Source organism: Nonomuraea sp. NPDC003804 (assembly GCF_040610675.1).
Classification (GTDB): Bacteria; Actinomycetota; Actinomycetes; order Streptosporangiales; family Streptosporangiaceae; genus Nonomuraea.
The window spans coordinates 358,498-400,534 of the sequence record NZ_JBEXMT010000003.1 but is presented as its reverse complement, the minus strand read 5'-3'; the positions used below and the strand labels follow the sequence as shown (position 1 = coordinate 400,534).

49 protein-coding genes and 1 pseudogene (1 of these 50 cut by a window edge) are annotated in these 42,037 nt (G+C 68.2%); 43 read left to right on the top strand and 7 right to left on the bottom strand.

Features of this window, described 5'->3' with window-relative positions:
- The 40 genes and pseudogenes from ABZX22_RS06195 to truA form a co-directional block, all read left to right on the top strand.
- Window positions 1-942 (top strand): annotated as a pseudogene (locus ABZX22_RS06195) (DNA-directed RNA polymerase subunit beta); the annotation flags it as partial.
- Between the two features lie 14 nt (window positions 943-956).
- Window positions 957-4,835 carry a DNA-directed RNA polymerase subunit beta' gene (locus ABZX22_RS06190; RefSeq protein WP_354906489.1) on the top strand — a complete coding sequence of 1,293 codons (3,879 nt, stop codon included), beginning with the start codon at window positions 957-959 and terminating at the stop codon, window positions 4,833-4,835.
- A gap of 1,044 nt (window positions 4,836-5,879) precedes the next feature.
- Window positions 5,880-6,251 (top strand): 30S ribosomal protein S12, encoded by a 372-nt coding sequence (rpsL, locus tag ABZX22_RS06185; protein ID WP_354906488.1) that lies wholly within the window; start codon window positions 5,880-5,882, stop codon window positions 6,249-6,251.
- 2 nt (window positions 6,252-6,253) lie between these two features.
- A complete protein-coding gene (rpsG, locus tag ABZX22_RS06180; RefSeq protein WP_183650905.1) occupies window positions 6,254-6,724 on the top strand; it encodes a 30S ribosomal protein S7 in 471 nt (156 codons plus the stop codon).
- 36 nt (window positions 6,725-6,760) lie between these two features.
- The gene (gene fusA, locus ABZX22_RS06175) at window positions 6,761-8,860 is read left to right on the top strand and encodes an elongation factor G (RefSeq protein ID WP_354906487.1); all 2,100 of its coding nucleotides are present in this window, start codon (window positions 6,761-6,763) and stop codon (window positions 8,858-8,860) included.
- Window positions 8,861-9,227: 367 nt separating this feature from the next.
- The gene (tuf, locus tag ABZX22_RS06170; RefSeq protein ID WP_354906486.1) at window positions 9,228-10,421 is read left to right on the top strand and encodes an elongation factor Tu; all 1,194 of its coding nucleotides are present in this window, start codon (window positions 9,228-9,230) and stop codon (window positions 10,419-10,421) included.
- 259 nt (window positions 10,422-10,680) lie between these two features.
- A complete protein-coding gene (gene rpsJ, locus ABZX22_RS06165) occupies window positions 10,681-10,989 on the top strand; it encodes a 30S ribosomal protein S10 (RefSeq protein ID WP_012887830.1) in 309 nt (102 codons plus the stop codon).
- 14 nt (window positions 10,990-11,003) lie between these two features.
- Window positions 11,004-11,657, top strand: a complete 654-nt coding sequence (rplC, locus tag ABZX22_RS06160; protein WP_354906485.1) for a 50S ribosomal protein L3 — start codon at window positions 11,004-11,006, stop codon at window positions 11,655-11,657.
- Window positions 11,654-12,301: a 50S ribosomal protein L4 gene (gene rplD / locus ABZX22_RS06155; RefSeq protein WP_354906484.1), complete on the top strand. Its 648-nt coding sequence runs from the start codon at window positions 11,654-11,656 to the stop codon at window positions 12,299-12,301. The genes rplC and rplD overlap by 4 nt, the downstream gene beginning before the upstream one ends.
- Complete coding sequence (rplW, locus tag ABZX22_RS06150; RefSeq protein WP_354906483.1) at window positions 12,301-12,648, top strand: 50S ribosomal protein L23; 348 nt, start codon at window positions 12,301-12,303, stop codon at window positions 12,646-12,648. The genes rplD and rplW overlap by 1 nt, the downstream gene beginning before the upstream one ends.
- A 108-nt stretch (window positions 12,649-12,756) precedes the next feature.
- On the top strand, window positions 12,757-13,590 hold the full coding sequence (gene rplB, locus ABZX22_RS06145) for a 50S ribosomal protein L2 (protein ID WP_354906482.1): 834 nt from the start codon (window positions 12,757-12,759) through the stop codon (window positions 13,588-13,590).
- A gap of 11 nt (window positions 13,591-13,601) precedes the next feature.
- Window positions 13,602-13,880, top strand: a complete 279-nt coding sequence (rpsS, locus tag ABZX22_RS06140; RefSeq protein WP_049572698.1) for a 30S ribosomal protein S19 — start codon at window positions 13,602-13,604, stop codon at window positions 13,878-13,880.
- A gap of 30 nt (window positions 13,881-13,910) precedes the next feature.
- A complete protein-coding gene (gene rplV / locus ABZX22_RS06135; RefSeq protein WP_192779597.1) occupies window positions 13,911-14,264 on the top strand; it encodes a 50S ribosomal protein L22 in 354 nt (117 codons plus the stop codon).
- Window positions 14,264-15,106: a 30S ribosomal protein S3 gene (gene rpsC, locus ABZX22_RS06130; RefSeq protein WP_354906481.1), complete on the top strand. Its 843-nt coding sequence runs from the start codon at window positions 14,264-14,266 to the stop codon at window positions 15,104-15,106. The genes rplV and rpsC overlap by 1 nt, the downstream gene beginning before the upstream one ends.
- 2 nt (window positions 15,107-15,108) lie before the next feature.
- Window positions 15,109-15,528: a 50S ribosomal protein L16 gene (gene rplP / locus ABZX22_RS06125; protein ID WP_354906480.1), complete on the top strand. Its 420-nt coding sequence runs from the start codon at window positions 15,109-15,111 to the stop codon at window positions 15,526-15,528.
- Window positions 15,528-15,764, top strand: coding sequence for a 50S ribosomal protein L29 (gene rpmC, locus ABZX22_RS06120; RefSeq protein ID WP_192779600.1), 237 nt, complete (start codon window positions 15,528-15,530; stop codon window positions 15,762-15,764). Before rplP ends, rpmC begins: the two co-directional genes overlap by 1 nt.
- On the top strand, window positions 15,757-16,032 hold the full coding sequence (gene rpsQ / locus ABZX22_RS06115; RefSeq protein WP_354906479.1) for a 30S ribosomal protein S17: 276 nt from the start codon (window positions 15,757-15,759) through the stop codon (window positions 16,030-16,032). Before rpmC ends, rpsQ begins: the two co-directional genes overlap by 8 nt.
- A gap of 233 nt (window positions 16,033-16,265) precedes the next feature.
- Entirely contained in the window at window positions 16,266-16,637 is a 372-nt protein-coding gene (gene rplN, locus ABZX22_RS06110) for a 50S ribosomal protein L14 (RefSeq protein WP_043623452.1), read from the top strand.
- 8 nt (window positions 16,638-16,645) lie between these two features.
- Window positions 16,646-16,936 carry a 50S ribosomal protein L24 gene (rplX, locus tag ABZX22_RS06105; protein WP_354906506.1) on the top strand — a complete coding sequence of 97 codons (291 nt, stop codon included), beginning with the start codon at window positions 16,646-16,648 and terminating at the stop codon, window positions 16,934-16,936.
- Window positions 16,936-17,511, top strand: a complete 576-nt coding sequence (rplE, locus tag ABZX22_RS06100) for a 50S ribosomal protein L5 (RefSeq protein WP_354906478.1) — start codon at window positions 16,936-16,938, stop codon at window positions 17,509-17,511. Before rplX ends, rplE begins: the two co-directional genes overlap by 1 nt.
- Before the next feature lie 2 nt (window positions 17,512-17,513).
- A complete protein-coding gene (locus ABZX22_RS06095) occupies window positions 17,514-17,699 on the top strand; it encodes a type Z 30S ribosomal protein S14 (RefSeq protein WP_192779603.1) in 186 nt (61 codons plus the stop codon).
- Between the two features lie 229 nt (window positions 17,700-17,928).
- Window positions 17,929-18,327, top strand: coding sequence for a 30S ribosomal protein S8 (rpsH, locus tag ABZX22_RS06090; protein WP_157252527.1), 399 nt, complete (start codon window positions 17,929-17,931; stop codon window positions 18,325-18,327).
- A gap of 18 nt (window positions 18,328-18,345) precedes the next feature.
- Window positions 18,346-18,888, top strand: a complete 543-nt coding sequence (gene rplF, locus ABZX22_RS06085) for a 50S ribosomal protein L6 (RefSeq protein ID WP_354906477.1) — start codon at window positions 18,346-18,348, stop codon at window positions 18,886-18,888.
- A 2-nt stretch (window positions 18,889-18,890) separates the two neighbouring features.
- Window positions 18,891-19,274 (top strand): 50S ribosomal protein L18, encoded by a 384-nt coding sequence (gene rplR / locus ABZX22_RS06080; protein ID WP_354906475.1) that lies wholly within the window; start codon window positions 18,891-18,893, stop codon window positions 19,272-19,274.
- Window positions 19,275-19,323: 49 nt separating this feature from the next.
- A complete protein-coding gene (rpsE, locus tag ABZX22_RS06075) occupies window positions 19,324-19,956 on the top strand; it encodes a 30S ribosomal protein S5 (RefSeq protein ID WP_354906473.1) in 633 nt (210 codons plus the stop codon).
- A gap of 2 nt (window positions 19,957-19,958) precedes the next feature.
- A complete protein-coding gene (gene rpmD / locus ABZX22_RS06070) occupies window positions 19,959-20,141 on the top strand; it encodes a 50S ribosomal protein L30 (RefSeq protein WP_020542293.1) in 183 nt (60 codons plus the stop codon).
- Between the two features lie 2 nt (window positions 20,142-20,143).
- Window positions 20,144-20,599 (top strand): 50S ribosomal protein L15, encoded by a 456-nt coding sequence (gene rplO / locus ABZX22_RS06065; protein ID WP_354906472.1) that lies wholly within the window; start codon window positions 20,144-20,146, stop codon window positions 20,597-20,599.
- Window positions 20,600-20,770: 171 nt separating this feature from the next.
- A complete protein-coding gene (gene secY, locus ABZX22_RS06060; RefSeq protein ID WP_354906470.1) occupies window positions 20,771-22,081 on the top strand; it encodes a preprotein translocase subunit SecY in 1,311 nt (436 codons plus the stop codon).
- Window positions 22,081-22,731: an adenylate kinase gene (locus ABZX22_RS06055; protein WP_354906469.1), complete on the top strand. Its 651-nt coding sequence runs from the start codon at window positions 22,081-22,083 to the stop codon at window positions 22,729-22,731. Before secY ends, ABZX22_RS06055 begins: the two co-directional genes overlap by 1 nt.
- Before the next feature lie 182 nt (window positions 22,732-22,913).
- Window positions 22,914-23,723, top strand: coding sequence for a type I methionyl aminopeptidase (gene map, locus ABZX22_RS06050; RefSeq protein ID WP_354906467.1), 810 nt, complete (start codon window positions 22,914-22,916; stop codon window positions 23,721-23,723).
- A 35-nt stretch (window positions 23,724-23,758) separates the two neighbouring features.
- Window positions 23,759-24,145: a DUF1707 domain-containing protein gene (locus tag ABZX22_RS06045; RefSeq protein ID WP_354906466.1), complete on the top strand. Its 387-nt coding sequence runs from the start codon at window positions 23,759-23,761 to the stop codon at window positions 24,143-24,145.
- Window positions 24,146-24,242: 97 nt separating this feature from the next.
- Window positions 24,243-24,629, top strand: a complete 387-nt coding sequence (locus ABZX22_RS06040) for a hypothetical protein (protein WP_354906464.1) — start codon at window positions 24,243-24,245, stop codon at window positions 24,627-24,629.
- A 716-nt stretch (window positions 24,630-25,345) separates the two neighbouring features.
- Window positions 25,346-25,567, top strand: a complete 222-nt coding sequence (infA, locus tag ABZX22_RS06035) for a translation initiation factor IF-1 (protein ID WP_012887858.1) — start codon at window positions 25,346-25,348, stop codon at window positions 25,565-25,567.
- Between the two features lie 24 nt (window positions 25,568-25,591).
- Entirely contained in the window at window positions 25,592-25,705 is a 114-nt protein-coding gene (rpmJ, locus tag ABZX22_RS06030) for a 50S ribosomal protein L36 (protein ID WP_003956441.1), read from the top strand.
- Between the two features lie 190 nt (window positions 25,706-25,895).
- Window positions 25,896-26,276: a 30S ribosomal protein S13 gene (gene rpsM / locus ABZX22_RS06025; protein ID WP_354906462.1), complete on the top strand. Its 381-nt coding sequence runs from the start codon at window positions 25,896-25,898 to the stop codon at window positions 26,274-26,276.
- A gap of 45 nt (window positions 26,277-26,321) precedes the next feature.
- Window positions 26,322-26,726, top strand: coding sequence for a 30S ribosomal protein S11 (rpsK, locus tag ABZX22_RS06020; protein ID WP_020542285.1), 405 nt, complete (start codon window positions 26,322-26,324; stop codon window positions 26,724-26,726).
- A gap of 20 nt (window positions 26,727-26,746) precedes the next feature.
- A complete protein-coding gene (gene rpsD, locus ABZX22_RS06015; RefSeq protein ID WP_354906460.1) occupies window positions 26,747-27,373 on the top strand; it encodes a 30S ribosomal protein S4 in 627 nt (208 codons plus the stop codon).
- Window positions 27,374-27,560: 187 nt separating this feature from the next.
- On the top strand, window positions 27,561-28,577 hold the full coding sequence (locus tag ABZX22_RS06010; protein WP_354906459.1) for a DNA-directed RNA polymerase subunit alpha: 1,017 nt from the start codon (window positions 27,561-27,563) through the stop codon (window positions 28,575-28,577).
- A 263-nt stretch (window positions 28,578-28,840) separates the two neighbouring features.
- On the top strand, window positions 28,841-29,365 hold the full coding sequence (gene rplQ, locus ABZX22_RS06005; protein WP_354906457.1) for a 50S ribosomal protein L17: 525 nt from the start codon (window positions 28,841-28,843) through the stop codon (window positions 29,363-29,365).
- A 64-nt stretch (window positions 29,366-29,429) separates the two neighbouring features.
- Complete coding sequence (gene truA / locus ABZX22_RS06000; RefSeq protein ID WP_354906456.1) at window positions 29,430-30,302, top strand: tRNA pseudouridine(38-40) synthase TruA; 873 nt, start codon at window positions 29,430-29,432, stop codon at window positions 30,300-30,302.
- Between the two features lie 141 nt (window positions 30,303-30,443).
- Here truA and ABZX22_RS05995 read toward each other — a convergent pair whose 3' ends face one another.
- The 3 genes from ABZX22_RS05995 to ABZX22_RS05985 all read right to left on the bottom strand — a co-directional run bounded on the left by ABZX22_RS05995 (window position 30,444) and on the right by ABZX22_RS05985 (window position 36,319).
- On the bottom strand, window positions 30,444-33,890 hold the full coding sequence (locus tag ABZX22_RS05995; RefSeq protein WP_354906455.1) for a hypothetical protein: 3,447 nt from the start codon (window positions 33,888-33,890) through the stop codon (window positions 30,444-30,446).
- Window positions 33,891-34,709: 819 nt separating this feature from the next.
- Window positions 34,710-35,513 carry a hypothetical protein gene (locus ABZX22_RS05990; protein ID WP_354906453.1) on the bottom strand — a complete coding sequence of 268 codons (804 nt, stop codon included), beginning with the start codon at window positions 35,511-35,513 and terminating at the stop codon, window positions 34,710-34,712.
- A gap of 35 nt (window positions 35,514-35,548) precedes the next feature.
- Window positions 35,549-36,319, bottom strand: a complete 771-nt coding sequence (locus tag ABZX22_RS05985; protein WP_354906451.1) for a CAP domain-containing protein — start codon at window positions 36,317-36,319, stop codon at window positions 35,549-35,551.
- A gap of 307 nt (window positions 36,320-36,626) precedes the next feature.
- Here ABZX22_RS05985 and rplM point away from each other — a divergent pair, with 307 nt between their 5' ends.
- The 3 genes from rplM to glmM are packed head-to-tail and all read left to right on the top strand — an operon-like array spanning window position 36,627 to window position 38,968.
- A complete protein-coding gene (gene rplM / locus ABZX22_RS05980) occupies window positions 36,627-37,070 on the top strand; it encodes a 50S ribosomal protein L13 (RefSeq protein WP_354906450.1) in 444 nt (147 codons plus the stop codon).
- A 25-nt stretch (window positions 37,071-37,095) separates the two neighbouring features.
- Window positions 37,096-37,617, top strand: coding sequence for a 30S ribosomal protein S9 (gene rpsI, locus ABZX22_RS05975; protein ID WP_354906448.1), 522 nt, complete (start codon window positions 37,096-37,098; stop codon window positions 37,615-37,617).
- A 1-nt stretch (window position 37,618) separates the two neighbouring features.
- Window positions 37,619-38,968, top strand: a complete 1,350-nt coding sequence (gene glmM, locus ABZX22_RS05970) for a phosphoglucosamine mutase (RefSeq protein ID WP_354906446.1) — start codon at window positions 37,619-37,621, stop codon at window positions 38,966-38,968.
- A 66-nt stretch (window positions 38,969-39,034) separates the two neighbouring features.
- On the opposite strand, the gene ABZX22_RS05965 is transcribed toward glmM, so the two are convergent.
- The 4 genes in view from ABZX22_RS05965 to ABZX22_RS05950 are tightly spaced (each overlapping or abutting the next) and all read right to left on the bottom strand, a layout consistent with a single transcriptional unit that may run on beyond the window.
- Window positions 39,035-39,751, bottom strand: a complete 717-nt coding sequence (locus ABZX22_RS05965; protein ID WP_354906444.1) for an ABC transporter permease subunit — start codon at window positions 39,749-39,751, stop codon at window positions 39,035-39,037.
- A complete protein-coding gene (locus ABZX22_RS05960) occupies window positions 39,751-40,665 on the bottom strand; it encodes an ABC transporter ATP-binding protein (protein WP_354906443.1) in 915 nt (304 codons plus the stop codon). The genes ABZX22_RS05965 and ABZX22_RS05960 overlap by 1 nt, the downstream gene beginning before the upstream one ends.
- On the bottom strand, window positions 40,662-41,516 hold the full coding sequence (locus ABZX22_RS05955) for an ABC transporter permease subunit (protein WP_354906442.1): 855 nt from the start codon (window positions 41,514-41,516) through the stop codon (window positions 40,662-40,664). Before ABZX22_RS05955 ends, ABZX22_RS05960 begins: the two co-directional genes overlap by 4 nt.
- Window positions 41,509-42,037, bottom strand: the 3' portion of a protein-coding gene (locus tag ABZX22_RS05950) for an ABC transporter ATP-binding protein (protein WP_354906441.1). The gene runs 365 nt beyond the window's last position; only the last 529 of its 894 coding nucleotides appear in the window; its start codon lies beyond the right edge, outside the window — the gene reads right to left on this strand; its stop codon occupies window positions 41,509-41,511. Before ABZX22_RS05950 ends, ABZX22_RS05955 begins: the two co-directional genes overlap by 8 nt.

Below are 42,037 nucleotides of genomic sequence, written 5' to 3'. Positions count from 1 at the left end.
CCGGGTGTCAACGAGCTGGTCCGCGTCTACGTGGCCCAGAAGCGCAAGATCACCGACGGTGACAAGCTCGCCGGCCGTCACGGCAACAAGGGCGTCATCTCCAAGATCCTGCCCGTCGAGGACATGCCGTTCCTCGAGGACGGCACTCCCGTCGACATCATCCTCAACCCGCTGGGCGTGCCCGGCCGCATGAACGTCGGCCAGGTCCTGGAGACCCACCTCGGGTGGATCGCCGCCAGAGGCTGGGACATCTCCGGCATCGAGGAGGCGTGGGCCGAGCGGCTGCGCGACAAGGGCTTCGGCCGTGTCGAGCCGCGCACCAACGTCGCCACCCCGGTGTTCGACGGTGCCCACGAGGAGGAGATCGTCGGCCTGCTCGGCAACACCATCGCCAACCGCGACGGTGACCGCATGGTGCAGGAGACCGGCAAGGCCAAGCTGTTCGACGGCCGCTCCGGCGAGCCGTTCCCGTACCCGATCTCGGTCGGCTACATCTACATCCTCAAGCTGCTGCACCTGGTCGACGACAAGATCCACGCGCGGTCGACCGGTCCGTACTCGATGATCACCCAGCAGCCGCTGGGTGGTAAGGCGCAGTTCGGCGGCCAGCGCTTCGGTGAGATGGAGGTGTGGGCCCTCGAGGCCTACGGCGCCGCCTACGCCCTGCAGGAGCTGCTCACCATCAAGTCCGACGACGTCCTGGGCCGCGTCAAGGTCTACGAGGCGATCGTCAAGGGCGAGAACATCCCCGAACCCGGTATCCCCGAATCCTTCAAGGTCCTCATCAAGGAAATGCAGTCACTGTGCCTGAACGTCGAGGTGCTGTCCAGCGACGGCATGTCGATCGAGATGCGCGACACCGACGAGGACGTCTTCAGGGCGGCCGAGGAGCTCGGTATCGATCTGTCCCGGCGCGAGCCGAGCAGCGTGGAAGAAGTCTGAGGGGGAGATAGCACATGCTGGACGTCAACTTCTTCGACGAGCTCCGCATCGGCCTTGCCACGGCCGACGACATCCGCCAGTGGTCGCACGGCGAGGTGAAGAAGCCCGAGACCATCAACTACCGGACTCTCAAGCCGGAAAAGGACGGGCTCTTCTGCGAGAAGATCTTCGGCCCGACCCGCGACTGGGAGTGCTACTGCGGTAAGTACAAGCGCGTCCGCTTCAAGGGCATCATCTGCGAGCGCTGCGGCGTCGAGGTCACTCGCGCCAAGGTGCGTCGTGAGCGGATGGGCCACATCGAGCTGGCCGCGCCGGTCACCCACATCTGGTACTTCAAGGGCGTTCCTTCGCGCCTTGGCTACCTGCTCGACCTGGCCCCGAAGGACCTGGAGAAGGTCATCTACTTCGCGGCCTACATGATCACGCACGTCGAGACCGAGCTGCGTGACCGTGACCTGCCGTCGCTGGAGGCGAAGATCTCCGTCGAGCGGCAGCACATCGAGCAGCGCCGTGACGCCGACATCGAGGCCAGGCAGAAGAAGCTCGAGAGCGACCTGGCCGAGCTCGAGGCCGCCGGCGCCAAGGGCGACCAGCGCCGCAAGGTCCGCGAGGGCGCCGAGCGCGAGATGCGCCAGCTCCGCGACCGGGCCCAGCGCGAGCTCGACCGCCTCGACGAGGTGTGGAGCCGTTTCAAGAACCTCAAGGTCCAGGACCTCGAGGGCGACGAGATGCTCTACCGCGAGATGCGCGACCGCTTCGGCCGCTACTTCAAGGGCGGCATGGGCGCGCAGGCGATCCAGGAGCGGCTGATCAGCTTCGACCTGGACGCCGAGGCCGAGAACCTGCGCGAGACGATCCGCAGCGGCAAGGGCCAGAAGAAGGCCCGTGCCCTCAAGCGGCTCAAGGTCGTGTCGGCGTTCCTCAACACCACCAACTCGCCGCGCGGCATGGTGCTCGACTGCATCCCGGTCATCCCGCCGGACCTGCGCCCGATGGTGCAGCTCGACGGTGGCCGGTTCGCCACCTCCGACCTCAACGACCTCTACCGTCGTGTGATCAACCGGAACAACCGCCTCAAGCGACTTCTCGACCTCGGCGCCCCCGAGATCATCGTGAACAACGAGAAGCGGATGCTCCAGGAGGCCGTCGACGCGCTGTTCGACAACGGCCGCCGCGGTCGCCCGGTCACGGGCCCCGGCAACCGTCCGCTGAAGTCCCTCAGCGACATGCTGAAGGGTAAGCAGGGCCGGTTCCGCCAGAACCTGCTGGGCAAGCGAGTCGACTACTCCGGCCGTTCGGTCATCGTCGTCGGCCCGCAGCTGAAGCTGCACCAGTGCGGCCTGCCCAAGCAGATGGCGCTGGAGCTGTTCAAGCCGTTCGTGATGAAGCGTCTGGTCGACCTCAACCACGCGCAGAACATCAAGTCGGCCAAGCGGATGGTCGAGCGCGCCCGCCCCGTGGTGTGGGACGTGCTCGAAGAGGTCATCACCGAGCACCCCGTGCTGCTCAACCGCGCGCCCACGCTCCACCGTCTGGGCATCCAGGCGTTCGAGCCGCAGCTGGTCGAGGGCAAGGCCATCCAGATCCACCCGCTCGTCTGCACCGCGTTCAACGCGGACTTCGACGGTGACCAGATGGCCGTGCACCTGCCGCTGTCGGCTGAGGCCCAGGCCGAGGCTCGCATCCTGATGCTCTCGACCAACAACATCCTCAAGCCGGCCGACGGCAAGCCCGTGACGATGCCCACCCAGGACATGGTCATCGGCCTGTACTGGCTGACCACGCAGAAGGACGACGCGGTCGGCGAGGGCCGGGTGTTCGGCTCGGTGGCCGAGGCCCAGATGGCCTTCGACCGCCGCGAGCTGGAGATCCAGGCCAAGATCCAGATCCGGCTCGCCGGTGACGTCCAGCCGCCGCGCGGCTGGTCGGCTCCCGAGGGCTGGGAGGCCGGCGACCCGATCCGCCTGGAGACGACGTTCGGCCGGTGCCTGTTCAACCAGACGCTCCCGAACAACTACCCGTTCGTCAACTTCCAGGTGGGCAAGAAGCAGCTGTCCGCGATCGTCAACGAGCTGGCCGAGACCTACCCCAAGGTCGAGGTGGCCGCCTCGCTCGACGCGCTCAAGGACGCGGGCTTCCGCTGGGCGACCCGCTCCGGCGTCACGATCTCGATCGACGACGTCGTCGCGCCGCCGCGCAAGGCCGAGATCATGGAGAACTACGAGCGCCGGGCCGACAAGGTCCAGCGCGAGTACGAGCGCGGTCTGATCACCGACGAGGAGCGCCGCCAGGAGCTCATCGAGATCTGGACCCACGCCACGGCGGACGTCGAGACCGACATGGTCAACGCGTTCCCCGCGACGAACCCGGTCTGGATGATGGTCAACTCCGGCGCCCGCGGTAACAAGATGCAGGTGCGTCAGATCGCCGGTATCCGTGGTCTGGTGTCCAACACCAAGGGTGAGACGATCCCCCGGCCGATCAAGGCCTCCTTCCGCGAGGGCCTGTCGGTTCTGGAGTACTTCATCTCCACCCACGGTCAGCGGAAGGGTCTGGCCGACACCGCCCTGCGTACCGCCGACTCGGGTTACCTGACCCGTCGTCTGGTCGACGTGGCCCAGGACGTCATCGTCCGCGAGATCGACTGCGGCACCGACCGCGCGGTCCCGCTGCACGTCGGTGAGCGCGACTCGGCCGGCAACCTGGTCAAGGCGGAGAACGCCGAGTCCAACGTGCACGGCCGCATCCTCGCCGAGGACGTCGAGGTCGACGGCAAGATCATCGCCGCGACGGGTGTCGACATCAACGACACCCACGTCACGGCGCTGGTCGAGGCCGGCATCGAGACAGTCCGCACCCGCAGCGCGCTGGTGTGCGAGGCGAAGATCGGGGTCTGCGCGACCTGCTACGGCCGCTCGCTGGCCACCGGCAAGCTCGTCGACGTCGGCGAGGCGGTCGGCATCATCGCCGCCCAGTCGATCGGTGAGCCCGGCACCCAGCTGACGATGCGTACCTTCCACACCGGTGGTGTGGCGGGTGCCGACATCACCCACGGTCTGCCCCGTGTCCAGGAGCTGTTCGAGGCGCGCATCCCCAAGGGTGTCGCCCCGATCTCCGAGGCCGAGGGCCGGGTCCGCATCGACGAGACCGACAAGACCCGCAAGGTGGTGATCGTCCCCGACGACGGCTCGGAGGAGGTCGCCTACCCGGTGTCGATGCGCTCGCGTCTGCTCGTCCAGGACGGCCAGCGCGTGTCGGTGGGCACCCAGCTCATCGCCGGTGCGGTCAACCCGAACGAGGTCCTGCGCATCCTCGGCCCGCGTGCGGTGCAGCTGCACCTGGTGGCCGAGGTCCAGCAGGTCTACCGCTCGCAGGGTGTGTCGATCCACGACAAGCACATCGAGATCATCGTTCGGCAGATGCTCAAGCGCGTCAACGTGCTCGAGTCCGGTGACACCGACCTGCTGCCCGGCGAGCTCGTCGAGCGTCCGCGCTTCGAGCAGCTCAACCGCGAGACCGTCGCCGAGGGTGGCGGCCCCGCCGCCGGCCGTCCGGTCCTCATGGGTATCACGAAGGCGTCGCTGGCCACCGAGTCGTGGCTGTCGGCGGCCTCCTTCCAGGAGACCACCAGGGTCCTGACGGACGCGGCGATCCACGCCAAGTCCGACTCGCTCCTGGGCCTGAAGGAGAACGTCATCATCGGTAAGCTCATCCCGGCCGGTACGGGTATGCCCCAGTACCGCAACATCCGGGTGGAGCCGACCGAGGAGGCCAAGGCCGCGATGTACACGGTCGGCGGCTACGACGGTTCGGCTGCGGACTACACCTTCGGCACCGGCAGCGGCGAGGCCGTCCCGCTGGAGGAGTACGACTTCGGTCAGTACAACCGCTAGGCGATCAGCTCACCGGAACGCCCCGTGTCCTGTCCAGGACGCGGGGCGTTCCCGTTTTTCGCCAGATGTTCCGCTGTCCGTCACCGACGACCGGCTCTTCCCGCACGGCGCTTCCCCCGTCATGACGACGCGTCACCGCCGGATGGGTGTCCCGCAGGGCGGGGTCCTCTTCCCAGGGCACCCCCGGCCGTCGCATCTGCCACCACCCGCCGTACCGCACGGCAGGACTCTCTCCCGGGGGTCGAGGGGGCGGCAGCCGCGCCCCACGCCACGACCAGCCCGTCATCGCCAGGGGAACGCCCCGCACGGGGCGGCGGCGCCCACGTCATGACCAGCCCGCCATCGCCAGGGGATCGTCCCACGTGGCCCCCACGGGGCGGGCGTCCGCGCGTGGTGGGACCTCTTCCCGGGAGGGCCATGGCCGGCCGCGGCGGATCCGTGTGGCGGGGGTTCTCTTTCGGCGGCCGGTGCGGGCCGCCCGGGTTCCCGCTGGTCCCGGCGGTGCAGGCCGACCTCCGGTACGGCAAGCCGCCCCACGCCCCACCCTCCGCACGGGGCCGGGCTCTGCTGAGGGATACGCGTCACCGAGCGCGCGTGGCCGGGGTGCGTCACGGAAGGCCGGACAGGCGAGACGGCGTCGAGGGGGGCGCGCTTGCCGTACAGAAGGGGAAAACGTGTGGTGGAGAAGGGCCGGACAACTCGAGTGTTGCGGGTAAGCTAGACGAGGGTCTGATAAGGCCACGGCACGAATGTACGGTCACACTGGCAGTGACCGGTCGCAGTCGTTTTGACGTGCTGCGCTGGGGTGGGTAGTCTTGCCCTTCGTGCCCGTGGGTTCACGGGCCCTCATGCATGCGCTCCGACAGGCTGCGCGGCATGGTCCCTCTCCGGCGTTCGATGGCGCGGGGGCTCGTGGCTCGGCAGAGCGCGACACGCCCGACCGCGTGGGTCGGCGGGAGGGGAAAACCAGCAGGTCATGACACCGGCAGTACCTGCGAAACGCTCAACGTACGTATTACCGGCCAAGGCACGAACGGAGTGGCAGTGCCCACTATTCAGCAGTTGGTCCGCAAGGGCCGGCAGGACAAGGTCACCAAGACCAAGACTCCTGCCCTCAAGGGGAGCCCGCAGCGTCGCGGCACGTGCCAGCGCGTCTACACCACGACTCCCAAGAAGCCCAACTCGGCACTGCGCAAGGTGGCCCGTGTTCGGCTCACCAACGGCATCGAGGTCACGGCCTACATCCCCGGTGTGGGCCACAACCTGCAGGAGCACTCGATCGTGCTCGTGCGTGGCGGTCGTGTGAAGGACCTGCCGGGTGTTCGCTACAAGATCATCCGTGGTTCTCTCGACACCCAGGGCGTTCGTAACCGCAAGCAGGCCCGCAGCCGCTACGGCACCAAGAAGGAGAAGTAACCATGCCTCGCAAGGGTTCTCCTGGCCGTCGTCAGCTCATGTCTGACCCGGTGTACAGCTCGCCGCTGGTCACCGCCCTGATCAACAAGGTACTTCTGGACGGCAAGCGCTCCATCGCGCAGTCGATCGTCTACGGAGCCCTCGAGGGCTGCAAGGACAAGACCGGCAACGACCCGGTCGTCACGCTGAAGCGCGCCCTCGACAACGTCAAGCCCACTCTCGAGGTCCGCAGCCGCCGTGTCGGTGGCGCGACCTACCAGGTGCCGGTCGAGGTGCGCGCCGCGCGCAGCACCACCCTGGCCCTGCGTTGGCTGGTGCAGTACTCCCGCGCCCGCCGCGAGAAGACCATGACCGAGCGCCTCATGAACGAGCTCCTGGACGCCAGCAACGGCCTCGGGGCGAGTGTCAAGAAGCGCGAGGACACCCACAAGATGGCCGAGTCCAACAAGGCCTTCGCCCACTACCGCTGGTAACAGCGGGTTCGACGAGACGACGAGGACGCGAGAGAAGTGGCCACCACGACCGCTCTTGACCTGGCCAAGATCCGCAACATCGGGATCATGGCCCACATCGACGCGGGCAAGACCACCACGACCGAGCGCATCCTGTTCTACACCGGCATCAACTACAAGATCGGTGAAGTCCACGAGGGCGCTGCCACGATGGACTGGATGGAGCAGGAGCAGGAGCGCGGCATCACGATCACGTCTGCCGCGACGACCTGCGAGTGGCTCGACCACACCATCAACATCATCGACACTCCGGGTCACGTCGACTTCACCATCGAGGTGGAGCGCTCGCTCCGTGTCCTCGACGGTGCCGTCGCCGTGTTCGACGGTGTCGCCGGTGTCGAGCCGCAGTCGGAGACGGTGTGGCGCCAGGCTGACCGCTATGGCGTGCCGCGCATCTGCTTCGTGAACAAGATGGACCGCGTCGGCGCGGAGTTCCACCGCTGCGTCGACATGATGATCAGCCGCCTGGGCGCGACCCCGGCTGTCATCCAGCTTCCCTGGGGCGTCGAGTCCGGTTTCAAGGGCGTCATCGACCTGGTGAAGATGAAGGGTCTGCTCTGGAGCGAAGAGGCTGCCAAGGGCGAGATGTACGACACCGTCGACATCCCGGCCGAGTACGCCGACACTGCTCGTGAGTGGCGCGAGAAGCTGGTCGAGACCGTCGCCGAGAACGACGACGAGCTGATGGAGCTCTTCCTCGAGGGCAACGAGCCCACCGAGGAGCAGCTGGTCGCGGCCATCCGTCGCGCCACGCTGTCCAGCGCCATCAACCCGGTCCTGACCGGCACCGCGTTCAAGAACAAGGGTGTTCAGCCCCTGCTCGACGCGATCGTGGCCTACCTCCCCGCCCCGACCGACATCCCGGCCTTCAAGGGCCACGCGGTCAACAACGAGGACGAGGTCGTCGAGCGTCACGCGGACGTCTCTGAGCCCTTCTCCGCGCTCGCCTTCAAGATCATGAGCGACCAGCACCTGGGTCGTCTGACCTACATCCGCATCTACTCGGGCACGCTCGAGACCGGCACCGGTGTCATCAACTCGGTGAAGGGCAAGAAGGAGCGGATCGGCAAGATCTACCAGATGCACGCGAACAAGCGCGAGGAGCGCCCGTCCGCGCACGCTGGTCAGATCGTCGCCGTGATGGGTCTGAAGGACACCACCACGGGTGACACGCTCTCCGACCCGGCCAACCAGGTCGTGCTCGAGTCGATGACGTTCCCGGCCCCGGTCATCAACGTCGCGATCGAGCCCAAGACCAAGGGCGACCAGGAGAAGCTCGGCACCGCCATCCAGCGTCTGGCCGAGGAGGACCCGTCCTTCCAGGTCCGCCGTGACGAGGAGACCGGTCAGACGGTCATCTGGGGCATGGGCGAGCTTCACCTCGAGATCCTCGTCGACCGTATGCGTCGCGAGTTCAAGGTCGAGGCCAACGTCGGCCGTCCGCAGGTCGCCTACCGCGAGACCATCCGCCGCAAGGTGGAGAAGGTCGATTACACCCACAAGAAGCAGACCGGTGGTTCCGGTCAGTTCGCGCGGGTCATCATCGACCTGGAGCCGCTGGGCGACGGCAACGACGGCTACGAGTTCCAGAACAAGGTCTCGGGTGGTCGTGTCCCGAGGGAGTACATCCCCTCGGTCGACGCGGGCGCCCAGGAGGCGGCCGAGTTCGGCGTGCTGGCCGGTTACCCGATGGTGGGCGTGAAGGTGACGCTGACCGACGGTGCGGCGCACGACGTCGACTCCTCCGAAATGGCCTTCAAGATCGCCGGCTCGATGGCCTTCAAGGAGGCCGCTCGCAAGGCCGACGCCGTGCTCCTTGAGCCGATGATGGCCGTCGAGGTCACCACGCCCGAGGACTACATGGGTGACGTCATCGGTGACCTCAACGGTCGCCGCGGGCAGATCCAGTCGATGGACGAGCGCGCCGGCGCCCGTGTCATCGCCGCGCTCGTTCCGCTGTCCGAGATGTTCGGCTACGTGGGTGACCTGCGCAGCCGCACTCAGGGCCGGGCGAGCTACAGCATGCAGTTCGACTCCTACGCGGAGGTGCCTCCGGGCATCGCCAAGGAGATCGTCGCGAAGGCCCGGGGCGAATAAGCCCCCGAGTCCCGATGGCAAAGGTGGGGAGGAGATCGTCGCCCCGCTGCCAAAGGGGCCCGGGGCGAATAAGCTCCCGAGTCCCGATGGCAGAGGTGGGGAGGAGATCGTCGCCCCGCTGCCAAAGGGGCCCGGGGCGAACAGCCCTGGAGGCCCGATGGCAGAGTGGGCGGCGGTCGTCGCCCACCTTGCCGACGGGCCGGGGCGATGAGCCCGGAGACTCGCCGGTGGTCCGCCGCCGGAGAGGTCCGGGACACCCCGGTGTCCCTGGTGGGGTGGTGACGAGCCGCCCCACCGCCCAGGGGCCGGGCTAAACCCCGGGCCCGAGTGTGAAGTAAGTCAGTCAGATTCTCTAAGGAGAGAACCAGTGGCTAAGGCCAAGTTCGAGCGGACTAAGCCGCACGTGAACATCGGCACCATTGGGCACATCGACCACGGCAAGACCACTCTGACCGCGGCGATCACCAAGGTGCTCCACGAGCGTTACCCCGAGCTTAACGAGGCGACCCCGTTCGACAAGATCGACAAGGCGCCCGAGGAGAAGGCTCGTGGTATCACGATCTCCATCGCGCACGTCGAGTACCAGACCGAGAAGCGCCACTACGCTCACGTGGACTGCCCCGGTCACGCCGACTACGTGAAGAACATGATCACCGGTGCCGCTCAGATGGACGGCGCGATCCTCGTGGTCGCCGCCACCGACGGCCCGATGCCGCAGACGAAGGAGCACGTCCTCCTGGCCCGCCAGGTCGGCGTCCCCTACATCGTCGTGGCCCTCAACAAGGCCGACATGGTCGACGACGAGGAGATCCTGGAGCTCGTCGAGCTCGAGGTCCGTGAGCTGCTGTCCGCTCAGGAGTTCCCCGGCGACGACCTGCCCGTCGTTCGCGTCTCCGCTCTGAAGGCCCTCGAGGGCGACCAGAAGTGGGGCGACAGCATCATCGAGCTGATGACCGCTGTCGACGAGAACGTCCCCGAGCCGCAGCGTGACACCGACAAGCCGTTCCTGATGCCGATCGAGGACGTCTTCTCGATCACCGGTCGTGGCACCGTCGTCACCGGCCGTATCGAGCGCGGTGTCGTCAAGGTCAACGAGACGGTCGACATCATCGGCATCCGTCCGGAGAAGACCACCACCACGGTCACCGGCGTCGAGATGTTCCGCAAGCTGCTCGACGAGGGTCAGGCCGGTGACAACGTCGGTCTGCTCCTGCGCGGCATCAAGCGTGAGGACGTCGAGCGCGGCCAGTGCATCATCAAGCCGGGCACGACCACCCCGCACACCGAGTTCGAGGCCCAGGTCTACATCCTGAGCAAGGACGAGGGCGGCCGCCACACGCCGTTCTTCAACAACTACCGCCCGCAGTTCTACTTCCGTACGACGGACGTGACCGGCGTGGTGAACCTCCCCGAGGGCACCGAGATGGTCATGCCGGGCGACAACACCGAGATGCGCGTTGAGCTGATCCAGCCCATCGCCATGGAGGACGGTCTGAAGTTCGCGATCCGTGAGGGTGGCCGCACCGTCGGCGCCGGTCGCGTGACGAAGATCCTCAAGTAGCACGATCGCTGGGGCGGCGGTCGGCCCTCGGAAGGGGCCGGCCGCCGAACCACGAACCGAGCACCATCGGCTCCACGCACAGCCGTGATCTCGCAGTCACTTCGGGAACGTGACCGAAGTAACTGCCGGATCACGGAAGAAACCAGCAGATCGATTGCGTCTGCTACGTGGGGTCGGCGGGCGGTCTCCGCTCGCACTCATAGCGGCCACAGGCCGCACGATACTTTTTCAGACGACAGCGAAGGACACCGAGGCCACTATGGCGGGACAGAAGATCCGCATCCGGCTTAAGGCCTATGACCACGAGGTCATCGACAGCTCGGCCAAGAAGATCGTCGAGACGGTGACGCGGACTGGCGCGAAGGTCGCGGGCCCGGTGCCGCTGCCGACCGAGAAGAACGTGTACTGCGTCATCCGCTCGCCGCACAAGTACAAGGACAGCCGCGAGCACTTCGAGATGCGCACGCACAAGCGGCTGATTGACATCATCGACCCGACGCCGAAGACGGTCGACTCGCTCATGCGACTCGACCTCCCCGCCGGCGTCGACATTTCGATCAAGCTCTGAGGGAACGCACTGACATGGCTAAGACGATCAAGGGCGTCCTGGGCAAGAAGCTCGGCATGACCCAGGTCTTCGACGCGGACAACCGGATGGTTCCGGTGACCGTGGTCGAGGCCGGTCCGTGCGTGGTGACCAGGGTCCGCACCGCTGACAAGGACGGCTACTCCGCCATCCAGCTCGGCTTCGGGCAGGTCGACCCCCGGAAGGTCAACAAGCCGCTCGGCGACTACCTGCGTAAGCACGACATCACCCCGCGCCGTTACTTCGCGGAGATCCGCACCGACGACGCGAGCGACTACACCCTCGGCCAGGAGCTGCTGGCCGACACCTTCGAGGCCGGCCAGTTCGTCGACGTGACGGGCAAGAGCAAGGGCAAGGGCTTCGCCGGTGTCATGAAGCGGCACGGCTTCGGTGGTCTGGGTGCCTCGCACGGTACGCAGCGCAAGCACCGCTCGCCGGGTTCCATCGGTGGCTGCGCCACCCCGGGCCGCGTTTTCAAGGGTCTCCGCATGGCCGGTCGGATGGGTAACGTCCGCACCACCGTGCAGAGCCTCAAGGTTCACGCCGTGGACGCCGAGAAGGGCCTCATCCTGATCAAGGGTGCGATCCCCGGCGCCAACGGCAGCCTGGTCCTCGTCCGCACCGCTGCAAAGAAGGGGGCTGCCAAGTGACCAGCATTGACGTCCTCGACGCCAGCGGCGCGAAGACCGGCTCCGTCGACCTGCCCGAAGACATCTTCGGCGCCAAGGTCAACATCCCGCTGATCCACCAGGTGGTCGTGGCCCAGCTCGCCGCTCGCCGGCAGGGCACCCACAAGGCCAAGACCCGTGGCGAGGTCAGCGGTGGCGGCAAGAAGCCGTACCGCCAGAAGGGCACCGGTCGCGCCCGTCAGGGTTCGACCCGCGCTCCGCAGTTCGCCGGTGGTGGCACCGTCCACGGTCCGCTCCCGCGTGACTACTCGCAGAAGACGCCCAAGAAGATGAAGGCCGCCGCCCTGCGTGGCGCCCTGTCCGACCGGGCCTCCGGCGGTCGCGTGCACGTGGTCAGCGGCCTGGTCAGCGGCGAGACGCCGAAGACCAAGGCGGCTCTCGAGTCGCTGCGCAAGGTCACCGACGCCAAGACCGTTCTGGTCGTGGTCGGCGAGACCGACGAGCTGACCTGGCTGAGCCTGCGCAACGCGCCGGAGGTCCACCTGCTGGACGCCGGTCAGCTGAACACCTACGACGTGCTCGTCCACGACGACGTGGTCTTCACCCAGGAGGCCTACGACCAGGTTGTCGCGCGGCTGAGCCAGGGCGGGAAGGAAGACGCCTGATGGAGAACCCGCAGAACGTCCAGACGGCCGAGCGTAAGGGCCGCCTGGAGAGGGTTGCCGACCCGCGCGACGTCATCATCAAGCCGGTCGTCTCCGAGAAGAGCTACGGCCTGATCGACGAGAACAACAAGTACACGTTCCTGGTGAAGAAGACCGCGAACAAGACCCAGGTCAAGATCGCCGTCGAGCAGATCTTCGGGGTCAAGGTCACCAGCGTGAACACCATCAACCGGCAGGGCAAGCGCAAGCGCACCCGTACCGGCTTCGGCAAGCGTCCCGACACCAAGCGCGCGATCGTGAGCTTGGCCGAGGGCGACCGGATCGACATCTTCGGTCAGATCGGCTAGCCGATAACCAGCAAGTAAGCGCAGGCCGTACGGCCCGCGGGGGATGAGACCGCCGTGCGAAAGCGCGGCGGGCTCACCCATGTAACCGACGAAGGATGAACGAAAAAGATGGGCATCCGTAAGTACAAGCCGACGACTCCGGGTCGCCGCGGCTCGAGTGTCTCGGACTTCTCCGAGATCACCCGCAGCGAGCCGGAGAAGTCGCTGCTTGCTCCCCTTCACGGCAAGGGTGGCCGTAACGTCCACGGCCGTGTCACCGCCCGCCACCAGGGTGGTGGACACAAGCGCGCCTACCGGATCATCGACTTCCGCAGGCACGACAAGGATGGCATCCCGGCGAAGGTCGCTCACATCGAGTACGACCCCAACCGCACCGCCAACATCGCGCTGCTGCACTACGCCGACGGCGAGAAGCGCTACATCATCGCGCCGACCGGCCTCAAGCAGGGCGACAGGATCGAGAACGGCCCCGCGGCCGACATCAAGCCGGGCAACTGCCTGCCGCTGCGCAACATCCCGACCGGTACCTTCATCCACGCGGTGGAGCTCCGTCCGGGCGGCGGCGCCAAGCTCGGTCGTTCCGCCGGCGCGCAGATCCAGCTCCTCGCCAAGGAGGGCCAGTACGCCACGCTGCGTATGCCGTCCGGTGAGATGCGCATGGTCGACGTCCGTTGCCGCGCGACGGTTGGTCAGGTCGGCAACGCCGAGCAGGCCAACATCAACTGGGGCAAGGCCGGTCGTATGCGGTGGAAGGGCAAGCGCCCGACCGTTCGTGGTGTGGCCATGAACCCCGTCGACCACCCGCACGGTGGTGGTGAGGGCAAGACCTCCGGTGGTCGCCACCCGGTCAACCCCAAGGGCAAGCCCGAGGGCCGTACCCGTCAGGCGAACAAGGCCAGTGACAGGCTGATCATCCGCCGTCGGTCCAAGAAGAAGCGGTAGGAGCAGCCGAAATGCCACGTAGCCTTAAGAAGGGCCCCTTCGTGGACGAGCACCTTCAGAAGAAGGTGGACGTCCAGAACGAGAAGGGCACCAAGAACGTCATCAAGACGTGGTCGCGTCGATCCATGATCGTGCCCGACATGCTCGGCCACACGATCGCCGTTCACGACGGCCGCAAGCACGTCCCGGTGTTCGTCACCGAGTCGATGATCGGTCACAAGCTCGGTGAGTTCGCCCCCACGCGGACCTTCCGCAGCCACGTCAAGGAAGACCGCCGCAGCCGGCGGTAAGCGCCTTTCGAAGCATCAGAGGAGTAAGCGATGGAAGCCAGGGCTCAGGCGCGGTTCGTCCGTGTCACGCCCCAGAAGGCCCGCCGCGTGGTGGACCTTATTCGCGGGCTGCCCGCTTCGGAGGCGCAGGCCGTACTGCAGTTCGCCAGCCAGGCGGCTAGCGAGCCGATCTACAAGGTGCTCTCGAGCGCGATGGCGAACGCTGAGCACAACTTCAAGCTCGACCCGCAGACGCTCGTCGTGAGCCGCGCGTGGGTCGACGAGGGCCCGACGCTGAAGCGGTTTCGTCCGCGTGCCCAGGGTCGCGCCTATCGGATCAACAAGCGGACCAGCCACATCACCGTGATCGTGGAGTCCCGCGAGCCGAAGGGAAGGACCCGATAGTGGGCCAGAAGGTTAACCCGCACGGGTTCCGCCTCGGCATCACGACCGACTTCAAGAGCCGGTGGTACGCCGACAAGCTGTACAAGTCGTACGTCGCTGAGGACGTGGCGATCCGTCGCATGCTGCAGAAGGGCATGGAGCGGGCCGGCATCTCCAAGGTCGAGATCGAGCGTACGACCGACCGCGTCCAGGTCGACATCCACACCGCGCGTCCCGGCATCGTCATCGGTCGCCGTGGCGCCGAGGCCGACCGCATCCGCGGTGACCTGGAGAAGCTGACCAAGAAGCAGGTCCAGCTCAACATCCTCGAGGTCAAGAACCCCGAGATCGACGCCCAGCTCGTCGCGCAGGGCGTGGCCGAGCAGCTCTCCAGCCGTGTCTCCTTCCGCCGCGCCATGCGCAAGGCGATGCAGTCGGCCATGAAGAGCGGCGCCAAGGGCATCAGGGTCGCCTGCTCCGGTCGTCTGGGCGGCGCCGAGATGTCGAGGTCGGAGTTCTACCGCGAGGGTCGTGTGCCGCTGCACACGCTGCGCGCGGACATCGACTTCGGCTTCTACGAGGCCCGCACCACCTTCGGCCGCATCGGCGTGAAGGTGTGGATCTACAAGGGTGAGGCTCCGACCAGCCGCGCCGAGCGTGAGGCGGCTGCCGCCGGTGCTCGCGCCGGCCAGCGTCGCGACCGTGACGACCGTCGCGGTGGCGGCGAGCGTCCGCGTCGTGGCGGCGCCGGCGGCGCTCGCCGTGGCGGTGGCCGCGGAGACCGTGCCCCCAGGAATGAGGCGGCCTCCCAGGCTGCCCCCGAGACCGGCCCGGCTGCGCAGCCGGGTGCTGAAGGGAGCTGACCATGCTGATCCCGCGCAGGGTCAAGCACCGCAAGCAGCACCGGCCTGACCGCAGCGGAGCCGCCAAGGGCGGCACCAGGGTCGTGTTCGGCGAGTTCGGCATCCAGGCGGTTGAGCACGCCTACGTGACCAACCGTCAGATCGAGTCGGCTCGTATCGCCATGACCCGTCACATCCGCCGTGGCGGCAAGGTGTGGATCAACATCTATCCCGACCGTCCGCTCACCAAGAAGCCCGCCGAGACCCGCATGGGTTCCGGTAAGGGTTCGCCGGAGTGGTGGATCGCGAACGTCAAGCCTGGGCGCGTGATGTTCGAGCTGTCCGGCGTCGCCGAGCCCATCGCTCGCGAGGCGCTGCAGCGCGCGATCCACAAGCTTCCGATGAAGTGCAAGATTGTTAAGCGTGAAGTGGGTGAGGCGTGATGGCTAAGGGCCTGACCGCCGGAGAGCTGCGGCTCGAGGACCAGGACACCCTGGTCCAGAAGCTGAAGGAGGCGAAGGAGGAGCTGTTCAACCTCCGCTTCCAGGCGGCGACCGGTCAGCTGGAGAGCCACGGGCGGCTGCGCGCCGTCCGCCGCGAGATCGCCCGTATCTACACCGTGATGCGCGAGCGGGAGCTCGGCATTGTCACGGTCGAGAAGGAGACGAGCGATGTCTGAGGCAACCGAGAAGACCGCGCGGAACTACCGCAAGACCCGTGAGGGCCTGGTCGTCAGCGACAAGATGGACAAGACCGTCGTCGTCGCCGTCGAGGACCGCGTGAAGCACCCGCTGTACGGCAAGGTCATCCGCCGTACGACCAAGTACAAGGCGCACGACGAGGCCAACGCCTGCGGCGTCGGCGACCGCGTCCTCCTCATGGAGACCCGGCCGCTGTCCGCCACCAAGCGCTGGCGGGTCGTCGAGGTGCTTGAGAAGGCCAAGTAAGGTCTTCCACATAGATGCGCGCCTCGTGGGGGGTGGAGACACCCCCCATGACGGCGTCCAAGGACGCGGGGGCTCCGCGCGGTGGCCGTGCCTGAGGGTACGGCGCCCGTCCGGGACAAGCCCTCGCGTCGCCTGCGGTGCGGCCCCTTCGGGGTTGTGGCCGGAGGACCAAGACCATACAGAGTTCCGCCAGGCTCAGCGATGAGAACCGGCGGAGACCAACAGGAGTTGACGTGATCCAGCAGGAGTCGCGACTCAAGGTCGCCGACAACACGGGTGCCAAGGAGATCCTCTGCATCCGTGTTCTCGGTGGCTCGGGTCGACGCTACGCGGGAATCGGCGACGTCATCGTCGCCACGGTGAAGGACGCTCTTCCCGGCAGCACTGGTGTGAAGAAGGGCGACGTCGTCAAGGCCGTCGTCGTCCGTACGGTGAAGGAGCGTCGTCGTCCTGACGGCTCCTACATCCGTTTCGACGAGAACGCCGCCGTCATCATCAAGGACAGCGGTGACCCTCGCGGCACTCGTATCTTCGGCCCGGTGGGCCGCGAGCTGCGCGACAAGAAGTTCATGCGCATCATCTCGCTCGCCCCGGAGGTGCTGTGATGGCGAAGCTGCACGTGAAGAAGGGTGACCTGGTTCAGGTCATCGCCGGCAAGGACAAGGGTGCCAAGGGTCGGGTCATCTCGGCGAACCCGCGCGAGGACCGCGTGGTCGTCGAGGGCGTCAACATGATCAAGAAGCACTCGAAGGAGAACCTCAACGGTCCTCGCGGCGCCAAGCAGGGCGGCGTGGAGACCATGGAGGCTCCCATCCACGTGAGCAACGTCAAGAAGCTCAAGGATGACAGCAAGCCTGCCAAGAAGGCCGAGGCGAAGGCCGACGAGTCGGGTGAGGACAACTGATGACTGCCACGACTACTGAGACCGAGCGTCCCACGCCGCGCCTCAAGACGAAGTACCGCGAGGAGATCCTCGCGAAGCTTCGTGAGGAGTTCGGCATCGAGAACGTCATGCTCGTGCCCGGCCTGACCAAGATCAAGGTCAACATGGGTGTCGGCGAGGCGGCTCGTGACTCGAAGCTCATCGAGGGCGCTGTTCGCGACCTGACCGTCATCACCGGTCAGAAGCCGGCCGTCGTCCGCGCCCGCAAGTCCATCGCGCAGTTCAAGCTGCGTGAGGGCATGCCGATCGGCGCGCACGTCACGCTGCGCGGCGACCGCATGTGGGAGTTCCTCGACCGGCTGCTCTCGCTGGCGCTGCCCCGCATCAGGGACTTCCGCGGCCTTTCGCCCAAGCAGTTCGACGGCAACGGCAACTACACCTTCGGTCTGACCGAGCAGGTCATGTTCCACGAGGTCGACCCGGACAAGGTCGACCGGCCGCGTGGCATGGACATCACGATCGTGACCACAGCGAAGAACGACGACCAGGGCCGGGCGCTGCTGAAGCTCCTCGGGTTCCCCTTCAAGGAGGCCTGATCATGGCGAAGAAGTCGCTGATCGCCAAGGCGGGGCGGAAGCAGAAGTTCGAGGTTCGCGCCTACACGCGTTGCTCGCGTTGCGGCCGTCCGCGCGCCGTCTACAAGAAGTTCGGCCTGTGCCGCGTGTGCTTCCGCGAGATGGCGCACCGGGGCGAGCTGCCGGGCATCACCAAGTCCAGCTGGTGACATCTTTCCGCTAGGGTGCTCCCTCTCCTGGAGGGAGCACCGAGTGGAGGATGGCATCCTTCTGTAGGGCGTTTCGCACGCCCTGTCAGGGGCTTCGGGGTTCGTCCCCGCCGAGCCGTACGAGAAATATCAACCGGGCGCTGTTCCAAGCGCCCATGACCGCGCCGAAGGTCCACCGGTAGAGCTCTGCTTCACCGACTGGAAACCGCGGCGAGGAAGGCCGTTGGCCATGACGATGACCGACCCGATCGCAGACATGTTGACACGTCTGCGCAACGCGAACTCGGCATATCACGACTCCGTGACGATGCCGTATTCGAAGATCAAGGCGCACATCGCCGAGATCCTCCAGCAGGAGGGTTACATCCAGTCTTGGACCGTCGAGGACGCCAAGGTCGGAAAGAACCTCGTGGTGGAGCTCAAGTTCGGGCCGAGCCGTGAGCGTTCGCTCGCGGGGCTGCGCCGGGTTTCCAAGCCCGGGCTGCGTGTTTACGCGAAGAAGGACAACCTGCCTCGAGTCCTGGGCGGACTGGGTGTCGCGATCATCTCGACGTCCGGTGGCCTCATGACCGACAAGCAGGCCGGCAAGCGTGGTGTGGGCGGGGAAGTCCTCGCCTACGTTTGGTAACGAGGGGAGGACTACAGCATGTCGCGAATCGGACGGCTGCCCATCCCTGTACCGAGCGGCGTCGACATCACGATCGACGGCCAGGATGTCCAGGTCAAGGGCCCGAAGGGCACGCTTTCGCACACGGTCGCTGAGCCCATCACGGTGGCTCGCGACGAGGACGGCGCCATCGCCGTCTCCCGGCCCAACGACGAGAACAAGGTCCGCGCTCTGCACGGCCTGTCTCGGACGCTGATCGCCAACATGGTGGCCGGTGTCACCCAGGGTTACTCCAAGACTCTGGAGATCGTCGGTGTCGGTTACCGCGTCGCGGCCAAGGGCCCGACGCAGCTCGAGTTCGCTCTGGGCTTCAGCCACCCGGTGATCGTGGACGCCCCCGAGGGCATCTCCTTCCGCGTCGAGAAGCCGACCCTGTTCCACGTGGACGGCATCGACAAGCAGAAGGTCGGCGAGGTCGCCGCCAACATCCGCAAGCTGCGCAAGCCCGACCCCTACAAGGGCAAGGGTGTGCGTTACCAGGGCGAAGTGATCCGCCGCAAGGTCGGAAAGGCTGGTAAGTAGGCATGGCTCCCAAGACTGCGTACAGCAAGCACACGGCTGCTCGCACCGTCTCGCGGGCCCGCCGTCACGGCCGCGTCCGCAAGAAGGTCGTCGGTACGGCCGAGCGTCCCCGCCTGGTCGTCAACCGCTCGACCCGTCACATGTTCGTGCAGATCGTGGACGACAACCTCGGCCACACGCTGGTCAGCGCCTCCACCATGGACGCCAGCCTGCGCACGCTCGAGGCTGACAAGACCGAGAAGGCCAAGAAGGTCGGCGAGCTCCTCGCTCAGCGGGCCAAGGAAGCCGGGATCACCAAGGTCGTCTTCGACCGCGGTGGCAACCGCTACGCGGGTCGCATCGCGGCTCTCGCGGACAGCGCTCGCGAAGGCGGGCTCGAGTTCTGATGAGGGCGCGAGGATCTGAACTAATGGCTACTGAGAAGAGGAACCACTGATGGCTGCAGCTCCGCGTCGCGGTGGCGGCACCGGTGGCGAGCGGCGGGACCGTCGTGACGATCGCCGCGGCGGCGCCGCCGACAAGGGCGTCTCGTACATCGAGCGCGTCGTAAAGATCAACCGAGTGGCCAAGGTCGTGAAGGGTGGTCGTCGCTTCAGCTTCACCGCCCTGGTTGTCGTCGGTGACGGCAACGGCCTGGTCGGCGTCGGTTACGGCAAGGCCAAGGAAGTCCCCGCGGCCATCGCCAAGGGTGTCGAGGAGGCGAAGAAGCACTTCTTCCGCGTTCCCCGCATCCAGGGCACCATCCCGCACACCGTGCAGGGTGAGGAGGCGGCCGGTGTCGTCTTCCTGCGTCCGGCTTCCGCCGGTACCGGTGTCATCGCCGGTGGCCCGGTGCGCGCCGTTCTGGAGTGCGCCGGCATCCACGACGTCCTGTCCAAGTCGCTCGGCTCGGACAACCCGATCAACATCGTGCACGCCACCGTGGCTGCGCTGAAGGGCCTGTCCACGCCCGAGGCGATCGCCGCCCGTCGTGGCCTGGCGATCGAGGACGTCGCTCCCACGGCGATGCTGAAGGCTCGGGCCGAGGGCCTGGCCGAGGCTGCCGCGGCGGCGAAGGCGGTGAGCTAGTCATGGCACGCCTGAAGATCACTCAGGTTCGCTCGAAGATCGGTGGCAAGCAGAACCAGCGTGACTCGCTGCGTTCGCTTGGCCTGAAGCGAATCGGCGATGTCGTCGTCAAGGAGGACCGCCCCGAGATCCGTGGGATGGTCGCCGTGGTGACGCACCTCGTCGAGGTGGAAGAGGTCGACTAGTCATGACTGACAAGGCTCCGCTGAAGATCCACGACCTGCGTCCCGCCAAGGGCGCCAACAAGGCCAAGATCCGTAAGGGTCGCGGCGAGGCGTCCAAGGGTAAGACGGCCGGTCGTGGTACCAAGGGCACGACGGCGCGGACCACGGTTCCCCTCGGTTTCGAGGGTGGCCAGATCCCGCTGCAGCGTCGTCTGCCGAAGTTCAAGGGCTTCTCCAACGCCCTGTTCAAGACGACCTACCAGGTCGTCAACCTGGACAAGATCGGTGAGCTGTTCCCCGAGGGTGGCGAGGTCACCGTCGACTCGCTGGTCGCCAAGGGCGCTGTCCGCAAGAACCAGCCGGTCAAGGTCCTCGGCACCGGTGAGATCTCCGTCGCGGTGAACGTGCAGGCGCACGCCTTCTCGGGTTCCGCCAAGGAGAAGATCGCCGCTGCCGGTGGGTCCGTTACCGAGCTGTAAGTGCCATTACGAGGCACGGGGGTCCTGACAATGGGCTCCCGTGCCTGTAGTGCGTTAGAGTTCGCGAGACGGCAGGGTTCTGTCCTGCTCGACGCCTGACCTTGAGACTCAGATGGCTGATCCCCGCACCATCGCAGACCCATACCGCCATCACGGCGTGCTGGAGGGACCGTGCTGACCGCGTTTACCCGGGCGTTCCGGACGCCGGACCTGCGCAAGAAGTTGCTCTTCACTCTGGGCATCATCGCGCTGTTCCGCCTCGGCTCGGTTCTTCCGACACCGGGTGTTCACACCGAGAACATTCGCACCTGTCTCGCGCAGGCTCAAGCCGGCGAGTCCGGCAACATCTACGGCATGGTGCAGCTGTTCAGCGGCGGCGCCTTGCTGAAGCTGTCGGTGTTCGCGCTCGGCATCATGCCGTACATCACCGCGAGCATCATCCTGCAGCTACTGGTCGTGGTCATCCCGCGCCTGGAAGCCCTCAAGAAGGAGGGCCAGGCCGGTCAGACGAAGATCACACAGTACACCCGGTATCTCACCATCGGCCTCGGCGTCCTGCAGTCGACCGCCTTCATCGCGCTGGCGCGCTCCGGGCAGCTGTTCGACTGCAACCTGCCGATCCTGCTGGAGCCCGACAACGTCTTCCACATCGTGACGATGGTCATCGTCATGACGGCCGGCACCTCGGTCATCATGTGGCTCGGTGAGCTCATCACCGACCGCGGCGTCGGCAACGGCATGTCGATCCTCATCTTCACGCAGGTCGTCGCGGTCTTCCCGGCCGAGCTCCTGAACATCTTCCGCGCCAACCCGTTCACCTTCGCCGTGGTGATGGTGGTCGGCATCTTCATGATCGCCGCGGTCGTCTTCGTGGAGCAGGCCCAGCGCCGGATCCCCGTGCAGTACGCCAAGCGCATGGTCGGCCGCCGGATGTACGGCGGCACCTCGACCTACATCCCGCTGAAGGTGAACCAGGCCGGCATCATCCCGGTCATCTTCGCCTCCTCGCTGCTGTACCTGCCGAACCTGCTGGTGAACCTCTTCGCGCGCACCAGCGAGAACCCGAACCCCGTGGTCGAGTGGATCCAGCGCAACATGGTCACCGGCGACACACCGATCTACATGGTCACCTTCTTCGTGCTGATCGTTTTCTTCACGTACTTCTACGTGTCGATTACGTTCAACCCCGCTGAAGTCGCCGACAACATGAAGAAGTACGGTGGGTTCATCCCGGGCATCCGTCCGGGTCGGCCTACGGCCGAGTACCTGAACTTCGTTCTGACTCGTCTCACCGCTCCCGGTGCGCTCTACCTCGGCCTCATCTCGATGGTGCCGATCATCGCGCTGGCGATCTCGGGGGCCAGCCAGAACTTCCCGTTCGGAGGGACGAGCATCCTGATCATGGTTGGTGTCGGCCTTGACACGGTGAAGCAGATCGAGAGCCAGCTGCAGCAGCGCAACTACGAAGGTTTCCTGCGGTAGTGCGTCTCGTTCTGGTCGGGCCCCCCGGAGCGGGTAAGGGGACACAGGCCCAGTTCATCGCATCGAACCTGTCCATCCCGAAGATCTCGACAGGTGACATCTTCCGTGCCAACGTCTCGGGCGGCACGGAGCTCGGCAAGCTCGCCAAGACCTACATGGACCGCGGCGACCTCGTGCCCGACGAGGTCACCATCGCCATGGTCCGCGACCGCCTGTCGGAGGAGGACGCCCAGGACGGCTTCCTGCTCGACGGCTTCCCTCGCAACGTCCCTCAGGCGGAGATCCTCCGCGACATGCTGAAGGACTGGGAGCAGAAGCTCGACCTGGTCCTGGAGCTCGTGGTCGACGACGAGGAGGTCGTCCGCCGTCTGGCGGGCCGGCGCACCTGCAGCCAGTGCGGTCGCATCTGGCACGTCGAGTTCGACGACAAGAGGGACGACATCTGCGACGTCTGCGGCGGCACGCTGTTCCAGCGTGACGACGACAAGGAGGAGACCGTCAGGCACCGCCTGGAGGTCTACCAGCAGCAGACCTCCCCGCTGATCCGCTTCTACGCCGAAGAGGACATCCTGGTCGGCGTCGACGCGACGGGACCTGTCGAAGAGGTCACCCAGCGGGCGATGAAGGCGATCCGGCCCTACGCCGGTTAGGACGACCGCCCCGATAACGCCGACCCTGCCGATCAGGGTCGGCGTTATTCATGTGAGGCGACCTGCGTGAGCTGCCCGAACGAGAGGGACGTCGGTTCTCGCGAGTATTGCGTGATCAGCCCCGCTGTGGGGGAATTGGGCTTCAGTGTTCGCCCGTTGAACCACCCTGGGGGGTGTCGAACTTGTTCAGAAAGAACAGACATGGAATCCAGATCAAGTCGCCGGAGCAGCTGGAGAAGATGCGGGCGGCCGGTCTGGTGGTCGGGCGGACGCTGGATCTGCTGAAGCGGTCGGTCGAGCCGGGCATGACGCCGCTCGACCTGGACGCGATCGCCGAGAAGGCGATCAGGGGCGAGGGCGCGATCCCGTCGTTCAAGGGTTACCAGGGCTTTCCCGCGACGATCTGCGCGTCCGTCAACCACGAGGTGGTGCACGGCATCCCGTCCAACGAGCGCAAGCTGCGCGAGGGCGACATCATCTCCATCGACTGTGGCGCCATCCTCGACGGGTGGCACGGCGACTCGGCGGTGACCGTACCGGTGGGGGAGGTCTCGCCGGCGCTCGCGGAGCTGATGCGGGTGACGGAGGAGGCCATGTGGCGCGGCATCGCCGCGCTCGGCGTCGGCCGCCACCTGTCGGACATCGGGTACGAGGTGGAGAAGTACGTCAGGTCCCAGGGCAGGTACGGCATCCCGCAGGAGTACGGCGGCCACGGCATCGGCACCGAGATGCACATGGACCCCTGGGTGGCCAACCACGGGCGCCCGGGCCGCGGCCCCGCCCTCGAGGCCGGGATGTGCCTGGCGATCGAGCCCATGGTGAACCTGGGTACGGCCCGCACCCGCGTGCTGGACGACGACTGGACCGTCGTCACGATCGACGGTAAGGCGTCCGCACACTTCGAACACAGCGTCGCCGTGACACATAATGGACCTTGGGTGCTTACCGCTCTCGATGGGGGCAAGGAGCGCCTTTCACAACTGCTGAGCTGAGGCGGGAAGTGGTGAGGATGGCGCAGAGCCCCGAAATGCGTGCATCGGACGTCGACCGCGATCGGGTGGCGGCCATCCTCCGCGAACACACCGCGCAGGGCCGGATCACGGTCGAGGAGTTCAACGAGCGGCTGGAGCAGGTCTACCAGAGCAAGACCTACGGCGAGCTCGCGCGGGTCACCGCCGATCTGCCGGAGGTCGACCTGCGGGCGCAGGCCGCCCGTCTTCCCGCCACTCCCGCGCAGTCGGGGATGCACTCCGGCATGAAGGGCGCCTGGGCCGCCTGGGCGTCGGCGGTGGCGGTCACGTCGGTGATCTGGCTGCTGACCGACTTCGGCGGCTACTTCTGGCCGATGTGGGTCGCCGGCCCCTGGGGCGCGTTGCTCCTGGTCAGCAGCATTTTCGGCAATCATCGGAAATGACCCGATCTGTGCACTAGTGCACTGTGTGGATTTGTGCGCGGAAGGCCCGGCGGCTGCTTCCTAACGTGAGTGTCACATCGCTCACAGGAGGAAGAACATGCGAAAGATTCTCATTGCAGCAGCCATTACCGGCTCCGCCCTGACGGGTCTGGCCGTCGCCCCCGCCGCCCAGGCGGCGACCACACAGGCCGGCGGCTGGGGGAAGTACTTCTCCAGCGACGGCAGCGCCTACACCTACGGCACGTCCTTCTCGTCGCACGGCAAGGTCTACACCAAGTGGTACGGCCAGGAGAAGTCCGGCGGCAAACACGGCTACGTGTGGTTCGAGTACTACAAGGGCGGCAGCTGGCACAAGTTCGCCCAGGGCTGGGACGGCAAGCACTCCAGCGCCTGGAGCGACCAGGGGATCAAGAAGGTCTACACCTACACGTGCTACGGCGCCTCCAAGTTCGACAACTGCGGCAGCAAGCACCGCATCTACTGAGAAACACCGCGCGCACGACGCGCATCTCTGGGGGGCTCTGGACGTGAGGAGGCCCGCCGGTGACACCGTCACCGGCGGGCCTTCGCCGTTTCCTCTGTCCTGTTCCTCTGTCCTGGTACGGCAGGCAAGACCCAGTCTTTACCGCTGGTCGTATTTGGCGGTGATCACGCCGGGTAGATGCTCTTTGACGATGGATCTGTCGCCGCCCGGCGCGGTGTGATCACCGGTCACGGTCAATGCCTGCGACCCGGCCGGTGGCATCCCACCGCGATCCGCACACGGGCGGGGGCGGCCCGCCGACGGCGGGCTCCGCCCTCCCGGTGGTGACCGGCCGTGCTGCTCGCGGTGGACACCTTCGACCGTCGTCACCTGGAGAAGCGTCCTCGACACGACGACGCTCCATGAGCACGTGCCCGCCCGGTTTCGCGTGTCGGCGGCTGCTGGGGCCGGGCGGGCACGTCTGCGGGGGACCTGCGCCTCGGCTCGCGTGGCGGCGGATCCACCGTGGATCTGGGGTAACCTTGGGCATGGTTGTGTCAGGACACCTGGCATGGGCGTTTCGCATTTTCCCGCTAGGTGTCGTACACTCCTTAGTCGGCTCACTATGGCCATCCTGTGTTGGCGGTCTCGCAGACCGCCGCTCTCATCCGATACAGGTGGTCGCGGCTGCTTAGTGACCGATACCTCAGACGACCGATCAGTGAAACGCGAGGGACATGGCCAAGAAAGACGGCGCCATCGAGATCGAGGGCACTGTGGTTGAGTCGCTCCCGAACGCGATGTTCAGGGTGCAACTCGACAACGGCCATAAGGTCCTGGCCCACATCAGCGGACGGATGCGGATGCACTACATCCGGATCCTGCCCGACGACCGGGTAGTCGTAGAACTGAGCCCTTACGACCTGAGTCGTGGGCGGATCGTCTACCGATACAAGTAAAACGTCTGAGGATCACGAAGGACTATGAAGGTTAAGCCGAGCGTCAAGAAGATCTGCGACAAGTGCAAGGTGATCCGCCGGCACGGTCGCGTCATGGTGATCTGCGACAACCTGCGCCACAAGCAGCGCCAGGGCTAGTCGCGAAGGCTTCTCCGAGTCCGCCCCTTGATCGGGAGCGGGCTCGACGCATGAGAAGCCTGAGTCAGTAAGCGCGTTTCACACCCACGCGAGTGGGACACCCCCGGTCGGAGGCCGGGGCCCTCACCCCGGGCATGGGGAGGGGAGTGGGGCGCAAGACCTCCGCCACTGTGAAGGAGAATGCCCGACCATGGCTCGCCTGGTTGGCGTCGACCTCCCCCGCGAGAAGCGGCTGGAGATCGCTCTCACCTACATCTACGGAATCGGCCGCACCCGCGCCCTGGAGATCCTCCAGGCCACCGGCGTCAGCGGCGACCTGCGTGTGCACCAGCTCACCGACGCTGAGCTCGTCCCGATGCGTGACTACATCGAGGCGAACTTCAAGATCGAGGGTGACCTGCGCCGCGAGGTCCAGGCCGACATCCGCCGCAAGATCGAAATCGGCTGCTACCAGGGCATCCGTCACCGCAAGGGTCTGCCCGTCCACGGCCAGCGCACCCAGACCAACGCGCGCACCCGTAAGGGCAAGAAGAAGACCGTCGCCGGTAAGAAGAAGCCCGGTAAGAAGTAGTCCGCGCAGCTGTCGGACCGAAGACCTCAGGAGTGAAGGCAAGGAATGCCTCCTAAGAGCCGCCAGGGTGCGCCGAAGAAGGTGCGCCGCAAGGAAAAGAAGAACGTCGCTCACGGCCACGCGCACATCAAGAGCACGTTCAACAACACGATCGTTTCGATCACCGACCCGAACGGGAACGTGATCTCCTGGGCCAGCGCCGGCCACGTGGGTTTCAAGGGCTCCCGTAAGTCCACCCCGTTCGCCGCTCAGATGGCCGCGGAGAACGCCGCTCGCCGCGCCATGGAGCACGGCATGCGCAAGGTCGACGTCTTCGTCAAGGGCCCCGGCTCCGGCCGTGAGACCGCGATCCGTTCGCTGCAGGCGACCGGCCTCGAGGTCGGCTCGATCCAGGACGTGACCCCGGTTCCGCACAACGGCTGCCGTCCGCCGAAGCGCCGCCGCGTCTGACACCCAGGAGATAGACAGAAATGGCTCGTTACACGGGTGCGGACTGCAAGCTCTGCCGTCGCGAGAAGACCAAGCTCTTCCTCAAGGGCAGCAAGTGCGAGTCCGCGAAGTGCCCCATCGAGATCCGTCCTTACCCGCCGGGTGAGCACGGTCGCGGCCGTCCCAAGGAGTCTGAGTACCAGCTCCAGCTTCGTGAGAAGCAGAAGACCCGCCGCATCTACGGCGTCCTCGAGAAGCAGTTCCGCAACTACTACGAGGAAGCCAACAAGAAGGGCGGCAAGACCGGCGAGAACCTTCTCCAGATCCTGGAGAGCCGTCTCGACAACGTGGTCTACCGCGCCGGTTTCGCCCAGTCGCGCGACGCCGCTCGCCAGCAGGTCCGTCACGGCCACATCCTGGTGAACGGCAAGAAGGTCGACATCCCGTCGTACCGCGTCCGCGAGCACGACATCGTCGAGGTCCGCGAGAAGGCCGTCAACCTGATGCCGTACGAGGTCGCCAAGGCGACCGCGGGCGACAGGACGGTCCCGGCGTGGCTCGGCGTCGTGCCGGAGAAGCTCCGCGTCCTGGTTCACCAGCTGCCGGTTCGCCAGCAGATCGACACCCAGGTCCAGGAGCAGCTGATCGTCGAGCTCTACTCCAAGTAGGCCGTACGGGCGGCGTGCCCCTCGCGGGCGCGCCGCCACTGCTCGCTTCGGCGGGCGTCTTCCCTCGTGGATGGGATTCCCTGTCCGCGAGGGTCAAATGGGGTACGGCATGCCGTACCCCATTTAGGCTGTTCATCGGAGTGGTGTCATATAGCGGGCGCCACACGACAAGGGGAGATCCCGAAACATGCTGATCGCTCAGCGTCCGACTCTTCTCGAAGAGTCGATCGACGAGACCCGGTCCAAGTTCGTCATCGAGCCGCTGGAGCCGGGCTTCGGCTACACCATCGGCAACTCGCTGCGCCGCACGCTGCTGTCGTCCATCCCGGGCGCGGCCGTGACGAGCATCCGCATCGAGGGCGTCCTGCACGAGTTCTCGACCGTTCCCGGGGTGAAGGAAGACGTCACCGACATCATCCTCAACCTCAAGGAACTGGTCGTCTCCTCGGAGCACGACGAGCCCGTCGTGATGTACCTGCGCAAGCAGGGCCCCGGCGAGGTCACCGCCGCCGACATCGCGCCGCCGGCCGGTGTCGAGGTGCACAACCCCGACCTGCGCATCGCCACGCTGAACGGCAAGGCGAAGCTGGAGATGGAGCTGACCGTCGAGCGCGGTCGCGGCTACGTCTCCGCCGCGCAGAACAAGCAGCCGGGCCAGGAGATCGGTCGCATCCCGATCGACTCCATCTACTCCCCGGTGCTCAAGGTCACCTACAAGGTCGAGGCCACCCGTGTCGAGCAGCGCACCGACTTCGACCGGCTGATCCTCGACGTCGAGACCAAGGCCGCGATGAAGCCCCGCGACGCGGTGGCCTCCGCGGGCAAGACCCTCGTCGAGCTGTTCGGCCTGGCCCGTGAGCTCAACGTCGAGGCCGAGGGCATCGACATCGGCCCGTCGCCGACGGACGCGGCGCTCGCCGCCGACCTGGCGCTGCCGATCGAGGAGCTCAACCTCACGGTCCGCTCCTACAACTGCCTCAAGCGCGAGGGCATCCACACCGTGGGTGAGCTCGTGGCCCGCAGCGAGCAGGACCTGCTCGACATCAGGAACTTCGGCGCCAAGTCGATCGAAGAGGTCAAGCAGAAGCTGCACGAGATGTCGCTGGCGCTCAAGGACTCCCCGCCCGGGTTCGACCCGAGCGCGGTGGCCGGCGGCGGCTACGACGACGACGACAGCGCGTACGTCGAGACCGAGCAGTACTAGCAGGCCGAGGGCGAGGGACCAGGTCCCTCGCCCGAACCGCGGGGGCGCCGCCCTCGCGGCCCCGGCGATCCGGGCCCCTGGAAGCGGGAGCTCCGGATGGGGCGGGAGTCTGGACGACCAGACGTCGCCACCGCCGGGGACCATGCGGCCCGGAACCTTCCGGGCCGGCGCAGCTGGATATCGCGGGCCTCCTGCGGGAGGCCTGGCGGCTCGACTCCGGTACCTGACACGGCCGGGGCGGGTTCACTCTCAAGGAGAACGCAATGCCCAAGCCCACCAAGGGTGCACGTCTTGGCGGCAGCCCGGCTCACGAGCGGCTGATCCTGGCGAACCTCGCCACGGACCTGTTCCGCCACGGCCGCATCACCACCACCGTGGCCAAGGCCAAGCGCGTCCGCCCGCTGGCGGAGCGCCTCATCACCAAGGCCAAGAAGGGCGACATCCACAACCGTCGCCAGGTGCTGACCGTCGTCAAGGACAAGGGCGTCGTCCACCACCTCTTCACCGAGATCGCGACGACTTTCGCCGAGCGTCCCGGTGGCTACACCCGCATCACCAAGATCGGCAACCGTAAGGGCGACAACGCGCCCATGGCGGTCATCGAGCTGGTGGGCGAGGCGCTGAACCAGGTCGCCACCCGTCGCACGGCTCCGGCCGCCGCCCCGGCCGCCGAGGCCGTGGAGGAGATCACCGAGGCCGTCGCGGAGGCCGCCGAGGAGAGCACCGAGGCCAAGGCCGAGGAGAGCGCCGAGGCTCCGGCCGACGAGGCGAAGAAGGACGAGGCCTGATCTTTCAGGCTCACGGGCCCGGCACCCTTCTGGGTGCCGGGCCTTCCCCGTTTCACGCAGGAGGATGATCGTGGTTCGGCTCCGCCTCGACCTCGGCTACGACGGCACCGGCTTCTCCGGCTGGGCCCGCCAGCCGGGACGGCGCACGGTGCAGGGCGAGCTCGAGGACGCGCTCTGCAAGATCCTCAGACTGGGCGAGGTCGCGCTCACCGTGGCCGGCCGTACGGACGCCGGCGTCCACGCGCGCGGCCAGGTCGCCCACGTCGACCTGCCCGTGGCGGCGCTCGGGGAACTGGAGCGCAACCGCCGCAAGGGCGAGCCCGCCGTCGAGGAGAGCGTCGATGAGCGGCTCTCCACGCTCCTGCGGCGGCTTGCCGGGGTCCTGCCGCCGGATGTGCGGGTTCATCGCGTCAGCGTGGCTCCTGAGGGCTTCGACGCGCGTTTCTCCGCGCTCTCCCGGCGTTACGTCTACCGCGTGCACGACGCGCCCGGCGGCGGCGACCCGCTGCGCCGCGACGAGATCGTCTGGCACGCGCGTCCGCTCGACCTCGACGCGATGAAGGCCGGGGCCGCGCAACTGCTCGGCGAGCACGACTTCGCCGCCTTCTGCAAGAGGCGGGAAGGCGCCACCACGATCAGGGAACTGCAGCGGCTCGACTGGGTGCGCACGGAGTCCGGCGTGCTCGAGGCGACCGTCGTGGCCGACGCGTTCTGCCACTCGATGGTCAGGGCCCTCGTCGGGTGCCTGCTGGCCGTGGGAGACGGCAGGCGACCCGTGGAGTGGCCGTCGAGGGTGTTGGCGGGAGCCGTACGGGACTCGGGGGTGCACGTCGCGCCCGCCCACGGTCTGTGCCTCGAAGAGGTCAGCTATCCGCCGGACGAGGAACTGGCCGCCAGGGCGGCCGCCACCCGCAGGGTCCGCACGCTCGCCGGGTGACGCGGTGCTCGCCGGGTGCTGCCGTGCTCGCCGGGTGATGCCGTGCTTGCCGGGTGGTGCCGCGTGTCGGGCTGGTGCCGTCCGGGCTCCTGGCTGTGCCGTCGCCCCTGACCCGGCGACGGCGCCCGCCTCACGCGCGCGTCACTCGGTGATCCTGCGTTCCAGCACCAGCGAGGTGTGGTCGCGGAAGGCGCCGCTGACGTCGCCCAGGCTCTTCTCCTTGGCGGTCGGGGTGTGGCCGTCGGCGAACGTCGCGTAGCTGAAGACGATGTAGCGACCCCACAGCAGCCCCGCCGCGTACCCGCCCGCGATGTGGACCCGGTCGGCGCCGCTGGACGCCGCGCCGGGCAGCGGCTTGAACCACAGGTTCTTGTCGAGGTCCTTCGCCTGGTCGGCCGAGACGGCCGCCTCCTTGGTCGGCAGGACGGCGATGCCGGTGGTGACGGCGTAGCGCTTCTTGTCGTCGACGTAGGTCGCCCTCAGCACGCGGCTGCACTTCTGGTCGCGCAGCGCCGTGGCGAACGGCCCCGCGGCCGCCTTCTGGCAGTCGTCGGACAGGTCGACCTTGACCCGCGTGTAGACCCGACCGCCGAGGTCGACCTTCTGGTCGGGGAACGCCTCGTTGATCGACATCTTCTCGGGGTCGGTGCCCTCGGAGTTGAGCAGCGAGCTGGCCAGCGGGTCGTCGCCCGCGGACGGCCTGGCGCTGGGGGCCGCGGAGGCGCTGTCGGCCGGCTGTGCCGTGCTCATCGAGCGGTAGGCGAAGAAGCCGCCGGTGGCGACCCCGGCCACGATGAGGACACCGAGCGTCGCCATCAGCGCGATCTTGCCCTTGCCCGGCTCGGTGGAGGGCGGCTCGAGCGCGGGCGCGACGCCGCCCTGCGGCATCGGCGCGAACGGATCGAAGGACGCCACCGGCGCGCCGTGCGGCGGCGTCGGCAGGTCCGCGACGCTCGACCCTTCCGGTACGGCGGGCGGCGTGGCCGAGCCGTCGCCGGTCGGGGCGTGCAGCGCGGGAAGGCCGGCTGGGGGCTGGGTCGGGGGCAGCGGGATGGCTCCGAAGGTCGGCGATGGGTCGTCGTGCGGGGCGTCGCCCGCCGCCGTGCCGTTGGCGTGCGGGGCCGTTCCGTCGGTGCCCGACGCCTGCGGATCGGATCCGCCTGCGGTGGGCGTGCCGGAGGACGCGTCCGCGGTGGAGGCCGCCGAGCCGGGTCCGGCTGCGTTGGATCCGTGTGCGTCGGGTCCGGCTGCGTTGGATCCGTGTGCGTCGGGTCCGGCTGCGTTGGATCCGTGTGCGTCGGGTCCGCCTGCGTTGGATCCGTGTGCGTTGGGTCCGGCCGCGTCGGGTCCGGCCGCGTCGGGTCCGGCCGCGTCGGGTCCGGATGTGTCGGTTGCGCCTGAGATCGGCTCGGCTGTGCCGGGCGCGGCCGTGGCGGGCCGGGCTGTGCTGGGTGAGCCCGGGTCTGGTGTTGCTCCGGTGGGGGTGCCGGAGTGGGGCGGGTCCGCGCTGAGAGCGTCACCGGCGACGGGGTCGCTCGCCGGAGAGGTGCCGGACCGGCCGCCGGCATCGGTCGCCGGCGGGACGGAGGAGTGGTGGCCGGGGACGGGCTCCGACGAGGTGGGACGGTGGCCCGGAGCGGTCGCCGATGGGGCGTCGTCGATAACGTCGTCGAGCACGTCGGCGGGAGGCTCGGTGCCCCTGGAACGTCCCCAGGTGGAGCTGTCGAACGGGAGGTCAGGGACGCGGTCGCCGGCGCCGTCGGCGGCAGGCTGGTGCGGCGGCCAGACGGGGACGTCGCCGGGCTCGGCGCTGTGCGCGAACGAGACCGTCATCCCGGGGTCGGTGTTGTCGGCGGCGGCCGTCGCGTGATCTCCGTCGAAGGCCGTGGGGGCCGTCGTGCCGTAACCGCCGGGAGAGTTGGTGGCGGCCGTCGTGCCGTAACCGCCGGGGGAGTCGGTGGGGACCGTCGTGTCGTCGCCGTCGGTGGGGCCTGTCGTGCCGTGACCTCTGCCGGTGGCTGCCGGGTCCGGCGCGCCGGGGTCGGAGGTGGCCGTAGCGTCACCCGTGTCGGCGGAAGCCGGGTTCGTGGCGCCGGGGTCGGTGTCGGAGGGGTGCGAGGCCGTCCGGTCCGGGCCGGCATTGGGGGCGAACGGGACCGTCGGGCCGGAGCCGACGGTGTTGCCGTCCTGGAAGCCGTCCTGGAAGCCTTCGTGGTCGCCGATGGGTTCGCCGGTCGCGGCGGGCCACGGTGGCATGCCCGCGACATCGGCGGTGGCCGACGGCCAGACCTTCATGCCCGCGGCGGCCGCGGTGAAGGCCTGCGGGGGCTGCCAGGTGGATGTGGCCTGATCGGGCTGGATGTACCAGGCCTCGGGAGACGGCGTCCACGGCTCGCCCTGCGGTGCGGGGGCGTGCTGCGCCCCAGTGGTCCCGGGGGTCCCGAGTGTCCCGGGGGCCCCGAATGTCCCGGGGGTGGGCTGCCCGCCGTGCGGGGGTGCCCACGGGGCCTGCGCCTGCCCGGCGGCCGGCGCCCAGGGGGCGTGCGGGGTGCCGGAGTTGGGGGTCTGCGGGATGCCGGGGTTGGGGGCTTGCGGGATGCCGGGGTTGGGGGGCTGTGCGGAGCCGGGGTTGTCGGCCTGCCAGCCGTTGGGCGCCGGAGGCTGGGGGGCGCCGGGCAGCGGGGTGTACGGGGCTCCGGGTACCGGGGGAAGGGGGGCGCCTGAGGGTGGCTGGACGGCGCCCGGAGGTGCCCAGGCGGCATGCTGTGGGACGCCGGGGCGCGCGGTGGGTGCGGCCTCGGTTCCGGCGTGTGGCCCGGCAACGGGCTGAGGCCCGGAGGGTGAGGGGGTGGCGGGCCGGGGGCCGGCGTGCGGGTCCTGCGCGCCTGGCTCGGGGTCGGCGAACCAGTCGTAGGGCTGGGCGTCGTCGGCCTGCGACCACGGCTGGGCGGCCGTCCAGGTCTCGGCGGGCACGCTGGGGGACGCGGACAGCGGCCGGTTGTCGGGCCTGCGGTGCTCGACCGTCGCGTCCTCGACGCCGTCGGTCCGGCCTGTGTCGTTGCTGCCGTCGCTCCGGCCGGCGCCGTTGCCGCCGTCGGGGTGTCCCGCGTCCTCGGCACCGGCGGGCCGTCCCGCCTGCTCGACGCCGGTGGGCCGGTCTGTGTCCTTCGCGTGGACGGGGCGTCCCGCGCTTCCTGCGGGGTCAAGGGGCCGTCCCGCGTCCTCACCGGCAGACGGGCGCGCGGCCGCGGCGGCGGGCTCGGGCGACCACGGGCCGTTCGCGTCGGGAGTCGCCGCGCCAGGCGTCCAGGGACCGTTCGCGTCGGGGGTCGCCGAATCAGGGGACCACGCGCCGTTCGCGTCGGGAGTTGCCGCGCCAGGCGTCCAGGGGCCGTTCGCGTCGGGGGTCGCCGGGGCGGATGGCCAGGGGCCACCGGCGCCGGGCGGTGCGTGTTCGGGGGACCAGGAGGTTCCGGCCGGTGCGGGCGTGGACTCGGGTGCCCACGGGCTTCCCGGGTCCGGCGTCGCCGGAGGCTCGGCCGTCCAGGGGGATCCCGCGTGCGGGCCGGCCGCGGCCTCCGGGGTCATCCACGGTCCGTCGGCGCCGCGTGAGGCGGCCGGTCCAGCGGGCCAGGGGCCGGAGGCGTCGGAGGACGGGGTGGGACCGGTGGTCCACGGGATGTCTGGGGATGCGGCGGGTCCGGAGGTCTGCGGAGCGTTCGAGGACGCGGCCGGTCCGGCGGTCCACGGGCCGGAGGAGTCCGAAGACGGGGTGGGACCGGTGGTCCACGGGGTGTCGGGGGAAACGAGGCCGGGGGGCGCCGAGGGTGCCGGGGGGCCGGAGGTCCATGGGGTGTCGGTGGGCCCGGAGGGTCCGGAGGTCCAGGCCCCCGGAGTGCCGGAGGAAGCGTGAGGACCGGAGGCCCACGGTGCCGGGACGTCCGGTGATGTCGCGGGCTCCGGTGGTGCCCACGGGCCGGTGGCGGCGGGGGCGTGACCCCCGTCGGCGGCCATGCCGGACTCGGCGCCCGGCAGCCCGGGCGGCGGTCCCTGGTAGACGGGGATCGGCTGGGCCGGTGCCGTACCGGAGCCGGTCACCTGGCCGGCGGCGTACGGCGGACCCGCCAGCGCGTCTCCGTGCGCCGCGTCGGCGAAGGCCGATCCGTGCGCCGCGTCGGGGGCGCCTTCCTGGAAGGCTGATGGAGCCGGCACCGTCGGCCTGCCGAAACTCGGCGGTGGCGTCGCCGGTGCGGCTGAGCCGTCCGTCTGGCGCTCGTGCTCAGACCCAGATTCCTGGCCACGCATAGGGGGAGCCTAACCATAGTCAGGAGATCGCCATGCCCGTATGGGTGTTCTCGGGCGGATCGGTCGGGCGGTTTGTCTCCTTTTGGTGGCGACTGAGTGGTCTCAGCCCCCGCGGCGGCCGGTGAGTGAACGTGAGTCGAGTGCCGGGTACACGGAGGCGTTGGTCACGTCGTCGCCCGCCTGCGCCAGTTGCTTGCTGCCCTTCTTGTCGGGCTTGTGGCCGTCCTTGAACTGGACGTAGAGCATGATCGCGTAGTGGCCGTGCGTGGCCACGTGGACGCTGGCCTCGCCCGCGCCGACGAACTTGGTGATCTCGTCCTTGCCCGCCAGCGGCTTCACGAACTGCTTGCTCTCGCCCTTGGTGCGCACCGAGGCGGCCACCTTCGCCGACGCCTTGCCGTTCAGCAGGTTGGCGACGCCGACGGTGCCGATGATCTTCCCTGACTTGTCCTTGAAGGTCGCCCGGATGAGCTGCGAGCACTTGCCGGACTTGAGTGCCTTGTCGAGCTTGTCGCCCTCGGTGGCGTCGGCGCACTTCTTGTCGGTCTTGAGAATCGTCACGGTGTAGGAGCGGCCGTCGACCGTGAACTTCTTCTTGGGGAAGAGCTCCTTCTGTGTGAGCGTGTCGGGGTCGCTCTCGCGGGCGGCGGCGAAGCCGTACTTGTCGGCGGGTGCGACGGGCTGGTCGGCGGGCGGCGCGCTCACGCGGCCCGCAGGGTCGGCCGTCGGGTCGGGACCTTCGGTGTTCCACATCACCACGAGACCGGCCACGAGCCCCCCGAGGACGAGCAGGCCGCCGAGGGCGAACCAGAGCGGGGTGTACGAGCGGGGGCCCTCGTCGTAGGGGCTCCACATCGCTTTGCGCTGCGGTGCGGGGGCTTCGTCGGTCTTCTTGGTGGAACCCATACGCCGAGATTAGCCGGGGTTTACCTGCGGGGAGGTCACGAAAACCCGAAGTCCTGGGTCCACCACGGTCCGCCGGGCCCGGACACGACGCCGACGCCGACCGCGCGGTAGCCGCAATGCAGGAGGTTGCGGCGGTGTGCGGGACTGCCCATCCAGCCGCGCACGGCCTCCTCGGCCGAGGAGTAGCCGCGGCCGATGTTCTCGGCGGCCCCGTCGCGGTAGCCGGCCCGCTCCATGCGCCGCCACGGCGAGGAGCCGTCGGGGGAGTCGTGGGCGAACCTGCCCGACTCGGCCATCTCCACCGAGTGGGCACGCGCCGAACTTGTCAGCCGCCGGTCGACGCGCAGCGGGGCGCAGCCCTTGCGGACGCGTTCGGCGTTGGTCAGCCTGACGACCTGGGCGGCCAGGGTGGGGGAGACCTCCAGCAGCGGCGCGCCCAGGACGGTGGTGGGGTCGCCGGGCACCTCTCCCCGCACCACTCCCGGCTCCACCGTCCCCGTCGGCTTCCTGCGCGCCTGCACGGTGGGCCGCGGCGTGGAGGTGGTCTTCACCGTACGGCGGGCGCGGCTCTCCACGTTCGAGCGCGGCTTCCTCGGGGACCCCGAGGCCGACGGGGTGGGGGCGGTGGCGGACGGCGGCGCGGTGTTGTTGAGGTAGACCTGGTCGGAGGCGTCGAGGCGGTTGACCGAGAGCCTGCCGATGAGCACGCCCGCGAACAGGACGGCCAGCAGGCAGGCCAGCAGGCCCAGGAGGTTCCGGCGCCGTGATCTCGGCTGGGGATGCCGGGTGTGAGGGGTCTGCCACATACCGCAGTCAACGATAGGGACGCCAGATATTGCCGGAGAAGGGCTTACAGGGAACCGAAACACAACCGTGCCGCAGGTAAGCTGTGCCGCGGTGTCTCCGCTCGTTTTGACCCGTGTCCGCGAGTGGCGGTACCCTAAGCGTTCGTTGTATGCGAGTCGGTCCGTCTGTGACCGATGCGCGGCGCGTCCGGCGTCATCTCCCATCTGCTGGAGACGGAAGGTCCGGGCTGTCGTGCGCCCGCACCGACCGACCATAGAGCTGTCGCATCCGACAGCGCCGAAGACGCGATCAAAGAAGGCTACGACCGTGCGCACGTACACACCGAAGCCCGCCGACATCCAGCGTCAGTGGTACGTCATCGACGCCACTGACGTGGTGCTGGGCCGGCTGGCCAGCCACGTCGCGAACCTGCTCCGCGGTAAGCACAAGCCGATCTTCGCCAACCACGTCGACACCGGTGACTTCGTCATCGTCATCAACGCCGACAAGGTTTCGCTGAGCGGCAACAAGCTCGAGCAGAAGAAGGCCTACCGCCACTCGGGCTACCCGGGCGGTCTGCGTTCCGTGACCTACGGCGAGCTGATGGAGAAGCGGCCCGACCGCGCCGTCGAGAAGGCCGTCAAGGGCATGCTCCCGAAGAACGCCCTCGGCCGGAAGATGGCCAAGAAGCTGAAGGTCTACGCCGGGTCCGACCACCCGCACCAGGCCCAGCAGCCCGTGCCGTTCGAGATCACCCAGATCGCCCAGTAGTAGTTCGAAAGATTTGAGGAGAACCGTGGCTGAGCCCACCGGTGTCGAGACGGCCGTCGAGGTCGAGCTGGAGGACTACTCCGGCGAGGACTTCCCGTCCGAGTACACCACCGAGTCCGCTGCCGGCGCCGATGCTCCCGTGCGCAAGCCCGTCACCACGGGCAACTCGTACGGCACCGGCCGGCGCAAGGAGGCGATCGCCCGCGTGCGCATCGTCCCCGGTACCGGCAAGTGGACGATCAACGGTCGTTCGCTTGACACCTACTTCCCCAACAAGGTCCACCAGCAGATCGTCAACGAGCCCTTCGTGGTGCTCGGTGCCGAGGAGGCCTTCGACGTCATCGCCCGCATCGACGGCGGCGGCGTGACCGGCCAGGCCGGTGCCCTCCGCATGGGCCTGTCCCGCGCGCTGGCGATCCTCGACGTCGAGAACAACCGCCCGCCGCTGAAGAAGGCCGGCTTCCTGACCCGTGACGCCCGCGCCACGGAGCGGAAGAAGTACGGCCTCAAGAAGGCCCGTAAGGCTCCGCAGTACAGCAAGCGCTAAGTTGGGGCGCCTTTTCGGCACCGACGGGATACGTGGGGTCGCGGGTCGCGACCTCACGGCCGAGCTCGCCATGGACCTCTCGGTCGCGGCGGCTCACGTTCTCGGCGATGCAGGCGCTTTCACCGCCACCGGCCACAAGCGGCCGGTGGCGGTCGTCGGCCGGGACCCCCGCGCCTCAGGTGAGTTCCTGGAGGCCGCGGTGGTCGCCGGCCTCGCGTCGTCAGGGGTGGACGTGCTGCGTCTCGGCGTCCTGCCCACTCCTGCCGTCGCTCATCTCACGGCCGCGCTCGGCGCCGACCTCGGCGTCATGCTGTCGGCCTCGCACAATCCGGCCCCCGACAACGGCATCAAGTTCCTGGCCCGCGGCGGCTTCAAGCTGTCCGACACGGTCGAGGACGAGATCGAGCGGCGGCTGGGCGAGCGCTGGGACCGCCCGGTGGGCGCGGGCGTCGGCCGTGTGCGCGAGGCGTACGGCGAGGCCGACCGCTACATCTCCCACCTGCTCGACACGCTCGGCGGGCGGCTCGACGGGCTCAACATCGTCGTCGACTGCGCCAACGGCGCGGCCAGCGTGGTGGCGCCCGAGGCGCTGCTGCGGGCCGGCGCCCAGGTGGAGGCGATCGGCGCCCGTCCCGACGGGCTGAACATCAACGCGGGCTGCGGCTCGACCCACCTCGACAAGCTGCAGCAGGTCGTCGTCTCGCGCGGCGCCGACCTCGGCATCGCCTACGACGGCGACGCCGACCGCTGCCTGGCGGTCGACCACACGGGCGCGGTGGTCGACGGCGACCAGATCATGGCGATCCTGGCGCTGGCGATGCACGAGGAGAACCGGCTGGCGCGCAACACCGTCGTCGCGACCGTGATGTCCAACCTGGGTTTCAAGCTCGCCATGCGCGAGGCGGGCATCGAGGTCGTCCAGACCGCGGTCGGCGACCGCTACGTGCTGGAGGCGATGAAGGCCGACGGCTACACCCTCGGCGGCGAGCAGTCGGGTCACGTGATCCTGCTCGACCACGCGACGACCGGCGACGGTCTGCTGACCTCGCTGCACCTGCTGTCGGTGGTGGCCAGGTCGGGCAGGTCGTTGCGTGACCTCGCCGAGGTGATGACCGCGCTGCCGCAGATCCTGATCAACGTCAAGGACGTCGACAGGAGCAAGGCGGCCGCACCGGAGCTGTCGGAGGCGGTGGCGGCGGCCGAGGCGGAGCTCGGCGAGACGGGGCGCGTCCTCATCAGGCCGAGCGGCACCGAGCCGATGATCAGGGTGATGGTCGAGGCCTCGTCGGAGGAGCAGGCCAGCAGGGTCGCGGGCCGGCTGGCCGACGTGGTCCGCAGCGCCTGCGTCTGACGGCGTTTCTCCCAGGGGGGTACGGCACGCGCGTGCCGTACCCCCCTGGTGTTGCCGGACGGTCTCTTACTCGTCGCCGGTCAGGGAGAAGGAGCGCAGCCGCTGGCCCGCCCACACGACCGCGGCGACCGTCACCACGATCAGCGCCGGGATGGCGAAGCCGGGTTTCACGTCCGCCGTCAGGAACGGCGAGGAGCTGATCTGGTCGGCGATCGACTTGGCCCACTGCTGGACCGAGAACTGCCTGACCCCTGACACCAGGTTGCCGATCAGGCCCTCCCACACCAGCGCGTAGATGATCCCGATGGTGACGGCGTGCTTGGTGATGACCCCGAGCAGCAGGAACACCGCCGCGTAGGCGATGCCGCCGCACAGCGCACCCACCGTGAAGCCGCCGGCGACCCCCGACTCGGTGCCCACCAGCAGCCAGGCCGACACGAAGGTGGGCACCGCGGCGAACAGGGCCAGCAGCGAGGCGGCCACGGCGAACTTGGTCTGGATGATGACGGGCCGCGAGATCGGCTTGGACAGCAGGTGCAGGACGGTGCCGTCGTCGATCTCCGGCGCGATCACGTCGGTGCCGGCGATCAGGCCGAGCAGCGGCAGCATGGTCCCGATGGCGAAGCTCTGCATGAGCGCGACCGCCGACCGCTCGTCCGCGCTGCCGACCATCCGCAGCAGCAGCGCCATGCCGACCAGGGCCAGGGGAAGCAGGACGAGCAGCAGGATGCGGCGGCGGCCGAGGACCGCGCGGTAGGTGATGCCCGCTACGACGCCGTTCACTAGGAACTCCTTGTGATCAGGTAGGCGAAGACGCTCTCCAGGTCCTCGTCGGCGGGGGAGACCTGGTGGAGGTGGACGCCCTCGTGCTGGGCGACGCGCGGCAGCAGCCAGGTGAAGCGGCGGAACTCGGCCGCCTGCACCTCGAGGCCGTTGGGGGTGAGCGTCACGCCCGCCGCCGACCTGTCCGCGATGAGCGCGGCGGCCAGCTTCCTGTCGTCGCTCGAGCGGATCCTGAACAGGTGCGGCCGGTCGGTCATCAGGCGGCGGATCTGGCGGAAGTCTCCCGAGGCGGCGTGCCGTCCGGCGACGACGACCTCGATGTGCTGGGCGACCCGCTCGACCTCCTCCAGGATGTGCGAGCTGAACAGGATCGTCCGGCCCTCGGTGCCCATGGCGGTGATGAGGTCCATCAGCTGGAGGCGCTGGCGCGGGTCCATGCCGTTGAACGGCTCGTCGAGCAGCAGCACCTGCGGCTGGTGGACGAGGGCGGCGGCGACCTTGACGCGCTGCTTCATGCCCTTGGAGTAGGTCTCGACGCGGCGGTCCTTGGCCGCCTCCATCTCGACCATGGCCAGGGCCTTGGTGGCGGCGTCCTCGGGCGAGGGCAGCCCGTGCAGCTTGGCCGCCGACAGCACGAACTGCCAGCCGGTGAGGAAGCCGTAGATCCCCTCACGCTCGGGCACCAGTCCGATGTGGCGGTAGATGTGGTGGTTCTTCCAGGTGGTGGCGCCGTCGACGGTCACCGTGCCGCTCGACGGCGCCAGGAAGCCGGCCATCATGTGCAGGAGCGTGGACTTGCCCGCGCCGTTCGGACCGAGCAGGCCCGTGACGCCGGGGCCGATGGTCATGGTGACGTCGTTGACGGCCACCACGTTGCCGTACCAACGCGAGACCTGGGCGAGCTCGATCTTCACCGGGAGGCCGCCTTCCGGTAGCGGAGGATGAACGCCGCCAGGCTCAGCGCGATGAGCGCGACGACCACGAGGGCGGCCAGGGCGCCGGGCGGGTAGGTGTAGCCGTTGGCGGGCGTGGTGCCGAACAGCCACGACTGCACCGCGTCGACGAGGAAGAACGGGTTGATCAGCCACGACAGCTCGGCCAGGCTGGTACGGCCCAGCCCCTCGAAGGCCGCGAAGAGCGCGCCCTGCACGGCCGCGGCCAGCAGGTACACCGCGATGACGGAGGCGACGCCCAGGCCGCGGCGCGGCGTGAAGGAGGCGAGCGCCAGGCCGAACGTGGACAGCAGCAGCGCCAGCAGCAGCGCCGTGACCACGGCCCCGATGTACTCCTTGGTGTGCGGCGGGCCCGGCGGGTCGACGAGCAGCTCGCCGGCGAACATCACCGTCAGCGGGACGGCGACCAGCGCGAACACCGCGGCGGTCATCGCCGCCACCTTGGCCGCGACGTAGTCGGAGGAGGAGATGGGCCGCGACAGGTACAGCGGCAGCACCTTGTACCGCAGGTCGGGCGCGGTGATCGTGGGCGACTGTGCGGCCAGGAAGATGGCGATGACCGGCTGCATCATGATGGCGTAGTTGGTGTAGCCGATGTCGACGCGGCCGGTCAGCGCCATCAGCGCGATGGAGACCACCGGCAGCACCATCATGGCTCCGGCCAGCAGGAACGGCATGAGCTTGCTGCGCGCCCTGCGCCCGAGCCCGAAGAGGCTGCGCAGGTTCTGGACGATCAGCGCGCGTACGGCGTGGGCCCGGCCGAGCCGTACGCCGTCGTAGTGGCGGTAGCCGATGTCGTAGATCTCAGACACGGAACACGTCCTCGATTCGCTGCCTGCCCTGTTCGAGCCGGATGAGGCACAGGTCGAGCTCGCACACCGCGTCGCGGACGGCGTCGTAGGTCTCGGGGCCGCTGACGTCGACCAGCAGGCCGCGGCCGTGTGGGGCGGCGGAGTGGCCGAGCTCGGCCAGCCTGGCCGCCAGCGGCTCGGCGCCCTCCTCGACCTCGACGGTGAGGGTCTGGGTGGCCTGGGTGAACTCGGTGATGGCGCTGGAGCGCAGCAGCCGCCCGCCGTCGATGACGATGACGTGGTCGCAGACGCGTTCGAGCTCGCCGAGCAGGTGGGAGGTGACCAGGACGCTGATGCCGAACTCGGTGCCGATCCGCCTGATCAGCGTGAGCATCTCGTCGCGGCCCCGCGGGTCGAGCCCGTTGGTCGGCTCGTCCAGGAACACCACCTTGGGGTCGTGGACGAGCGCCTGGGCGAGCTTGACGCGCTGCTTCATACCGGTGGAGTAGCCGCCGATGGCGCGGTAGCGCTCCTCGTACAGG

Coding starts and splice junctions, on each gene's coding strand:
- ABZX22_RS06190 (WP_354906489.1), top strand. CDS start 957: ATGCTGGACGTCAACTTCTTCGACGAGCTCCGCATCGGCCTTGCCACG.
- rpsG (WP_183650905.1), top strand. CDS start 6,254: ATGCCTCGCAAGGGTTCTCCTGGCCGTCGTCAGCTCATGTCTGACCCG.
- rpsJ (WP_012887830.1), top strand. CDS start 10,681: ATGGCGGGACAGAAGATCCGCATCCGGCTTAAGGCCTATGACCACGAG.
- rplC (WP_354906485.1), top strand. CDS start 11,004: ATGGCTAAGACGATCAAGGGCGTCCTGGGCAAGAAGCTCGGCATGACC.
- rplW (WP_354906483.1), top strand. CDS start 12,301: ATGGAGAACCCGCAGAACGTCCAGACGGCCGAGCGTAAGGGCCGCCTG.
- rplB (WP_354906482.1), top strand. CDS start 12,757: ATGGGCATCCGTAAGTACAAGCCGACGACTCCGGGTCGCCGCGGCTCG.
- rpsS (WP_049572698.1), top strand. CDS start 13,602: ATGCCACGTAGCCTTAAGAAGGGCCCCTTCGTGGACGAGCACCTTCAG.
- rplV (WP_192779597.1), top strand. CDS start 13,911: ATGGAAGCCAGGGCTCAGGCGCGGTTCGTCCGTGTCACGCCCCAGAAG.
- rplP (WP_354906480.1), top strand. CDS start 15,109: ATGCTGATCCCGCGCAGGGTCAAGCACCGCAAGCAGCACCGGCCTGAC.
- rpmC (WP_192779600.1), top strand. CDS start 15,528: ATGGCTAAGGGCCTGACCGCCGGAGAGCTGCGGCTCGAGGACCAGGAC.
- rpsQ (WP_354906479.1), top strand. CDS start 15,757: ATGTCTGAGGCAACCGAGAAGACCGCGCGGAACTACCGCAAGACCCGT.
- rplE (WP_354906478.1), top strand. CDS start 16,936: ATGACTGCCACGACTACTGAGACCGAGCGTCCCACGCCGCGCCTCAAG.
- ABZX22_RS06095 (WP_192779603.1), top strand. CDS start 17,514: ATGGCGAAGAAGTCGCTGATCGCCAAGGCGGGGCGGAAGCAGAAGTTC.
- rpsH (WP_157252527.1), top strand. CDS start 17,929: ATGACGATGACCGACCCGATCGCAGACATGTTGACACGTCTGCGCAAC.
- rplF (WP_354906477.1), top strand. CDS start 18,346: ATGTCGCGAATCGGACGGCTGCCCATCCCTGTACCGAGCGGCGTCGAC.
- rplR (WP_354906475.1), top strand. CDS start 18,891: ATGGCTCCCAAGACTGCGTACAGCAAGCACACGGCTGCTCGCACCGTC.
- rpsE (WP_354906473.1), top strand. CDS start 19,324: ATGGCTGCAGCTCCGCGTCGCGGTGGCGGCACCGGTGGCGAGCGGCGG.
- rpmD (WP_020542293.1), top strand. CDS start 19,959: ATGGCACGCCTGAAGATCACTCAGGTTCGCTCGAAGATCGGTGGCAAG.
- rplO (WP_354906472.1), top strand. CDS start 20,144: ATGACTGACAAGGCTCCGCTGAAGATCCACGACCTGCGTCCCGCCAAG.
- ABZX22_RS06045 (WP_354906466.1), top strand. CDS start 23,759: ATGCGTGCATCGGACGTCGACCGCGATCGGGTGGCGGCCATCCTCCGC.
- ABZX22_RS06040 (WP_354906464.1), top strand. CDS start 24,243: ATGCGAAAGATTCTCATTGCAGCAGCCATTACCGGCTCCGCCCTGACG.
- infA (WP_012887858.1), top strand. CDS start 25,346: ATGGCCAAGAAAGACGGCGCCATCGAGATCGAGGGCACTGTGGTTGAG.
- rpmJ (WP_003956441.1), top strand. CDS start 25,592: ATGAAGGTTAAGCCGAGCGTCAAGAAGATCTGCGACAAGTGCAAGGTG.
- rpsM (WP_354906462.1), top strand. CDS start 25,896: ATGGCTCGCCTGGTTGGCGTCGACCTCCCCCGCGAGAAGCGGCTGGAG.
- rpsK (WP_020542285.1), top strand. CDS start 26,322: ATGCCTCCTAAGAGCCGCCAGGGTGCGCCGAAGAAGGTGCGCCGCAAG.
- rpsD (WP_354906460.1), top strand. CDS start 26,747: ATGGCTCGTTACACGGGTGCGGACTGCAAGCTCTGCCGTCGCGAGAAG.
- ABZX22_RS06010 (WP_354906459.1), top strand. CDS start 27,561: ATGCTGATCGCTCAGCGTCCGACTCTTCTCGAAGAGTCGATCGACGAG.
- rplQ (WP_354906457.1), top strand. CDS start 28,841: ATGCCCAAGCCCACCAAGGGTGCACGTCTTGGCGGCAGCCCGGCTCAC.
- truA (WP_354906456.1), top strand. CDS start 29,430: ATGATCGTGGTTCGGCTCCGCCTCGACCTCGGCTACGACGGCACCGGC.
- ABZX22_RS05995 (WP_354906455.1), bottom strand. CDS start 33,890: ATGACCCCGGAGGCCGCGGCCGGCCCGCACGCGGGATCCCCCTGGACG.
- ABZX22_RS05990 (WP_354906453.1), bottom strand. CDS start 35,513: ATGGGTTCCACCAAGAAGACCGACGAAGCCCCCGCACCGCAGCGCAAA.
- ABZX22_RS05985 (WP_354906451.1), bottom strand. CDS start 36,319: ATGTGGCAGACCCCTCACACCCGGCATCCCCAGCCGAGATCACGGCGC.